The 57,671-nt window shown below is 33.7% G+C and carries 50 protein-coding genes, 2 tRNA genes and 1 pseudogene (1 of these 53 cut by a window edge); 30 read left to right on the plus strand and 23 right to left on the minus strand.

The genetic code is table 11. The annotated features are described in order from the left end of the window. On the plus strand, positions 1 to 196 hold a 196-nt coding region (locus C8D80_RS12770; protein ID WP_162845051.1), incomplete at its 5' end, for a T9SS sorting signal type C domain-containing protein. Between the two features lie 102 nt (positions 197 to 298). After that, entirely contained in the window at positions 299 to 1,687 is a 1,389-nt protein-coding gene (locus C8D80_RS08500) for a dipeptidase (protein WP_133609330.1), read from the plus strand. A gap of 150 nt (positions 1,688 to 1,837) precedes the next feature. On the opposite strand, the gene C8D80_RS08505 is transcribed toward C8D80_RS08500, so the two are convergent. Both C8D80_RS08505 and C8D80_RS08510 read right to left on the minus strand, forming a co-directional pair. After that, positions 1,838 to 3,136: an HTTM domain-containing protein gene (locus tag C8D80_RS08505; RefSeq protein ID WP_133609332.1), complete on the minus strand. Its 1,299-nt coding sequence runs from the start codon at positions 3,134 to 3,136 to the stop codon at positions 1,838 to 1,840. Next, positions 3,133 to 4,065, minus strand: coding sequence for a bifunctional riboflavin kinase/FAD synthetase (locus tag C8D80_RS08510; RefSeq protein ID WP_133609334.1), 933 nt, complete (start codon positions 4,063 to 4,065; stop codon positions 3,133 to 3,135). Before C8D80_RS08510 ends, C8D80_RS08505 begins: the two co-directional genes overlap by 4 nt. Positions 4,066 to 4,183: 118 nt before the next feature. Between C8D80_RS08510 and C8D80_RS08515 the strand changes: the two genes are divergently transcribed. The 3 genes from C8D80_RS08515 to C8D80_RS08525 all read left to right on the plus strand — a co-directional run bounded on the left by C8D80_RS08515 (position 4,184) and on the right by C8D80_RS08525 (position 13,285). After that, entirely contained in the window at positions 4,184 to 7,039 is a 2,856-nt protein-coding gene (locus C8D80_RS08515; RefSeq protein ID WP_133609336.1) for a T9SS-dependent choice-of-anchor J family protein, read from the plus strand. A gap of 109 nt (positions 7,040 to 7,148) precedes the next feature. Continuing rightward, positions 7,149 to 9,851: a reprolysin-like metallopeptidase gene (locus tag C8D80_RS08520; protein ID WP_133609338.1), complete on the plus strand. Its 2,703-nt coding sequence runs from the start codon at positions 7,149 to 7,151 to the stop codon at positions 9,849 to 9,851. Positions 9,852 to 9,970: 119 nt separating this feature from the next. Next, positions 9,971 to 13,285 carry a zinc-dependent metalloprotease gene (locus tag C8D80_RS08525; protein ID WP_133609340.1) on the plus strand — a complete coding sequence of 1,105 codons (3,315 nt, stop codon included), beginning with the start codon at positions 9,971 to 9,973 and terminating at the stop codon, positions 13,283 to 13,285. Between the two features lie 46 nt (positions 13,286 to 13,331). Here C8D80_RS08525 and pth read toward each other — a convergent pair whose 3' ends face one another. The 3 genes from pth to C8D80_RS08540 all read right to left on the minus strand — a co-directional run bounded on the left by pth (position 13,332) and on the right by C8D80_RS08540 (position 15,637). Beyond that, positions 13,332 to 13,898: an aminoacyl-tRNA hydrolase gene (pth, locus tag C8D80_RS08530; protein WP_133609474.1), complete on the minus strand. Its 567-nt coding sequence runs from the start codon at positions 13,896 to 13,898 to the stop codon at positions 13,332 to 13,334. A 145-nt stretch (positions 13,899 to 14,043) separates the two neighbouring features. Further along, positions 14,044 to 14,646 (minus strand): 50S ribosomal protein L25/general stress protein Ctc, encoded by a 603-nt coding sequence (locus tag C8D80_RS08535; protein ID WP_133609342.1) that lies wholly within the window; start codon positions 14,644 to 14,646, stop codon positions 14,044 to 14,046. 49 nt (positions 14,647 to 14,695) lie between these two features. Beyond that, on the minus strand, positions 14,696 to 15,637 hold the full coding sequence (locus tag C8D80_RS08540; protein WP_133609344.1) for a ribose-phosphate pyrophosphokinase: 942 nt from the start codon (positions 15,635 to 15,637) through the stop codon (positions 14,696 to 14,698). A gap of 166 nt (positions 15,638 to 15,803) precedes the next feature. On the opposite strand from C8D80_RS08540, the gene C8D80_RS08545 reads away from it, so the two are divergent. After that, positions 15,804 to 15,883 (plus strand) — tRNA-Leu (locus C8D80_RS08545). 112 nt (positions 15,884 to 15,995) lie between these two features. Beyond that, on the plus strand, positions 15,996 to 16,493 hold the full coding sequence (locus C8D80_RS08550; protein WP_133609346.1) for a hypothetical protein: 498 nt from the start codon (positions 15,996 to 15,998) through the stop codon (positions 16,491 to 16,493). A gap of 23 nt (positions 16,494 to 16,516) precedes the next feature. Here the strand turns inward: C8D80_RS08550 and C8D80_RS08555 are convergent, their stop codons facing one another. Continuing rightward, positions 16,517 to 17,716, minus strand: a complete 1,200-nt coding sequence (locus C8D80_RS08555; RefSeq protein ID WP_133609348.1) for an ABC transporter permease — start codon at positions 17,714 to 17,716, stop codon at positions 16,517 to 16,519. A gap of 1 nt (position 17,717) precedes the next feature. Further along, on the minus strand, positions 17,718 to 18,110 hold the full coding sequence (gene rbfA, locus C8D80_RS08560; protein WP_133609350.1) for a 30S ribosome-binding factor RbfA: 393 nt from the start codon (positions 18,108 to 18,110) through the stop codon (positions 17,718 to 17,720). Positions 18,111 to 18,230: 120 nt separating this feature from the next. Between rbfA and mce the strand changes: the two genes are divergently transcribed. From mce to C8D80_RS08575, 3 genes are all read left to right on the plus strand, one after another. Then, positions 18,231 to 18,632 (plus strand): methylmalonyl-CoA epimerase, encoded by a 402-nt coding sequence (gene mce, locus C8D80_RS08565; protein WP_133609352.1) that lies wholly within the window; start codon positions 18,231 to 18,233, stop codon positions 18,630 to 18,632. Between the two features lie 59 nt (positions 18,633 to 18,691). After that, positions 18,692 to 18,765, plus strand: a tRNA-Ile gene (locus tag C8D80_RS08570). A gap of 218 nt (positions 18,766 to 18,983) precedes the next feature. Further along, positions 18,984 to 19,187, plus strand: a complete 204-nt coding sequence (locus tag C8D80_RS08575) for a hypothetical protein (RefSeq protein ID WP_162845038.1) — start codon at positions 18,984 to 18,986, stop codon at positions 19,185 to 19,187. Between the two features lie 10 nt (positions 19,188 to 19,197). Here C8D80_RS08575 and C8D80_RS08580 read toward each other — a convergent pair whose 3' ends face one another. Continuing rightward, positions 19,198 to 19,788 (minus strand): riboflavin synthase, encoded by a 591-nt coding sequence (locus C8D80_RS08580; RefSeq protein WP_133609356.1) that lies wholly within the window; start codon positions 19,786 to 19,788, stop codon positions 19,198 to 19,200. A 58-nt stretch (positions 19,789 to 19,846) separates the two neighbouring features. On the opposite strand from C8D80_RS08580, the gene pdxA reads away from it, so the two are divergent. From pdxA to accC, 6 genes are all read left to right on the plus strand, one after another. Further along, positions 19,847 to 20,896: a 4-hydroxythreonine-4-phosphate dehydrogenase PdxA gene (gene pdxA, locus C8D80_RS08585; RefSeq protein ID WP_133609358.1), complete on the plus strand. Its 1,050-nt coding sequence runs from the start codon at positions 19,847 to 19,849 to the stop codon at positions 20,894 to 20,896. 81 nt (positions 20,897 to 20,977) lie between these two features. Next, positions 20,978 to 21,514: a YceD family protein gene (locus C8D80_RS08590; RefSeq protein WP_133609360.1), complete on the plus strand. Its 537-nt coding sequence runs from the start codon at positions 20,978 to 20,980 to the stop codon at positions 21,512 to 21,514. A gap of 9 nt (positions 21,515 to 21,523) precedes the next feature. Beyond that, positions 21,524 to 21,718 carry a 50S ribosomal protein L32 gene (gene rpmF / locus C8D80_RS08595; RefSeq protein ID WP_008255033.1) on the plus strand — a complete coding sequence of 65 codons (195 nt, stop codon included), beginning with the start codon at positions 21,524 to 21,526 and terminating at the stop codon, positions 21,716 to 21,718. Between the two features lie 167 nt (positions 21,719 to 21,885). After that, the gene (locus C8D80_RS08600) at positions 21,886 to 22,881 is read left to right on the plus strand and encodes a beta-ketoacyl-ACP synthase III (protein ID WP_133609362.1); all 996 of its coding nucleotides are present in this window, start codon (positions 21,886 to 21,888) and stop codon (positions 22,879 to 22,881) included. A gap of 26 nt (positions 22,882 to 22,907) precedes the next feature. Continuing rightward, positions 22,908 to 23,393 carry an acetyl-CoA carboxylase biotin carboxyl carrier protein gene (gene accB, locus C8D80_RS08605; protein ID WP_133609364.1) on the plus strand — a complete coding sequence of 162 codons (486 nt, stop codon included), beginning with the start codon at positions 22,908 to 22,910 and terminating at the stop codon, positions 23,391 to 23,393. A gap of 91 nt (positions 23,394 to 23,484) precedes the next feature. Beyond that, positions 23,485 to 24,834 (plus strand): acetyl-CoA carboxylase biotin carboxylase subunit, encoded by a 1,350-nt coding sequence (gene accC, locus C8D80_RS08610; RefSeq protein ID WP_133609366.1) that lies wholly within the window; start codon positions 23,485 to 23,487, stop codon positions 24,832 to 24,834. A gap of 59 nt (positions 24,835 to 24,893) precedes the next feature. Here accC and C8D80_RS08615 read toward each other — a convergent pair whose 3' ends face one another. The 4 genes from C8D80_RS08615 to C8D80_RS08630 form a co-directional block, all read right to left on the minus strand. Continuing rightward, complete coding sequence (locus tag C8D80_RS08615) at positions 24,894 to 25,355, minus strand: hypothetical protein (protein WP_133609368.1); 462 nt, start codon at positions 25,353 to 25,355, stop codon at positions 24,894 to 24,896. Between the two features lie 51 nt (positions 25,356 to 25,406). Continuing rightward, complete coding sequence (locus C8D80_RS08620; RefSeq protein WP_317125875.1) at positions 25,407 to 25,922, minus strand: hypothetical protein; 516 nt, start codon at positions 25,920 to 25,922, stop codon at positions 25,407 to 25,409. A gap of 71 nt (positions 25,923 to 25,993) precedes the next feature. Further along, positions 25,994 to 27,898, minus strand: coding sequence for a S9 family peptidase (locus tag C8D80_RS08625; protein ID WP_133609370.1), 1,905 nt, complete (start codon positions 27,896 to 27,898; stop codon positions 25,994 to 25,996). Between the two features lie 93 nt (positions 27,899 to 27,991). Then, positions 27,992 to 31,213 carry a reprolysin-like metallopeptidase gene (locus C8D80_RS08630; protein WP_133609372.1) on the minus strand — a complete coding sequence of 1,074 codons (3,222 nt, stop codon included), beginning with the start codon at positions 31,211 to 31,213 and terminating at the stop codon, positions 27,992 to 27,994. Between the two features lie 272 nt (positions 31,214 to 31,485). Here C8D80_RS08630 and C8D80_RS08635 point away from each other — a divergent pair, with 272 nt between their 5' ends. Next, the gene (locus C8D80_RS08635) at positions 31,486 to 32,748 is read left to right on the plus strand and encodes a dicarboxylate/amino acid:cation symporter (protein ID WP_133609374.1); all 1,263 of its coding nucleotides are present in this window, start codon (positions 31,486 to 31,488) and stop codon (positions 32,746 to 32,748) included. Between the two features lie 2 nt (positions 32,749 to 32,750). Further along, complete coding sequence (locus C8D80_RS08640) at positions 32,751 to 33,434, plus strand: DedA family protein (protein ID WP_133609376.1); 684 nt, start codon at positions 32,751 to 32,753, stop codon at positions 33,432 to 33,434. Here the strand turns inward: C8D80_RS08640 and C8D80_RS08645 are convergent, their stop codons facing one another. Next, positions 33,435 to 34,895, minus strand: a complete 1,461-nt coding sequence (locus C8D80_RS08645) for a TlpA family protein disulfide reductase (protein WP_133609378.1) — start codon at positions 34,893 to 34,895, stop codon at positions 33,435 to 33,437. It abuts the gene before it with no gap. Positions 34,896 to 34,985: 90 nt separating this feature from the next. On the opposite strand from C8D80_RS08645, the gene C8D80_RS08650 reads away from it, so the two are divergent. The 5 genes from C8D80_RS08650 (at position 34,986) to C8D80_RS08670 (ending at position 38,692) form a co-directional block, all read left to right on the plus strand. Further along, positions 34,986 to 36,098: an NAD(P)/FAD-dependent oxidoreductase gene (locus C8D80_RS08650; RefSeq protein WP_133609380.1), complete on the plus strand. Its 1,113-nt coding sequence runs from the start codon at positions 34,986 to 34,988 to the stop codon at positions 36,096 to 36,098. A 4-nt stretch (positions 36,099 to 36,102) separates the two neighbouring features. Further along, positions 36,103 to 36,843 carry a monofunctional biosynthetic peptidoglycan transglycosylase gene (gene mtgA, locus C8D80_RS08655; RefSeq protein WP_133609383.1) on the plus strand — a complete coding sequence of 247 codons (741 nt, stop codon included), beginning with the start codon at positions 36,103 to 36,105 and terminating at the stop codon, positions 36,841 to 36,843. Positions 36,844 to 36,939: 96 nt separating this feature from the next. Further along, the gene (locus tag C8D80_RS08660) at positions 36,940 to 37,260 is read left to right on the plus strand and encodes a hypothetical protein (RefSeq protein ID WP_133609385.1); all 321 of its coding nucleotides are present in this window, start codon (positions 36,940 to 36,942) and stop codon (positions 37,258 to 37,260) included. A 106-nt stretch (positions 37,261 to 37,366) separates the two neighbouring features. Continuing rightward, the gene (locus C8D80_RS08665) at positions 37,367 to 38,170 is read left to right on the plus strand and encodes a TIGR00266 family protein (protein WP_133609387.1); all 804 of its coding nucleotides are present in this window, start codon (positions 37,367 to 37,369) and stop codon (positions 38,168 to 38,170) included. A 78-nt stretch (positions 38,171 to 38,248) separates the two neighbouring features. Further along, complete coding sequence (locus tag C8D80_RS08670; RefSeq protein ID WP_133609389.1) at positions 38,249 to 38,692, plus strand: hypothetical protein; 444 nt, start codon at positions 38,249 to 38,251, stop codon at positions 38,690 to 38,692. Positions 38,693 to 38,817: 125 nt separating this feature from the next. On the opposite strand, the gene C8D80_RS08675 is transcribed toward C8D80_RS08670, so the two are convergent. The 9 genes from C8D80_RS08675 to C8D80_RS08715 all read right to left on the minus strand — a co-directional run bounded on the left by C8D80_RS08675 (position 38,818) and on the right by C8D80_RS08715 (position 49,812). Next, complete coding sequence (locus tag C8D80_RS08675) at positions 38,818 to 40,878, minus strand: prolyl oligopeptidase family serine peptidase (RefSeq protein WP_394364581.1); 2,061 nt, start codon at positions 40,876 to 40,878, stop codon at positions 38,818 to 38,820. Between the two features lie 152 nt (positions 40,879 to 41,030). After that, complete coding sequence (locus C8D80_RS08680; protein WP_133609393.1) at positions 41,031 to 41,591, minus strand: type 1 periplasmic binding fold superfamily protein; 561 nt, start codon at positions 41,589 to 41,591, stop codon at positions 41,031 to 41,033. 11 nt (positions 41,592 to 41,602) lie between these two features. Continuing rightward, positions 41,603 to 43,984: a TonB-dependent receptor gene (locus tag C8D80_RS08685; protein WP_242004846.1), complete on the minus strand. Its 2,382-nt coding sequence runs from the start codon at positions 43,982 to 43,984 to the stop codon at positions 41,603 to 41,605. Between the two features lie 64 nt (positions 43,985 to 44,048). Then, a complete protein-coding gene (locus C8D80_RS08690) occupies positions 44,049 to 44,357 on the minus strand; it encodes a hypothetical protein (RefSeq protein ID WP_144728185.1) in 309 nt (102 codons plus the stop codon). A gap of 238 nt (positions 44,358 to 44,595) precedes the next feature. Beyond that, positions 44,596 to 45,585: an aspartate-semialdehyde dehydrogenase gene (locus C8D80_RS08695; RefSeq protein ID WP_133609397.1), complete on the minus strand. Its 990-nt coding sequence runs from the start codon at positions 45,583 to 45,585 to the stop codon at positions 44,596 to 44,598. A 141-nt stretch (positions 45,586 to 45,726) separates the two neighbouring features. Further along, positions 45,727 to 46,137, minus strand: a complete 411-nt coding sequence (locus C8D80_RS08700) for a hypothetical protein (RefSeq protein ID WP_133609399.1) — start codon at positions 46,135 to 46,137, stop codon at positions 45,727 to 45,729. 111 nt (positions 46,138 to 46,248) lie between these two features. Further along, positions 46,249 to 46,665, minus strand: coding sequence for a large conductance mechanosensitive channel protein MscL (gene mscL / locus C8D80_RS08705; protein ID WP_133609401.1), 417 nt, complete (start codon positions 46,663 to 46,665; stop codon positions 46,249 to 46,251). 68 nt (positions 46,666 to 46,733) lie between these two features. Further along, a complete protein-coding gene (locus C8D80_RS08710) occupies positions 46,734 to 49,178 on the minus strand; it encodes a bifunctional UDP-N-acetylmuramoyl-tripeptide:D-alanyl-D-alanine ligase/alanine racemase (protein ID WP_162845052.1) in 2,445 nt (814 codons plus the stop codon). 1 nt (position 49,179) lies between these two features. Then, entirely contained in the window at positions 49,180 to 49,812 is a 633-nt protein-coding gene (locus tag C8D80_RS08715; protein WP_133609403.1) for a thymidine kinase, read from the minus strand. A gap of 101 nt (positions 49,813 to 49,913) precedes the next feature. Here C8D80_RS08715 and C8D80_RS08720 point away from each other — a divergent pair, with 101 nt between their 5' ends. The 5 genes from C8D80_RS08720 to C8D80_RS08740 all read left to right on the plus strand — a co-directional run bounded on the left by C8D80_RS08720 (position 49,914) and on the right by C8D80_RS08740 (position 55,509). Beyond that, positions 49,914 to 50,870, plus strand: a complete 957-nt coding sequence (locus tag C8D80_RS08720; RefSeq protein ID WP_133609405.1) for a hypothetical protein — start codon at positions 49,914 to 49,916, stop codon at positions 50,868 to 50,870. After that, positions 50,871 to 51,554: a 16S rRNA (cytidine(1402)-2'-O)-methyltransferase gene (gene rsmI / locus C8D80_RS08725; protein WP_133609407.1), complete on the plus strand. Its 684-nt coding sequence runs from the start codon at positions 50,871 to 50,873 to the stop codon at positions 51,552 to 51,554. A 317-nt stretch (positions 51,555 to 51,871) separates the two neighbouring features. Beyond that, a complete protein-coding gene (locus tag C8D80_RS08730) occupies positions 51,872 to 52,297 on the plus strand; it encodes an OsmC family protein (protein WP_133609409.1) in 426 nt (141 codons plus the stop codon). Between the two features lie 262 nt (positions 52,298 to 52,559). After that, positions 52,560 to 54,260, plus strand: a complete 1,701-nt coding sequence (gene recJ / locus C8D80_RS08735; RefSeq protein WP_133609411.1) for a single-stranded-DNA-specific exonuclease RecJ — start codon at positions 52,560 to 52,562, stop codon at positions 54,258 to 54,260. Next, positions 54,253 to 55,509, plus strand: a complete 1,257-nt coding sequence (locus C8D80_RS08740) for an MFS transporter (RefSeq protein ID WP_133609414.1) — start codon at positions 54,253 to 54,255, stop codon at positions 55,507 to 55,509. The genes recJ and C8D80_RS08740 overlap by 8 nt, the downstream gene beginning before the upstream one ends. On the opposite strand, the gene C8D80_RS08745 is transcribed toward C8D80_RS08740, so the two are convergent. Continuing rightward, complete coding sequence (locus tag C8D80_RS08745) at positions 55,506 to 56,255, minus strand: UDP-2,3-diacylglucosamine diphosphatase (protein ID WP_133609416.1); 750 nt, start codon at positions 56,253 to 56,255, stop codon at positions 55,506 to 55,508. The two genes, C8D80_RS08740 and C8D80_RS08745, sit on opposite strands and share 4 nt — an antisense overlap. 212 nt (positions 56,256 to 56,467) lie before the next feature. On the opposite strand from C8D80_RS08745, the gene C8D80_RS08750 reads away from it, so the two are divergent. Both C8D80_RS08750 and C8D80_RS08755 read left to right on the plus strand, forming a co-directional pair. Continuing rightward, entirely contained in the window at positions 56,468 to 56,803 is a 336-nt protein-coding gene (locus C8D80_RS08750; RefSeq protein ID WP_133609418.1) for a hypothetical protein, read from the plus strand. Beyond that, positions 56,803 to 57,671, plus strand: a pseudogene (locus C8D80_RS08755) (hypothetical protein) (its annotated part continues 579 nt past the right edge of the window); the annotation flags it as partial. The gene C8D80_RS08750 and the pseudogene C8D80_RS08755, both read left to right, overlap by 1 nt.

Raw genomic sequence — 57,671 nt, forward strand, 5'->3', positions numbered from 1 at the left:
TGGAATTGTTTTAAATTCTTCAGCGTTAATTTCAGAAGTAGTTGTTTTTGATGTTTTAGGAAGAAAATTACACCAACAAACAGTTACTAATCAAGATGAAGTTGTTGTTTCTAAAATAGTGAAATCAAACCAAGCTTTATTAGTGAAAACAACATTGTCAAACGGTCAAGTAATTACGAAGAAAGTAATTTATTAATAAAAATAATATTTTTTGAAAAGCCCAATCGATTAAAGATTGGGCTTTTTTTATTTCATTTAAAATCAATTTCGTATTTTTGAACTTTATCAAACAATCACAATGGACAATATAAAACAATACGTTCAAGAAAATAAAGAACGTTTTTTAAACGAATTAATCGAACTTTTAAAAATCCCTTCTGTAAGTGCAGATAGCGCTTATGCTCATGATGTAGTATTAACAGCCGAAGCAGTTAAAGCTAGTCTAGAAAAAGCAGGTTGCGATTTTGTAGAACTTTGCGAAACACCAGGTTATCCTATTGTTTACGGAGAAAAAATTATCGATAAAAACTTACCAACGGTTTTGGTTTATGGACATTACGATGTGCAACCACCAGATCCAATGGAATTATGGACATCACCACCTTTTGAACCAGTAATCAAAACTACAGAAATTCATCCTGAAGGAGCTATTTTTGCTCGTGGTGCATGCGATGACAAAGGTCAAATGTACATGCACGTGAAAGCGTTTGAATACATGATTCAAAACAATTGCTTGCCATGTAATGTGAAATTCATGATTGAAGGCGAGGAAGAAGTAGGTTCAAAAAGTTTAGGATGGTTTGTAGAAAGAAATCAAGAAAAATTAGCAAATGATGTGATTTTGATTTCGGATACCGGAATGATTTCTAATCAACAACCTTCTATTACAACAGGTTTAAGAGGTTTGAGTTATGTTGAAGTTGAAGTTACAGGGCCAAATAGAGATTTGCATTCAGGATTATATGGTGGAGCAGTAGCGAATCCAATTAATGTATTAACCAAAATGATTGCTTCGTTACATGATGAAAACAATCATATTACCATTCCTGGTTTTTACGATAAAGTAGAAGAATTATCTGCTGATGAAAGAGCCGAAATGGCAAAAGCGCCGTTCTCATTAGAGAAATATAAAAAAGCTTTAGATATCGAAGAAGTTCATGGTGAAGCAGGTTATGTTACCAATGAAAGAAATTCAATTCGTCCAACTTTAGATGTGAATGGAATTTGGGGTGGCTATACTGGAGAAGGAGCTAAAACGGTTATCGCAAGTAAAGCTTTTGCGAAAATTTCAATGCGTTTAGTGCCTAACCAAGATTGGGAAGAAATCACGGAATTATTCAAAAAACATTTCGAAAGTATTGCTCCTAAATCAGTAAAAGTGGTGGTAAAACCACATCATGGTGGACAAGGTTATGTTACACCGATTGATAGTGTTGGTTATAGAGCAGCAAACAAAGCCTATACTGAAACTTTTGGTGTTCCTGCAATTCCGGTTCGTTCAGGTGGAAGTATTCCAATTGTAGCGTTATTTGAGAAGGAATTAAAGAGTAAAACTATTTTAATGGGCTTTGGGTTAGATAGCGATGCCATTCACTCACCAAACGAGCATTTTGGAGTTTTCAATTATTTAAAAGGAATTGAAACCATTCCATTATTCTACAAGTATTTTACAGAAATGAATAAATAAAACGAAATCCCGATGTAAATCGGGATTTTTTGTTGAGAATCTTTGTGTTTTGTTCCATCTCACTCTCATACATATCCCATACATGTCCCATATATATTCCATGTAGGCCCTATGAAAATTAGTAATACTAATATAAATATTTATTCAGTTTTAATAAAGAACAATCCACTCATTATGTCCAAAATAATCCCATTCTGCCTTAGCCATATCAAATTTTGGGTCAATTAAAGTTTTTAGTTCTTTTCTATTGATGCTGTTTTTACAATCGATGTAAATTGCTATTTGTTTTCCTTGGTATTCTTTTTTTATTCGTTGGCAGTATTGCCAAATAAAATCGGGTTTTGTGGCCAAGTTATACGCTTGATTATCTGTTAGATTTTTGCTATAATCATAAAATGATTCATCATCAGTTTCTAAATCCTTAATGCGAATAACAATGTAACCACTACGTTCTCTCAACATCATGCGCCAACTTAATCGATGGCCTTCTTCTGTCCAAAGTACATCGCCTTCAATAAAGTGATGACGAAGTGGGAGTAAAAGTTGAATAATTAAATAAGGAATCATCAAAAAGTAAACAATTCTTTTTCCGTAGAAATTTTGGTTTACATTTTCATTTTCAACACTTGTTTTCTTTTTAAGAAATATTCTCCTAATGGTTTCGGGTTCGTAAAAAAACAAAGCAAAAGTTAAGGCAAAAAAAGGAAAAACACCAATTTCTAAAAATACGGCATTAAAAATATGAAAAGTTAATGACGCTAGTAAAGCTACTATTCTAGTTTTTTTAAATAGTAACATCGGTACAATTAACAAATCAAAGAGAATTCCCATGTAAGCAATGAACAGATAAAACCATTTTTGAAGAAACAGTTTTTTCAAGGCAATTATTTCAGTAGAACTAACCAATAAGTTACGCGTAAATGTGCCGTCTAGCCAGTCTGGATAAAATTTAGCAACAGCAGCATAAACATATACAATTCCAACTTGAATGATAAAGAGTAAGCTTATCCAATAAGGCATTATTCTTTCTTCTGAAACTCGATTTTGTTTCACATCTAAAGAAGCGTATCGATTTGCTGGAAGAAAAATTAGCAAAAAACTGATGAGAAGTAATAAATAGTAATGGTTATTGTAAGATGATTTCTGCATGAAATACACACCCGCCCACATAATCGTATAGGAAATAATCGCTATTCGGTAACGATATCCTAACATGATGGCTAATCCGAAAATGCCCATTAAAGAAAAGTAGCAGTACATTCCAAAACCAGGTAAAGGTTGAAGCCATTCTAAACCGATAAATGAAAATGTAAATTCAGGGTCAATTAAAACACGTTTTACCCAGCCTGTAAGTATGGCACCAAAGCTTTCACAAGCAACTAAAAATCCAAAAAATATTCGGAAAACAATTAACGGACTGTTGTCTATTGCTTGGAATATCGATTTCATTTCATGTTTTTAATAAAGTCTAGTGAAAAGGTTTTATCTTTTTCAAGTTGGACTTGTAATTCAGTTATCGAATTGAATTTATGTTCTTCTCGTATGTGTTCCAGAATTGATATTCGTAAATTTTCGTTGTAAATATCTTTGTTTAGTTCAAACAAGTGAACTTCAATTGATTGTTCATTTTCGCCTAAAGTTGGATTATTACCAATATTCATCATACCATAACGCAACTCGTTTTTTATAAAACTTGAGACGACATAAACCCCGTTTTTAGGAAGTAGTTTGTAGTTTTCAGATAATAAAATGTTGGCAGTAGGAAATCCGATTGTTCTTCCGATTTTTTTACCCTCAATTACTTTTCCTGAAATAAAATAAGGATAACCTAAATATTCATTGGCTAATTTAATATTGCCTTCTAATAAAGCCTTTCTTATTTTGGTCGAACTTATTGCTATTTCATCAATTTCTTTAGCGCTAATTTGTTCTACTTCAAAATCATATTTTTTTCCAAAAGAAATCAAATCATTAATGTCGGCGCTTCTGTTTTTGCCAAAACGATGGTCATGTCCAATGATGATTTTATGAATATTTAATTTGTCAACTAAAATTTCTTTAACAAATTCCTCGGCAGTTAAATTAGAGAAAGCTTCATCAAACGGATGAATAATTAGATTGTCTATTCCAAATTTTTCCAGTAGCGTTGCTTTTTCATCAATCGTATTTAATAGTTTGATAGATGAATCTTGTTGTAAAACCATTCTAGGGTGTGGGAAAAAAGTCAAAACAACACTTTCGTAAATATTTTCAAGAGTTGCGTTTTTCATTTTTTCCAAAATAGATTTATGTCCAAGATGAACGCCGTCATAAGTGCCAATGGTGATTATGGTTTTTTTTGGAGTTAAAACTTCGTTTATGGATTTGTAAATTTTCAATATGGTACAGATTAGCTTGCAAAGATAATTTCTTATCTGTTGAAAAAAGTAACAAAAAAAGAAAAAATTGTTTTTTTTTGATACATTTGTTAAACATTAATATTTAATTAACCTAAAAATGAAGAAAAATTTACTAATTGCAGTTATTGCTCTTTCTGGTTGTTTTGCTTTTGGTCAAAAAAGCTTGCCTTCAACAAATCATTCGCAAGATGATTTTGAAACTTCAGTTGCTAGAGCAAGAACTTTTGCTCCAAATGGAGTTGTAAGATGTGCTACTGTTGAATACCAAAAAGATAGACAAAGTAGAGGTGTGGCCGCTTCAGATGACGCTTTTGAAGCTTGGTTGGCTCCAAAGATAGAAGAGATTAAAAGATTAAGATTAGCAGGAAGATTACCATCGGTAATTAGAATTCCTGTAGTAGTGCACGTAATTCATAACGGAGATGCTGTAGGAAGTAATGAAAATATTGCTAATGGTCAAGTTTTGTCTCAAATTACGGTATTCAATCAAGATTTTAGAAGAATGTCTGGAACTCCTGGTTTTGGTGCTGGTGTTGACACAACAATTGAGTTTTGTTTGGCTCAAGTAGACCCAAATGGAAATCCTACAACAGGGATTGACAGGGTAAATAGAGGTGTTGCTAGTTATACGTCTATGGCAGCTATTCAAACTGCTAAAACGGCTACTATTTGGGATCCAACAAAATATTTAAATATGTGGACTTTTGCATTTGGTGGAGGCATGGCATCTACTCTAGGTTATGCTCAGTTTCCTTCAGGTTCTGGATTAGCTGGTATGGGAACAGATCCATGTGTAGATGATTTAGGTGGTGGAGATGCAACTACTGACGGTGTTGTTTGTAATTATAATACTTGGGGGTCTAGAACTATTTTCCCTGCGGGAACATATGCAGGAACTCAATATGACAAAGGAAGAACAATGACTCACGAGGTAGGTCATATGTTTGGATTACGTCATACTTGGGGTGATGGAGATTGTACTGTAGATGATTTTTGTGCTGACACACCTAATTGTGATGCTGATTATTATGCTGGTGTCGGTACTGGTGGATGTAATGCTCCAGTTCAGTGTGGAAATACAAGGCAGATTGAAAATTATATGGACTATTCAGATGATGGTTGTATGAATATCTTTACTCAAAATCAGAAAGATAGAATGTTGGCAGTGTTAATGAATTCTCCAAGAAGAGATGATTTGTTAGTGTCGACAGTTTGTGAGCCAACTACTCAGCCTCCATATATACAATTTAAAAGGGTTGCATGTGGTTCAAGAATTGTAAAATCTGTAGTTGAAGGTAATGGTTGTGGATATACAGAATTTACAGTGCCAGTTAGTATTAGTAAAGCTGCTTCTGCAAATGCTCTTGTAACTTTCAGTGTTGATGCTTTATCTGTTGCAAATGCTTCTGATATACAAATAATGACACCATCGGTAACATTTAATTCTGGTTCAACAACAGATCAAAATTTTATTTTTAGAGTTCTAAATGATGCTTCTGTTGAACCAAACGAAGATTTAATTATTACTTTTTCAGTAAATCCTAATGGAGGAAATGCAACTGCAAACCCTTACGAAGGAACTAAATTCAACATGACTATTCTAAATGACGATACAGCAGTGGCTGCTACCGTTTTAGGACAACAAATATTTTCTGAAGGTTTTGAAACCTACACAGACTTTACATTAGGAAATGTTGGAGGTTGGACAACTTATGATTTAGACGTGAATCCAACTTATCCAGATGATACTTATAATTTTCCTAATGAAGGATATACAGGGTCGTACATTGTTTTTAATCCTTCAGCTACTACTCCTAGTGCTGCAGGTGGGGGTTATGATGCTCATTCAGGAAATAAAGGGTATTATTGTTATAATGAAAGTGTAGCGCCTTTTGCAAATAATGATTGGGCTATTACACCGCAAATTTCTTTAGGAACAAATTCTCAGTTAAAATTTTGGGCAAAAAGTTTAACGGATAACTATAATGGTGGTGAGCGTTTTAGAGTTTTAATTTCTACGACTAATACTAATACTGCTAGCTTTACACAACTTTCAGCGGGTCCTTACATTGTTCCGCCTCTAACTTGGACAGAGTACACATATAATTTAAGTGCTTACAATAATCAAAATGTTTACATTGCAATTCAGTGTGTTTCATCGGATGAGTTTGTGTTTATGTTAGATGATGTTTCGGTTACGTCTGATATTGTTACTACAATTGAAACTAACGTGAATACTCCTACAGCTATGAGTAGCTTGCTTTCAGGAGCAGGAACAACTGCTTTCAAAGATGCTACTACAAGAGATTTATCAAATGTTGTTACTTTGAATGATGCTTCAAATTATGGTTGTACAGTTTCTTCTGTTACGAGAGCAGGAACAAGTGCTTTACAATATGGAACTTCAACAAACGCTGTTGATTTTGCAATGTCAAAACAATTTACAATTACTCCAGCAAATAATGTAAGTGGTAACACTACAATTACTTTCTATTTTACAGCTGCAGAAATTGCTGGTTGGGAAGCTGCAACAGGAAATAACAGATCATTATTGTATGTGGTAAGAGATGGTATTACAAGAGAAATTCAGCCAGTAACAATTGGTTCTTTTGGAACTGGAGTTACTTTAACTGCCACATTTACTGGTGGAATTCAAGGGGTTTATTCTTTTGCTAGACAACAAAGTTTACCAACAGATAGTTTTGAGTTTAATGAAATAGGTTTATATCCTAATCCAAATAATGGAACTTTCAATGTACAGTTTACTCCATCATCGGAGAAAGTTAATGTAGTTGTGTTTGATTTAAGAGGAAGGGTTATCTTTGATAAACAGTATCAAAATAATGGATTATTCAACGAATCAATACAGTTAGACAATGTTGAATCTGGAGTTTATTTAGTAAAAATTCAAGATGGTTCTAGAAAAACTACAAAGAAAATTATAATAGAATAAATTATAAACTATGTTAATTATAAAAAGAGAAAGCGATAGCTTTCTCTTTTTTTTGTGATTTAACAAATTATTTATACATTTGTTTATTAACCAAATAATTAACTATAAAATGAAAAAAAAATTACAATTTTTTTTATCGATTATCCTGTTTTCAAATTTAAGTTTTGGACAAGGTAATTTTTGGACTAAAACTTCTGAAGAGAAACTGGGTGGTCTTGTAAAGATGGAGAGAGCATCTGTGCCGTCGGTTTATCAAATTATGCATTTAGATTTAAATGCTTTCAAACAGTCTTTGGTTGGAGCTCCAATTGATACCGAAGGTACTTTTTCTAACACGATTGTAAATTTTCCAAATTCAAAAGGGGAGCTTTCTAGATTTAGAGTTTATGAGGCGCCAATCATGGAAAAAGGGCTTGCTGATAGATATCCAGATATAAAATCATATGCTGCTGTAGGTATTGATGACCCTACTGTTAAATTAAGATTTAGTGTTACGCTTTTTGGATTACACGTTATGTCTACTTCTGGAAATGAAGGAACATATTATATTGATACCTATACTAAAGATTTGAATAACTACATTGTTTACAGTAGAAAAGATCTTTATGCAGTTAGAACTTTTGCTTGTCATTTTCAAGATAATCACGAGGAGATTGCAGAGCAAAATAGAAGTGCAGTAGAAAATCAAATTTTAGCTACTGATGGTATTTTTAGACAATACAGATTGGCAATGGCTTGTACAATTGAATATGCGGCATTTCATGTTGCAGCAGCCGGTTTAACAGGCGGTTCTGTAGCTGCAAGAAAAGCAGCTGTTCTTGCTGCAATGAATGTTACAATGACACGTGTTAATGGTGTTTATGAAAGAGATATGTCTCTAAGAATGAATTTAGTTGCCAATAATGATGTGATAATTTTTGTTGATACTGATTCATTTTCAAATACCAATGCTGGAGCATTAATTAATGAAAGTCAAACGGTTATAAATGGTGCTATAGGTTCTGCTAATTATGATATCGGACATACAGTGAGTACTGGTGGTGGTGGTTTAGCTGGATTAGGGGTTGTTTGTAATAATGCGAATAAAGCTCGTGGGATTACAGGTTCGCCTTCTCCAGTAGGAGATCCTTATGATATTGATTATGTAGCGCACGAAATGGGGCACCAATTTGGAGGACCACATACTTTTAGCTCTAATGACGATACTGCAGGAAATTGTGATTCTGGTAATAATAGTCCTGCAAATTCTGTTGAGCCTGGAAGTGGTTCTACTATTATGGCATATGCTGGAATTTGTGAAGAAAATGTTCAGTCAAACTCAGATGCTTATTTTCATGCAGTAAGTATTGCAAGCATGAATGCGGTAATGATTGGTTCTGGAAACTGTGCTCCTCAAGCAGCTAATGGAAATAATCCTCCTGTTATATCTGCATTAACAAATTATACAATTCCACAAGGAACTGCTTTTGTATTAACTGGAAATGCAACAGACGCTAATGCTGGGGCTTCTTTAACTTATTGTTGGGAGCAAACAAATGCAGCTGCTGGAACAAATTTTCCGACATCTACTCAAACAACAGGTCCTGTTTACAGATCTTTAAATCCAACGACTTCTAACAAAAGATATTTACCAAATTTCCAAAGTGTTTTATCTGGTAATTTAGCTCCAACTTGGGAAGTAACCCCTACAATTGGTAGAACATTAAATTTCGCATTGACAGTTAGAGATAATCAAACGCCAACTGGAGGACAAACAGCAAGAGCAAATATGACAGTAACAACTGTTGCTGCTGCTGGTCCGTTTACAGTAACAAGTCCTGCTGCAAATGCATCTTGGAATACTAATAGTTCTCAAACTATAACTTGGAATGTTGCTGGTACTACTGGTAATGGAATTAACACAGCAAATGTTAATATTTTATTATCAACAGATAATGGAGTTACCTTTTCAACTTTGTTAGCTAATACACCAAATGACGGTACTCAAGTTGTAACTATGCCAGCTACACCGGCTGTAAATTGTAGAATTCTTGTTGAAGCCGTTGGGAACATTTTTTATGCAGTTTCTCCTAATTTTGCTTTAGGTTATACGGTTACAACAACTTGTAATACTTATGCAAATAATAATGTTTTGGCGATCCCTGATGGTACAGGTGCTAATGTTTATGGAGCTGTTGTTTCTAATACAATAAATGTTCCAACAACTGCTACAATTTCAGATGTTAATATTGGTTTGGATGTAACGCATACTTATCCACAAGATTTACAAATTGCAATTAATCATCCAGATGCTACTCAAGTTTTGGTTTGGAATAGAGCTTGCGCAGGGAATGATAACTTTAATGTTACTTTAAATGATGGATCTGCTGTGTTTTCTTGTGCTGCAAATATGACAGGTACTTTCGCGCCTTCTAGTCCTTTATCTGTTTTTAATGGTAAGTCATCTAATGGAGTATGGACTTTATTAGCGAGAGATGGTTATAATGGTGATATAGGTCAGGTAGACTCTTGGTCTATTGAGATTTGTTCTCAAACAGTTACGTTATCATCTGAATCATTTGGATTAGAGAACTTTACTTTATATCCAAACCCTAATAATGGAAACTTTAATATTCAATTTACTTCTACTTCAGGAAATGAGATTAAAGTAAACGTTCATGATATTAGAGGAAGAGAAATTTACTCGAAATCTTATACAAATAACGGGTTATTCAATGAAAATTTACAATTGAGCAATGTTCAATCTGGAGTTTATTTAGTAACTGTAGAAGATGGTTCTATTAAAGAAACAAAGAAGATTGTGGTTCAGTAATTATAAAACATTCTATATTTAATTGAAGAGAAGACGAAAGTCTTCTCTTTTTTTTGCTATTATGTTAAAAAATTAATAAAAAAATTTATATTTGTTTATTAATCATAAACTTAACCCCAATGAAAAAACTATTACTAATTGTTGTTTTGGTATTTTCTTCCTTTGTTTTAAAGGCGCAAAACAAATCTTTGTGGCAGCAAATAGATGAAAATTCTATTGAGAATCAACCAAAAGTTAAAAGAGCTTCTTTTCCACAGGAGTACAAATTATGGAAATTAGATCTTCAAAATTTGAAAAATCAATTAAGAAATGCTCCAGTCAGAGGAGAATTTCATGGTATTTCAAATGTTATTATTCAGTTGCCAAATGCAGATGGACAACTAGAAAGTTTCCGAGTATTAGAAACACCTATTATGGAGCCTGGATTAGCAGTGAAATTTCCAACTATAAAATCATATGTTGGAAAAGGTATTGATGATGTTACTGCTACTGCAAGATTTTCTGTTACAGAATTTGGTCTACATAGTATGACTTTGTCTGCAGGAAAAAGTACTGCTTTTATTGATCCTTTTACGGAGGATACTCAAAACTATATAATCTATAACAGAGAAAGTCTTATTGGTGATGGGCAATCTTTTGAATGTTTAACGTCAGAAGGAGCTCATTTACCGTCTTTAGAGACTGACAGAAGAGCAAATGCTATGTTTAGAGCTGATACAGATGATAGAGTATTGAGAACTTATAGATTAGCACAATCATGTACTGCAGAATATGGTAATTTATTTAGAGGAAATACTGCAGATCCTGTTGCTACTCAAAAAGCCAGAGTTCAAGCCCAAATGGCAATCACGATGACTCGTGTAAATGGTGTTTATGAAAATGATTTAGCGATTACTATGATTTTTGTGGCTAATAATGATGCGGTAATTTACATTGGAGCTACAAATTCTGATCCTTGGAATGGAGAGTTTAACAATCAAACAGGTGTTACTATAGATGCTAATATCGGATTTAATAATTATGATATCGGTCATAATTTTAACACTTCTGGTGGAGGTAATGCAGGGTGTATAGGCTGTGTTTGTAGTACAAGTAATGATCCTTTTGGGGGGTTTCATAAAGGTACGGGTATGACAGGTCGTGCAAATCCTACTGGAGATCCTTTTGATATTGACTATGTAGCTCATGAAATGGGTCATCAATTTGGAGGATATCATACTCAAAGTAGTTCAGGATGTCGTTCAGGAAGTGGTTTAACAGAAGTTGAACCTGGTTCTGGTTCAACAATTATGGCATATGCAGGTATTTGTAATACTAACGTTCAAGGAGCCAGTGATGCTTATTTCGCGTATGTAAATATTAGAGACATCATGGAGAATGTAAAGTTTGGTGTAAGTCAACCAACTTTACCAATGACTAATTTAACTAATAATCCTCCAACAGCTAATGCTGGTAGAGATTATGTAATTCCAAGATCAACAGCGTTTATGTTAGTCGGACAAGGAACAGATCCTGAAAGTGATCCTGTAACTTATACTTGGGAGCAAAATGACCCGCAAAATCCTAATACTACGGCAGCTCCAGTTGCTACTAGAGTTGCAGGGCCTATGTTTAGATCTATTTGGGGTACTTCTTCACCTATAAGATATATGCCAAGTATGGCTACTGTATTAACGGGAGCTACTTCTAATACTTGGGAGGTTTGTCCTTCAGTAGCGAGAGATTTAAACTTTTCATTGACCGTTAGAGATAATAATTCGGGTGTTGGTCAAGCAGCTACTGATGAAATGAAAGTAACAGTTGATGGAGTGGCAGGACCTTTTGTAGTAAATGTGCCTAATACAGTAGTGTCATGGCAGGCAGGAACAAATCAAAATGTTACGTGGAATGTTGCTGGAACCGATGTAAATGGTGTAAATGCAAAATTTGTTGATATTTATTTATCTACTAACGGAGGAACAAGTTTTCCAATTTTGTTAGCAAGTAAAGTTCCTAATGATGGTACTGAGACAATTACAGTTCCTAATAATGCAGGAACAACTAATAGAATTATGGTAAAAGGATGGGATAACATATTTTTTGATGTTTCCAATACTAATTTTACAATTACTGCTCCTGCAAGTACAATGGCAATTTCATTTAATGGACTTGAAGGAGAGCAAAACAAAGCTATTTGTCAAGGATCTTCTGTTTCCTATACAATTAAATATGATGCTTTAGCAGGATTTAGTGGATTAACTACATTTAGTGTTACTGGAAATCCGCCTGGAACAACGGTTGTGTTTTCACCTGCATCTATCTCTGCTTCAGGTAATGTTACTATGACTGTATCAAATACAACAGGCGTAACACCAGGTTTTTACAGACTTAACGTAACCGCTACTTCTGGAGCTGTGACTAAAACAGCGCCATTTTATTTTGATTTGTTAAGTTCAAATTTTGCTGCAACAACTTTGAGTTCTCCAGCGAATAACTCTGTAGGTCAAGGGATAAGTTTAAACTTAACTTGGGTAGCAGATAGTAATGCTACATCGTATGATGTTCAAGTTGCAACCGATTTGGCTTTTACTAATGTTATTTCAAGTGGTAATTCAACAACAACTAGTTATGCTGTTTCAGGGCTTTTAGAAGGAACAACATATTATTGGAGAGTTCTACCTAAGAATTCTGCTTGTAGTGGAACTTTTAGTCCTGAATATAGATTTACAACAGGGGTTGTTAGTTGTCCTGGTACGGTGGCTTCAACAAATGTTCCATTAACAATTCCTACAACTGCTAATGTAACAATTAACTCCACTTTAAATATACCATCAGGTGGCGTAATAAGTGATGTTAATATAACAATGAATGTTTCTCATACATGGATTAATGATATGACGGCAACTTTAATTTCGCCTTCAGGAACTCAAGTTCAATTGTTTGCTCAGCCTTGTACAAGTGCTAGTATTTTAAACATTAATGCTACTTTTGACGATTCTGGTTCTAATGTTGTTTGTGGGACTAATCCAGGTATTTCAGGAACGGTTAGGTCATCTCAATTATTATCGGCATTTAATGGACAAAGTTCAACAGGAACATGGACTTTAAGAATTTTAGATAGTTTTAACCAGGACGGAGGATCACTTAATAGTTGGAGTTTGAATATCTGTACAATTCAGCCATTAAGTATTGATGATAATGAAATTAAAATTTCAGATTTGATTATTTATCCAAATCCAAATAATGGTAATTTTAACATTCAGTTTGCTTCTAACTCTGGAGAAATTAAAGTGAATGTTCATGATATTAGAGGTAGAGAAATTTATTCGAAATCTTACACAAATAGTGGCTTGTTTAATGAGAATTTACAATTAAGTAATGTTCAATCTGGAGTTTATCTTGTAACTGTTCAAGATGGAGCTAGAAAAGAAATTAAGAAAATTGTAGTTCAATAATTGAATTAGTAATTTTAGAAAAAGGGAAGCTATTAGCTTCCCTTTTTTATTTTCCGTTGTATGTGTTCATAGTGTTGTTTAATCCTGCTAAAGCAAACGATTTTACTATTTCAGAACTTATTTCAAGACGTTCTTTTAGTTTTTCTTTTTCTTCTGTATCCCATTCGCCTAAAACATAGTTGACTTGTTGCCCTTTTTTAAAGGCGTCACTGATACCAAATCGAAAACGTGGGTATTCAGTCGAGTTTAATAATAATTGAATGTTCTTAAGTCCGTTATGACCGCCATCACTTCCTTTGGTTTTAATTCGGATAGTTCCAAAAGCTAAATTTAAATCATCAGTAATAACCAACATGTTTTCTTTTTCGATGTTTTCCTTCTCTAACCAATATTTTACTGCTTTACCACTCAAATTCATATAAGTATTAGGTTTTAATAAAAGTAAGGTTCTTCCTTTTATTTTTAGCTCGGCAACTTCACCCAATTTTACTGTTTGAAAAGAAATTCCTTCCTGATTAGCAATGTAATCTAAAATTTTAAAACCGATATTGTGTCGCGTATTTGTGTATTCTGAGCCAATGTTCCCAAGCCCAACAATTAAGAATTTCTTCATTGGAATGTTTTCTTCTGGTGTGCGTTTCTTAAATATGTTTAAAAACCAATTCATGCTGTAAAAGTAGTACAAAGTTTAGAAAGTATAAAGCATAAAAAAAGCACCAGTAAAAACTGATGCTTCCTTTGTATAGTTTGTAAAGAAATTATTTTTTCTTTTTTCCACCTTTTTCTGCTTTTGCAGCTTCTTGAGCAGCTTTCATTGCCGCACGAGAAATTCTTACTTGACAAACAACAGTGTTGTCTGGGTGCATTAATTTGAAATTGTTTGTTTCTAATTTAGTTACATACAATTTGTTACCCATTTGTAATTCAGAAATACTTGCTTCAACAAAGTCAGGTAAGTTTTTAGGTAAAGCTTTAACTTTTAAACGACGTTGGTTTAAACGTAAAACACCTCCTAATAAAACACCTGGAGAAGTTCCTGTAATTTTAACTGGTACTTCCATAACGATTTCTTTGTCGTCACTTAATTGGAAGAAGTCAATGTGTAAAATTTTGTCAGAAACTGGGTGAAACTGAATATCTTGCATAATTACATTGTAAGACGTTCCGTTTAACTCAACTACAACTGTGTGTGCGTTTGGAGTGTAAACCAAATCTTTAAATGCTCTTTCGTCTGCAACAAAATGAACTGGCTGATTTCCTCCGTAGATAACGCAAGGAACCATTCCAGCATCACGTACGGCTTTAGTTGCCTTTTTACCTACGTTTTCTCTTTCTGATCCTTTAATCGTAATTGATTTCATTGTAAAATATATATAATTAATAAATACTTATTAAAGTGGTTGCTCTTGATTACATCAAAAATTTACCACTGATTGAGTTGTTGTTTTGTACCATATGCATTACTTCTGCAAATAATGGAGCACAACTTACTACTCTTATTTTGTTTGATTCTTTTCGTAACGGAATTGAATCGGTAACAATTAATTCTAATAATTTAGAATTTTCTATTTTTTCGTATGCCTCACCTGATAAAATAGGATGTGTACATATTGCTCTTACGCTTAATGCTCCCTTTTCCATCATTACATCAGCAGCTTTTGCTAATGTTCCTCCGGTGTCAATCATATCGTCAACTAAAATAACATTTCTGCCCTTTACGTCTCCAATTAACTCCATAGTATCAATTACATTCGCTTTTTTTCTTTGTTTGTAACAAACTACAACGTCAGATTCTAAAAATTTAGAATAGGCATATGCTCTTTTAGAACCTCCCATATCTGGAGATGCAATAGTTAAATTTTCTAAATTTAAACTTCTTACATAAGGCAAAAAGATGGTAGAAGCAAACAAATGATCTACTGGTTTTTCAAAGAAACCTTGAATTTGATCGGCATGTAAATCCATGGTCATAATTCGGGTTGCTCCAGCAGTTTCTAAAAGTTTTGCAACTAATTTAGCTCCAATTGGCACTCTTGGCTTGTCTTTTCTGTCTTGTCTTGCCCAACCAAAGTAAGGAATAACTGCGGTAATATGTCTGGCAGATGCTCTTTTTGCTGCATCTATCATCAATAATAATTCCATTAAATTGTCTGCACTTGGAAATGTAGAACAAACTAGGAATACGCGCAATCCTCTTATTGACTCTTCAAAAGAAGGCTGAAATTCGCCATCACTATATTTAGAGAACGTAATCTTACCTAGCGGAACTCCATACTTTTCAGCAATTTGTTCAGCTAAATACACACTCTGAGAACATGCAAAAATTTTTGCTTCTGGTTCTTGATACAGCATGTTAATTTATTGTTTAGTAGTTAGTTAGTGTTGTGTCGTGTTAACGAGGTGCAAATTTAGAAATAAAATCGAACTCTGAAAGGATATTTTTAACTATTTTTTTATGAATTGCAGAAATATTTTTTACATTTGCACCCACTTAATGATTTAACCATCATTTCCCATTGCCCGGATGGCGGAATTGGTAGACGCGCACGACTCAAACTCGTGTACTTAGGTGTGTGGGTTCGATTCCCACTCCGGGTACTAAACCTCTCAGAAATGAGAGGTTTTTTTGTTTCAAACAAACAAAATATTAGCATTCTTTTTCAAAACAAAAGATAAAGTTTTATCTTTGAGAACTATAAAAAAGAAAAAGATGAAAAAGCAATTAATTTCAGCGATAATATTAGGTTCAGTGTTTTTTGTTTCTTGTAAAAAGGATGAAGAAGTTAAACCAGTTGAAGAAACACAACAACAAACCCAACCTTTTTCAGGCGAAGCTTGGTTAAAACAACGAGTTGGTAATCAAGGTCAAGTGCAACAGCAAGCTGTTCAACAACAAGCGCAACAAACAACTCAAGCCCAAACCCAAACGGCTCCAGGAATGAATCCTCCTCATGGTCAACCAGGTCATCGTTGTGAAATTCCTGTTGGAGCGCCTTTAAATTCAAAACCAGCAGAAAAAAAACAACCTCAAACAACAACTCAAGTTGTTAATCAAAAACCTGCTGAAAAGCCTGTGATGAATATTAATTCAAATAACGGATCAACAACAATCGTTGGTTCAACAACACCTCCAGGAATGAATCCTCCTCATGGTCAAGAAGGTCATCGATGTGATGTTGCAGTAGGAGCGCCTTTGCCAAAACAGTAGGTGTTTTTTGGAAAGGATTCGGATTAACTAAAAAGCTTTTTATTCACAGTTCCTGAAGCTATCCAAGAAGAAATTAATCCAAGTATTACTATAGTCATTATTACAATTAACATGTTTTGCCACTCAAAAAGAACGGGATAAGGCATGGTAGGTGTAATCATGATAAAAGACAAATGCTGTTGAAGTAGAATAATACCTATTGCTAACCCTAAGCCAATAAATAATCCAAACATAGTAATGATTATTCCTTGAGTAAAAAATATAGTGCGAATTGATGTTTGTGTAACGCCAATATTGTATAAAGTCTTAAGGTTGTCTCTTTTGTCAATAATAATCATTACAATAGCTCCTGCAAGGCAAAACAAGGTAAGTATAACTACTAATGTGCTGAATAAATAAATAAATAAGTTTTCAGATTGTAGCATTTTATAGAGCGAGTCATTAAGTTGTGCTCTGTTTTTTATTTTGATAGATTTTCCAAAAATAGAGGTTAGTTCTTCTCTAACTTGATTTTCGTTGGCACCTACTTTTAGTTTAATTTCAAGATTGGTAATCTCACTATTTTTTAGGCCTAAGAAATTTTTTGCCAAATCAATAGAACAAAAAACATATTTACTGTCTAATTCCTCATTTATGGAGTAAATTCCGGAAGGGAATAATAAAACTTTATTAAAAGCTTCATTCGGGTTTTCGATGTTTCCTTTTCCTGGTTTTGGAGCATAAGCTTCTAAGCCATTGTTATAATCAAACAATCCTAAGCCTAATTTTCTACTAATATCAGCCCCAACAACTACGTTTTCAGAATTATTTTCAAACCATTCTCCAGCATATAAATGGTTGTTAAAATCGGTTACTTGTATAAATCGGCTGTCTACTCCTTTTATGTGAGCAACTAATTCTTTGTTGTCATACATAAAGTAAACTCGTTCTTCTATTATTTTACTGTAAGATGTAATTGCTTCACTTTTTTTTAGTAATTCTTCCTGCTTTGGGTTGACTACAAATGTTTTTCCAGTAGTGGTTTCTAGTCTTAAATCTGGGTCAGAAGCATTAGCAAAATTCAAGCTAAATTCTTTGAGCCCGCTAAAAACAGATAAAAAAACAAAAAGCGCCATCGTACTAGCTATAATTCCAACAGAAGCAATTCCCGTAATGATGTTAATTGCTTTGTTTTTACTGAAACTTACAGCATAACGTTTGGCTATGTAAAAGGAAAGGTTCAAATTACGATTTCTTTCTTTTTTCTAATAAATCCGGATTCTCAATAGGATTTTCATCTCCAGTTAAGGCTTTGTCAATTTTTTCGATATAATCTAAACTGTCATCAATATAGAAAATCAAATTCGGAACTTTGCGCAATTGGTTTTTTACACGTTGCGATAAATCATGTTTAATGAGTGGGGCATTACTTTTAACCGCAGCTAAAATTTCAGGCGCTTTATCTGTAGGGAATATACTTAAATGCACTTTTGCAATCGATAAATCAGAAGTTACATTTACTTTTGAAACCGAAATTATTAAGTTATTGATATTATTTTTACGGATTTCACCTTGCAAAATCGAAACCAAGTCGTTTTGTAAAAGTGCTCCTATTTTTTTTTGTCTATTTGTTTCCATGATGCAAAAATACATAAAATTTCATCAAGGCGTATTCTTTTAAGTTTATATATAAAAGTCTTTAAAAAATCATTCGTTGTTTTTTGTTAACTTTGTTCATACTTAAAATAATGATATTAAATGAGAAAAATTGAACATATAGGTATTGCGGTGAAAAGTTTAGAAGTGTCTAATGCTTTGTTTGAAAAATTGTTTGGACAGCCGCCATATAAGGAAGAAGAGGTAGCTAGCGAAGGAGTTAAGACTTCTTTTTTTATGAATGGACCAAATAAAATAGAATTGTTAGAAGCAACCAATCCAGAAAGTCCAATCGCTAAATTTTTAGAAAAAAAGGGAGAAGGAATCCATCACATCGCTTTTGACGTAAATGATATTAATGAAGAAATTATTCGATTAAAAAACGAAGGTTTTGTGGTTTTAAATGAGATTCCTAAGAAAGGAGCTGATAATAAATTGGTTGCATTTCTTCATCCAAAAGGTACAAATGGCGTGCTAGTAGAGCTTTGCCAAGAAATAAAATAAAGTTTAAAAAAAGATTTGGTTGCCATAAAAATTAGTCTTAATATTGCAACTTCAATACTGGTCCTATAGCTCAGTTGGTTAGAGCACCTGACTCATAATCAGGTGGTCCCTGGTTCGAGCCCAGGTGGGACCACTTTTATTGTTTTAAATTAAGAAGAGAATACTTACAAACAACAAATTTTAAGTTTTTTTTAAGTTTTTTTCTAAAAATAACTTGTAAAGTATAAAAATATTTATATTTTCGTGTTTTCTAATGAGTTTGTGTTACAGAATATTAACTTATTATTAAATAATTTCTTTTATTAGTAAGAGAATGATATAAATTATACTTTTGCGCCAATGAGAACAATTATGAATAAAATTATAACAATTTTAGTAGTACTATTTAGTATTCAAGGTGTTTTAGCAGCAGAACCAACACCTCCGCCGCCAACTCCACCACCACCACCAGGTTTACCTATTGATGGAGGGTTAGTTGTTTTATTCTTTTTGGCATTAGTTTCTGGTTATTATTTATCTAAGAAATATATATCTACAAAAAAAGGCTCTTTATAAGAGCCTTTTTTTATTTTCTTAATTCGTTCAATCGGCTTACATACTTTCCAATTACATCGAATTCTAAGTTTACTTTTGTGCCAATTTTAAAAGTGTTAAAATTAGTGTGATCAAAAGTGTAGGGAATAATGGCAACACTAAAAGTGTTTAACCCTGAATTCACTACAGTCAAACTTGTTCCGTTTATCGTAATCGAACCTTTTTCAATTGTAATGTTGTTTAAAGAGGCGTCATATTCAAACGTGAAAACCCAACTCCCGTTTGCTTCCTTAATATTAGTACAAGTTCCAGTTTGGTCTACGTGTCCTTGAACAATGTGTCCATCCAATCTGTCTCCAAGTTTCATCGCGCGTTCTAAGTTTATAGCATCACCTACACTCCAAGTTCCAATAGAAGTCTTGTCGATAGTCTCTTTAATAGCGGTTACAGTGTAATTTTTGTTTTCAATTTTTACCACAGTTAAACAAATGCCGTTATGGGCTACGCTTTGGTCAATTTTTAATTCATGTGTAATTTCAGATTCTACCGTTAAGTGCAGGTTTTCCTGATCTTTTTCGATTTCTTTTATAATTCCGAGGGTTTCTATAATTCCGGTAAACATAACTGATTTAATTTTACTAAATTTGCACATCAAAAGTAAGCAATAAATCACATTTGTCATGGTTAAAAAAGCAGAAAATATAATTGTTGGAATTTCGATTGGAGATTTAAATGGTATTGGAAGCGAGGTTATTTTAAAAACATTTGAAGATACTCGAATGTTAGAATTGTGTACGCCTGTAATTTTTGCGAATGTAAAAATCGTTTCTTTTTTAAAGAAAGAGCTAAAGTTAGATGTTGCTATTCATGGAATTGATAAATTAGAACAATTAGTTGTTGGAAAAATCAATGTATTGAATGTTTGGCGCGAAGGTGTAAATTTAGAATTCGGGAAAAATGATGATGTAGTTGGTAGTTATGCTATAAAATCTTTTGTTGCGGCTACTAAAGCGTTAAAAGAAGGATTGGTTGATGTTTTGGTAACAGCACCTATTAATAAGTATAACATTCAATCAGAAGAATTCAAATTCCCAGGTCACACTGATTATTTGGATAAAGAATTGGAAGGCGATGCGTTAATGTTAATGGTGCACGATGATTTACGTGTTGGATTACTTACTGATCATGTTCCAGTGAATGAAGTAGCGAAACATTTGAATGAAAAATTAATTTCGAGTAAAATTAAAACCATCATTCAAACGTTGAAGCAAGATTTTGAAATTGAAAAACCAAAAGTAGCTGTTTTAGGATTGAATCCGCATTCTGGTGATAATGGGGTTATTGGTCAAGAGGAAGAAAAAATAATAAAACCAGCATTAAAAAAATTATTTGAAGCAGGAAATATGGTTTTCGGACCTTTTCCAGCGGACGGATTTTTTGGTTCGGCACAATATGAAAAATACGATGCGGTAATTGCAACTTATCATGATCAAGGATTGATTCCTTTCAAAACATTGTCGTTTGGTAACGGAGTAAATTACACAGCAGGGTTAAATAAAATTAGAACTTCTCCCGATCACGGAACTGCATATGAAATTGCAGGTAAAGGAGTGGCTAATCACGAGTCATTTAAAGAGGCAGTTTATTTAGCAATTGATATTTATAACAAAAGAAATGACTATCAAGAGCTGATTAAAAACCCTTTAAAAACAAAAGAAAAACAGTTATAAACAAAAAAATGTTCACAACTGGTTTGAATTTATAAATATTTTATATCTTTGCACACCTTTTAAAAAGGTAAAACTGTTGTTATGAATGATTTAAAAGAATATTTAATACCATTCGTGGGATTAAAAATAGGGAAGCATCAGTTTGATTATCAAATAGATAATACGTTCTTTAAAAACTTTGATTACGACGAATACAATGCCGTTTCAGTCAAAGTTGATATTGTTTTAGAGAAGAAAAGCACTATGCTTGAACTCGATTTTAAGCACAAAGGAACAGTAAATGTGCCTTGCGATGTGTCTGGAGAAGAGTTCGATTTGCCAATTAAAGGAAAATTAAAACTTTTAGTTAAGTTTGGAGATGCCTTTAATGATGAGAATGAGGAGTTGCTCATTTTGCCTCATGGTGAATTTCAAGTAAATGTTGCGCAATATATATATGAGTCTATTATATTGTCAGTTCCTTTAAGAAGAGTACATCCTGGAATTAAAGATGGTTCTTTAACGGATGTAATTGAAAAATTGGAATCGCTTTCTCCAAAAGAAAACAAAGAAGAACAACAAAATAATGATATTGACCCTAGATGGGAGAATTTAAAAAAACTATTAACGGATAAATAAAATAGAACAATGGCACATCCTAAGAGAAGACAGTCGTCTACAAGAAGAGATAAAAGAAGAACACATTACAAAGCGACAGTTGCTCAAATCGCAACATGTCCAATAACTGGTGAAGCACACTTATACCACAGAGCTTACTGGCATGAAGGTAAAATGTACTACAGAGGTCAAGTTGTAATTGATAAAAATGAAGCAGTAGCTTAATTGCATCAGAGAAAAAATAGAGAAAACTCTCACATTGTGAGAGTTTTTTTGTTAAGTACCTATTTCGTTTATAATTAATAAAAACGAATAGGATTCGTTTGAAATTTTTTTTGTAATTTCCACCACTTTTTGAACCTTAAAAATTCAGAAGGAAAAATTAATCGAAGATGAATAAAATAACAGCAGCAATTACGGCAGTAGGTTCTTATGTTCCCGACTTTGTTCTGTCGAATCAAGTATTGGAAACATTAGTAGATACTAATGACGAATGGATTACCACTCGTACCGGAATTAAAGAAAGAAGATTGTTAAAAGAGGAAGGCCAAGGCACTTCTTTCATGGCAATTAAAGCCGCTCAAAACTTATTAGAGAAAGCCAATTTAGATCCTAAAGATATCGATTTAGTGATCATGGCAACGGCAACACCAGATATGCCAGTAGCTTCAACTGGAGTTTATGTAGCTACACAAATTGGAGCAACAAATGCTTTTGCATTTGATTTACAAGCCGCTTGTTCGAGCTTCCTTTACGGAATGTCAGCAGCATCAGCTTATATTGCATCTGGAAAATACAAAAAAGTTTTATTAATTGGTGCCGATAAAATGTCATCAATTATTGATTATACAGACAGAGCTACTTGTATCATCTTTGGTGATGGAGCAGGAGCCGTATTGTTTGAACCAAATACAGAAGGATTAGGTCTTCAAGATGAAATTCTAAAAAGTGATGGAATCGGAAGAGAATTCTTAAAAATTGAAGCGGGTGGTTCTATTTTACCTCCTTCAGAAGAAACCGTTAAAAACAAACAACATTTTGTTTTCCAAGACGGAAAAACGGTTTTTAAATACGCAGTTTCTGGAATGGCTGATGTGAGTGAGAAAATCATGCAACGAAACAATTTATCTCACGACGATATCAATTGGTTAGTAGCGCATCAAGCAAACAGAAGAATTATCGATGCTACTGCAAATCGTATGGAGTTAGACGAATCTAAAGTTCTAATTAACATTCAAAAATACGGAAATACCACTTCGGCAACCCTACCTTTATTATTATCAGATTTCGAAAACCAATTGAAAAAAGGAGATAACATTATCTTTGCAGCTTTTGGTGGCGGATTCACATGGGGTGCTATCTATTTAAAATGGGCTTACACTAAATAAAAACAAACTAAACTAAATCAAATATTATGGATATTAGAGAGATTCAAAACCTAATCAAATTTGTAGCCAAATCGGGCGCTACAGAAGTTAAATTAGAAATGGACGATTTTAAAATCACCATAAAAACAACTGCTGAAGGAACTGAAAGCACTACAACTTACGTGCAACAAATGCCAATGCAAGCAGCGCCTCAAATGGCAGCTCCTCAAGTAGTAGCAGCTCCTGTTGTTACTGATGCTCCAGCAGCTCCAGCAGCTGATGATAGCGCAAAATATATTACTGTAAAATCACCAATCATTGGTACTTTCTATAGAAAACCAGCACCAGACAAACCAATGTTTGTTGAAGTAGGTTCAACTATCGGAAAAGGAGATGTTCTTTGTGTGATTGAAGCAATGAAATTATTCAACGAAATCGAATCAGAAGTTTCAGGAAAAATCGTGAAAATTTTAGTAGATGATTCTTCTCCAGTTGAATTTGATCAACCTTTATTCTTAGTTGATCCATCTTAATAAAGTTAGAAGTTAGAAGTTGGAAGTTAGAAGTTTTCTTTCTTCATAATTGTCTAATTGACACATTGTCTAATTATCTAATTAAAAAAACATGTTTAAAAAAATATTAATTGCCAATAGAGGTGAAATTGCACTACGTGTAATTAGAACTTGTAGAGAAATGGGCATCAAAACGGTTGCTGTATATTCAACTGTTGATGCTGAAAGTTTACACGTAAAGTTTGCTGATGAAGCGGTTTGTATAGGACCTGCGCCAAGTAAAGATTCTTACTTAAAAATGTCAAACATTATAGCAGCAGCCGAAATTACAAACGCAGACGCTATTCACCCAGGATACGGATTCTTATCTGAAAATTCTAAATTTTCTAAAATTTGTCAAGAGCACGGCATCAAGTTTATTGGAGCTTCTCCAGAAATGATTGACCGTATGGGAGACAAAGCATCAGCAAAATCAACTATGATTGAAGCGGGTGTGCCATGTGTGCCAGGTTCAGTTGGAATTTTAGATTCATATGAAGAAGCTGAAAAATTAGCGGATGAATTTGGCTACCCGGTAATGCTTAAAGCAACTGCTGGTGGTGGTGGAAAAGGAATGCGTGCCGTTTGGAAAAAAGAAGATTTATTAAAAGCGTGGGAAGGTGCTCGTCAAGAGTCTGCTGCTGCTTTTGGTAATGATGGCATGTACTTAGAAAAATTAATCGAGGAACCTCGCCATATCGAAATTCAAGTTGTAGGTGATTCTTACGGAAAAGCTTGTCACTTATCAGAAAGAGATTGTTCTGTACAACGTCGTCACCAAAAATTGACAGAGGAAACTCCGTCACCTTTTATGACTGACGAATTACGTGAAGCAATGGGTAATGCAGCGGTTAAAGCAGCAGAATTCATTAAGTACGAAGGAGCTGGAACGGTTGAATTCTTAGTTGACAAACACAGAAACTTCTACTTCATGGAAATGAATACACGTATCCAAGTAGAACATCCTATTACAGAACAAGTAATTGATTACGATTTAATTCGTGAGCAAATTATGGTAGCAGCTGGAATTCCAATTTCAGGAAAAAACTACTATCCACAATTACACTCAATTGAATGTCGTATTAACGCTGAAGATCCTTATAACGATTTCCGCCCTTCGCCAGGTAAAATTACGGTTTTACACGCGCCAGGAGGACACGGAGTACGTTTAGATACTCACGTTTACGCTGGATATACAATTCCACCAAATTATGACTCTATGATTGCTAAGTTGATTACAACGGCTCAATCGAGAGAAGAGGCTATCAATAAAATGAAGCGTGCTTTAGATGAGTTCGTAATTGAAGGAATCAAAACTACAATCCCATTCCACAGACAATTAATGGACGAACCAGATTATGTAGCTGGAAATTACACTACAAAATTCATGGAATCTTTTGTAATGAAAGACCCTCAAGAATAAAAACTAAAAAAGCGATTTCAAATTGAAATCGCTTTTTTTATGTTTGTTACTTTTAATTTCTAAAGATTAGTTTTAAGTTTTTTTTCTTCAATAATTAATTTATTGAAAAACAAGAATAGCCAAAAGTGCAAAAAGTTAAATCCAAACATAAAATTGTCATCAATATTAAATGAGTCTAAATCGAATATGATGTTATAAAATATTGCGGCAAATCTTGCTGATAAATCACCATCGTCAAATACAAAGAAAGAAATATCTGGTCCAAGCAAAAACTTATATGAAAACCCCAAAAATACAAACGTAAACGCCTGAATTAAGTTTGTTAGTGCAAGAAAATACAAAGAAGGTTTTACCACTCGATTAAGATAAATAGATGAAATGGCTATAACATTTAATAAACTGAAAGTAAAGAAAAACAAGGTATTAAATTTAAAATCAAATTGAATAAATACACTTATGATATTTGGAATTAAACAGATTAGATTAACGATTATATAATAGATTATTATGTATTTTTTCATTTTTGATTTTCATTTTTTTAGTTGAATCTTCTCAAATTTGAATTCAGATTTTTATCCTAAACTTTTAATTAATTCCTCAATTTCTAACTTCTGATTTTCATATTTCAATCGCAACGGATTGGCTTCTTTTTCAGAACGGTCGTAATACACCATTGCTTTTTCCGCAAAAAACTTTTGATGAAAAATAGACGCTTTCGGAATCAAAGGAAACTCTTTGTGAAACAACATTTCGTAATAGGCTTGCCATTCGCGCTCGTTTTTGTCTTGCATAGCAACTTCAGGCGCTTTTTGTTTTACGTGTATCATTTCATGTGCCAATAAATTCAACATCAAAACCAACGGAAATTCAAATGTATTTTCAGGAATACGTATGATTTGTTTGCCTCCAATTTCACCTTCGGCAGTCATTAAAATAAAATCGGGTTTTGCAACTTCTCTAAATTCAAAACCAGCAAAATTGGGATGTTCTAATTCATATACTTTTAAAAGCCATAGCGCTGCCTCTTTCGTTAAGCCATGCTTATGAAAGGTTTTTATAGTGAGTTCTATGTCTTGGAATTGCATCATTTTCAAGGTCAAAAATCAAATTCAAGAACAAGAACAATTTGAAAATTGAACTTGCTCTTGCCCTTGAACTTTTAAAGTGTTTCTTTCAACCAACCAAAAAATTCTTTTTGCCAAACCAATGCATTTTGTGGTTTTAACACCCAATGGTTTTCATCTGGGAACAATAAGAATTTACTTTTTATTCCTTTTAATTGCGCTGCTTGAAAAGCTTCTTGTCCTTGCCCAATTGGCACACGGTAATCTTTTCCACCCTGGATAATTAATATTGGCGTGTTCCAGTTGTTGATTAACTTAATTGGATTGAATTCGTTATACGTTTTTTGTGCTTTTGCATTGTCTTTTTCCCAATAAGCGCCACCAGAATCCCAATTCGTAAAGAAAACTTCTTCCGTAGTTCCATACATACTTTCCGTATTGAAAATTCCACAGTGTGAAATGAATGTTTTGAAACGATTTTTGTGAATTCCAGCTAATTGAAATACTGAATATCCACCATAACTCGCACCAACAGCTCCTAAACGGTTTTTGTCTACATACGATTCTTTTGCTACATCGTCAATTGCAGCTATGTAATCATCCATTACTTGTCCACCCCAATCTCCTGAAATTTGTTCGTTCCAAGCGGTTCCGTGTCCTGGCATTCCTCTACGATTTGGAGCTACAATAATATAACCTTGCGAAGCCATTAATTGGAAATTCCAACGGAAAGAATACGATTGTGTTAACGCACTTTGTGGTCCTCCTTGGCAGTATAAAAGCGTTGGATATTTTTTAGTTTTATCGAAATTTGGTGGTAAAATTACCCAAACTAACATCTTTTTACCATCGGTAGTTGTTACCCAACGTTTTTCGGTTTTACAAGAACTGATTTTAGCATAAGCTTCATCATTAACTTTCGTAATTTTTTTCCAAGTTTTCTTAGCTAAATCATACGAATATACTTCTGGTGCGTGATTCATATCGTTTCTCGTTACTAAAACAGAAGTTCCAGAAAAACCAACAATCGCATTTACATCAAAATCGCCATCGGTTAATTGTGTTACTCGAACCGCAATTTTTGTTAAACCTGGAAAATTGACTTCGAAAAGTTGTTTTGTTCCTTTAATTGGCGCAATGAAGTATACTTTTTTTCCATCTTTACTCCAAGTAAAACTATCTACTGTTCCGTCCCAACCTGCTGTCAAATTAATATCTAAACCTTTATGACGCACGATAATATCGTTTTTATCCGCTTCAAAACCATCGCGTTTCATTTGTAACCAAGACAAATCTCCTTTTGGTGAAAAAATTGGATGAGTATCGTAACCTAAATTACTTTCAGTAAGGTTTTTTGTGATTTTTGATGCTAAATCGTATTCGTATAAATCGGTGTTGGTGCTTGTTGCGTAAGCAGTTCCGGCTTTCTTTTTGCAAACGTAGATGATTTTTGTTCCATCAGGCGACCAAATATAATCTTCATCACCGCCAAATGGTTTTTGAGGCGCATCAAAAGGTTCGTTTGGCATAATGTCAATTCCAACGGCATCTTTTTTGTTCTCCGAATAGAAAACATGATTGTGCGTTCCATCATTCCAAGTGTCCCAATGACGGTAATCTAATCCCGTATACACTTGAGCGGTAGTTTTTGATAATTCAGGATAAATGTCTTTTCCTAATAACTTCTCTACTTTTACTTCTTTCGAAAATAAAAGATTTTTTCCATCAGGAGAAACGTTTTTATCAGCTAATAATGATTTATAATCTTCCACCAAAGTAGCAGTTCCACCTTGAACCGGAATAGTGTAATATTTAGAATTGATTTTATTTTCTTCCACAGAAGGCATTCCCACTTTGAAAACCAATAATTTTCCATCTTTTGAAATTCCTAAAGGAGTAACTCTACCTAATTGCCATAAGGTTTCGGGCGTCATTACGTTTTGTGCGGTTGCAGCAGTTATACTCATAATACAAGTAATTAGTAAAGCTAATTTTTTCATGGGTGTAAATATTAATGGCATAAAAATACAAAAATATAGCCATAAAAAAACCGCTCAGTAATTGAGCGGTTTTTAGTTTTCCTTTTATTGAAATTATTGTTTGATAAAACGTTTCATGTTAGTTCCGTTTGCAGTAGTAACTTCAATCATGTAAGTTCCTGTTGCTAAGTGGCCAACACTAATCGTGTTATTTTCTACTTTTCCATTACCTAAATCTTGACCCACAGCGCTGAAAATTCTGTAAGAAGCTTCGTCTTCAAAGTCAGAAATGTTTAATACATCTCCTTTAACAGGATTTGGATATAAACTAAAAGTTAATGGAGTAGTTTCAATTTCTCTTGCAGTTGAAGTTACGTTAATCGTATAATCTTCTACTTGTCCGTAAGAGAAAGCTTCACAAGATGTTGGTACACCATTGTATTTCATTGAAACTCTCATTCTTTTAGCTCCAACAGTTGTAGTTGCGGGAATTGCGAAACTTCCGCTAACTGGAGTTACTGTTGTTGCAGTTCTAGTGAATACAGTTTCACCAGCATCAATAAAATCACCATCGTTGTTATAATCGATAAATACAGCATAACCTTCGCTATACACAGTGCTAGTCCAAGATGGAGTAATAGTAATAGTGTTAGTTGTGCCTCTTACAATATTTGTTGAAATAGATGTAAAGTTTTCGTAACCAGCAGTTCCAGTAGAAGCATTGTTAATTGTTCCAAATTGAACTCTTCCGATTCTTTCGTCAGCCGTACTGTTTCCTTGTGAAGTACAATAAGTAACAGTAGTAGCTGCTAAAGTTGTTACGTTAACTGTATTACTTACAGCCGATAAATTTCCAGCTGCATCTTTAGCTCTAACTGTGAATGAATAAGCTGTTGAAGCTGTTAATCCAGTTGCAGTGTATGTTGTTCCAGTTACAGTTGTAACTAAAGTTGTTCCTCTGTAAACATTGTATCCTGTTACACCTACGTTGTCAGTTGAAGCTGTCCAAGACAAGTTGGTACTTGTTTGTGTAGTTCCAGAAGCAGATAATGTTGGAGTTGACGGTACAGTTGTATCTGTAGTTGTTGCAGCTAGAGTAGTTACATTAACTGTGTTACTTGTAACTGATAAATTCCCAGCAGCATCTCTTGCTCTTACTGTAAATGAATACGCTGTTGAAGCTGTTAAACCTGTTGCAGTGTATGTAGTTCCAGTCACTGTTGTAAGTAAAGTTGTTCCTCTGTAAACGTTGTAACCTGTTACACCAACGTTGTCAGTTGAAGCTGTCCAAGACAAGTTGGTACTTGTTTGAGTAGTTCCAGAAGCAGATAAAGTTGGAGTTGAAGGAACAGTTGTGTCAGTAGTAGTTCCAGCTGTAATTGTAAAGTTCGTATTAGAAACATCAAAGAAAATATGGTTAGTTCCTTTAATCATGATTCTGTTTTGAGTTCCTGCTGTATTTGGAATCGTTACCGCTTGTGTTCCATCATTTGGAGTAGCTGCTAATAATGTTGACCAAGTTGTACCTCCGTTAGTAGAGATTAAAATATCAACATTCGCACAGTTCACACCATTTGCAGTTGTTCCTGCTACGTTCCAAGTAATGGTTTGAGATGAACCTCCAACATAAGAAACAGCTGTGTTTGGAGCTGTAATTACAAAAGGTCCAGCAGTTCCATTTACAGTTACAATCATATCGTCACTGTTGTTTGTTGAACCACCCGCTCTGTTATCTCTAACGGTAAATCTGAAATTCATAGTTCTTGCAACTGAAGGTAAAGCTTCAACCACAATTTCTGAACCAGATGTAGTAGTAGCACCTGTTAAAACCGATTGTAATCTTGGGAAATATCTTGTAGCTGATGTTGAAGGGCTATACGATCTGAAAGTTGGTCCAGATGTTTTTGTAGCACTTGCAGCAGAACTTGCTCCTGTTTGAGCAGAAGAAGCATTGTCGAATTGCTCCCAAATGTAAGTTAGTGCATCACCATTAGCATCGGTTCCAGAACCTGTTAGCATGAATGGAGTACTTTTTGGAATGGTAAAATCTAATCCAGCATTTGCAGTTGGAATTGCATTTCCTGTAGCAGTAAGTGTTGGACAAGTTTTGGTTTTGATATTATTAGTTACTTGTTGGATACTAATAGCATGGAAATAAGGGTCAGAATTTAACTGAACGTCTTGACTTGTAATTCCAGCATATCCCATGATTGTTGAGCCTGAGCCTGGCTCCATGTTAGCACCTGTTCCTTCATTACTCATTGAAAAAGTATGGTTAGCTCCAAATTGGTGTCCTAGTTCATGCGCTACATAATCGATGTCAAACGCGTCTCCTGAAGGAACTCCGTTTGCTGGAGAAGTATAACCACTTCCTTTTCCTAACGGAACTGTTGAAGTTGGGTTTACACAAACACATCCAATACAACCCGCATTTCCACCACCACCTGAAGCACCAAATAAGTGTCCAACATCGTAGTTAGCATTTCCAATAGTATTAGTTAAAGTAGTTTGTAATTGTTGGTTCCAATTCGACATTGAACTTGAAACTGAATATGGATCTGTTGAAGCACTAGTATAAATAACTAAATCAGTATTAGAAATCAATACCATTCTTACATTGAAGTCTTTCTCAAAAACACCATTAACACGCGTCATTGTATTGTTGATAGCTGCTAATGCTTGCGCTTTTGTTCCACCAAAATAAGCAGTATATTCACCTGTTACCGACATGGCTAAACGGAATGTTCTTAAATTACCGTCATCTGCATTTGGTCTTAAATTGGCACCTTCTAAAGATGGAGTTACGCGATCTAAGACAGCACATTCAAATTTTGTAAAAGCTGTTTTTTTATCTGATTTTGTATAAACAGTATACGTTTGCAAATCTTGAGAGTATGGTTCTACAAATACAGCAGGTTTTCCCGGATTTAGTACCATTGATTTGAATCCTAGCGGCGAAGTACTGATGTATGCACTTGCTGTTGGATTGTCAATTCCAATTCCGATATATGATTTAATTTCTGGATATCTTGCTGCTAATTCAGGGTCCATGTTAGAATTTTCAAAGATTCTAAATTGTTCCATTGTGCCGTCTGCATTAGGTAAAGACAAAACAATAGTTGATTTTTGACTTGAAAAACGATCTGGCGCATTTCTTAAAAAATTAGTTGCCCCTGAGACATCTAAATCTAAAAGTTGGTGGGTAGGAAGTTCCAGTTTGTTTTCTAAAGCAATTTTGCTTTTGCTTTCAGCTGACTTCCAAAAGATTCCTTTGTCTTGAGCCTGTAGGAAACTCGAAGTTGCTAGTAAAGCAAGTAGGAGAAATTTTTGTTTCATAAAAATATAGTTTGGGTTTTTAGTTGGAACAAATATATTTAAGTTTTTCAATATTGCAATATCAATTATTAAAAAAATACTGTAAAAAATTATGATATTCACACTTATAAATTAAAATAATTGAACATGTGTTAAAGTTTATATTTATATGTTTGAAATATTGCATATTAGTGTTTTTAATTTTTAATACAAGAAATGGAAGAATATGTAATTATCTTTTTAAGGTTCAAAAAAATATACCTATTTTCACAATCTTAAAAGCAAACTTGATAATGAAAAAATTAGCACTACACTGGCAAATATTACTTGGAATGGTTTTCGGAGTTTTATTCGCTTTTATATTGATTCAATTTACTTGGGGAAAAGACGTTATTGTTGATTGGGTAAAACCATTCGGAACCATTTTTATTAATTTATTAAAGTTAATTGCTGTTCCTTTAATTTTGGCTTCATTAATCAAAGGAATTTCTGACTTAAAAGATATTTCGAAGTTGTCTAAAATGGGAGGAAGAACCATTGGTTTATATGTTTTAACAACGGTTTTAGCAGTTTCAATCGGATTGGTAATCGTAAATATTATTAAACCAGGGAGTTATATTTCCGAACAAACAAGAACAGAATTAGTTGCAAGTTATACTGCTGATGCCAATTCAAAAATTGAAGCAGCAAACAAGCAAAGCGAAGTTGGACCATTACAATCATTAATTGACATTGTTCCTGATAATATTATTAAAGCTTCTTCGGATAATGGAAATATGTTGCAAGTGATTTTCTTTGCTGTCATATTCGGAATTGCAATGATTTTACTTCCTGAAGATAAATCAAAACCCGTTAAGGACTTTTTTGATAGTTTTAATGAAATTATCTTAAAAATGATTGATTTAATCATGTTGTTTTCTCCGTTTGGAGTTTTCGCTTTATTAGCAGCCATTGTTGCCGAATCACCGAGTTTGGATTTGTTCAAAGCACTTGGAATGTATGGTTTAACAGTTATTATAGGTCTAATTTTAGTAATGTGTATTTACTTAGTTCTAGTTAAAGTGTTTGCTAAAAAAAGCCCAAGGTTCTTTATTGATGGAATTTCACCAGCACAATTATTAGCTTTTTCAACTAGTTCAAGCGCGGCTACTTTACCGGTTACAATGGAAAGAACGGTTGATAATTTAGGTGTTGATGATGAAGTAGCAAGTTTTGTTTTACCTATTGGTGCTACCATTAATATGGATGGAACCAGTTTGTATCAAGCGGTTGCTGCTGTTTTTATTGCGCAATCTTTTGGTATGGATTTATCTTTAGCTACTCAATTAGGAATTATTGTTACAGCAACTTTAGCTTCTATCGGAAGTGCTGCTGTTCCTGGTGCAGGAATGGTAATGTTGGTTATCGTATTGGCACAAGCTGGAATTCCTGAAGCGGGATTAGCCTTAATTTTTGCCATCGACCGACCTTTGGATATGTGTAGAACTACTGTAAACGTTACAGGTGATGCAGCGGTTTCTATGATTGTAGCAAAATCTGTAAATAAACTAGCATAGCTATGAACGATTTTCATTGGACCAAGCTTTTTAATCCTGAATTCTATATTACGATGGAAGTCGGTGGAATTCCTATTGGAATTTATATGGTTTTATTCATCGTTTTTGCTGAAACAGGTTTATTTGCAGGATTCTTTTTGCCAGGTGACAGTCTTTTGTTTTTGTCTGGAATTTATAGTCGCGAGTTGGTAGAAACATTTTTCTTAATTCCAAGTGATTTATCGAATGTTACCATTTTGGCTTTATTGATTGCTACTGCGGCAACTTTAGGGAATATTTTTGGGTATTGGTTTGGAGCCAAAAGTGGTCAGTTTTTATATAATAAAGAAGACAGTTTCTTTTTCAAAAAGAAATATTTATACGAATCCCAAGCCTTTTTTGAAAAACACGGTGGGAAAGCTATCATTTTTGCCCGTTTTCTTCCAATTGTAAGAACATTTGTGCCAATTATCGCTGGAATTGTTCACATGCAAAAAAGCAAATTCATGTTTTACAACGTGTTGAGTTCGATTTTATGGTCGTTTCTTTTAGTTTTTGCGGGTCATTATTTGTACGGATTCTTTAACGAAGAATTTGGCATCGATTTAAAGAAACACATCGAAAAAATCATCCTAATTTTAATTGCAGTAACTACTTTTCCATTGGTTATGAAAGCAATTAAAGCAAGAAAAAATACAACGGATTAATTATTTACTTTGTAACAAGTTATTCAACTCTTGCTTGATTTTTTCAGAATCAGGAGAAGGTGCTTTTGAATTTGAAATTTCACCATTCGAATTTATTAAAACATATCTCGGAATAAAATCAATAGCTAATTTTTTTAAATATTCTGAAGTTTTTGGATTAATTATCAAATAGCTGTTTTCGGTTAGCTTTTCAAATTGATTTGCTTTTTTCCAAGCTTCAAAGTTAGCATCCGTAGATAAGTATAAAAACACAATTTCTTTTTCTTTGAATTCTTCGTGTAATTTTCTCGAACTTGGAAATGCAGCTCTACAAGGTGCACACCAGCTCGCCCAAAAATCTACATATATTATTTTACCTTTGTTAGCTTCAATAATTGCCGTTAATGTAGTTGCTTTTTTGTTTTCGTCATACAAAACGACTTCAGAAGTGTTTTGTTTTAAAGCTTCAATGTCAACTAAAAATGCATTTTCAAAGCCTTCAATTAATTTTTTATCGTTTGAATATTTTTTAAAAATTGAAACATAAGTTGATAGTTTATTTGAATCTGTTTTTGCAATACGATTCAAATAAACGTACAGTAAATATTCTTTAGCTTTAGTAGAAAACAAGTCCGATTCTTCAACTTGAAGAAAACTATTTTCGTTATCTTCATATTGAATGTTTACATCTTTTGTTTTGGTTTTGTTATTAGCGGTTTTTAGTTCAAAATCTTTAATTTCTTTATCGTATTTCTTTATTTTAAACTCGTTTTTCACATATAATTCTAAGAAATAGCGGTACGATTTTAACCAAATTAATTGTTCGTTTTTAAGGTTGTTTTTAAAATCAGAAAAATTTGTTTTTGTATCTGTATTTAAGGTATAAAAAGTAATGTAATTCAACTGCGAATCATACATTTCTTTCGAAATTTTATTTGAATTTAAAAGTTCATCTAATGCTGTTTTAGAATTTTGAATAAAGTTGGCTAACTCCGTTTTATATTCTTTTTCTTCTTTTGAATTTCTACTTCTTTTATTAGTTTGAAAAAAGACAAAATTATCAATCGGAAAACTTAAATTTAGTTGGTGTTCTAAATTTAAATCAAACGGTTTTACTACTCTGTTTTGAATTTTGAAATTTGGAAATCCTTTTTCGTAATCAATTTCAACCACATCATTTGCATTCAAAATCACTCTTGAACTTTTATTCAATTCTTTCCAATTATGTATTAAAAAAATCTTATCCGATTCAATATTCAATTGTATCGTGTCATTTTTTTCTTTGTTGTTTGGTGAAAGATAAGTTTCTCTATACGAATTGTATTCTGAATAATTAATCAGTGAATTCATTCTTTTAAATCCAGAAGTTTCTTCAAAATGGTAATTACTTTTATTGAAAATTAAGGTTATGTTTTTTGTGGAATTTTGGGCTGAAATAATTTGGGCAAAAAACAACGTTGTTAAAAGTAAATAAATTCTCATTTTTTCAGATTTTTATATCATAACGCAAATAACGAGATTTAGTGTGTAACTAAAAACAAATTCTTACATTTACTTTTTAAATTTAGAACAATGCAACTCAGTTATTGGGAAATAAAAAATTGGTTTTCAAATATCGATTTTACTATTGTAGGTAGTGGAATTGTGGGTTTGCATACCGCATTAGCGTTGCGTGAACGATTTCCTTCATCAAAAATTTTAATTCTTGAAAAAGGCATTTTACCACAAGGAGCGAGTACAAAAAATGCAGGATTTGCTTGTTTTGGAAGTATTTCCGAAATCATAGACGATTTAAAAACCCATACAGAAGAAGAGGTAATTCAATTGATTCAAAAACGATATGCTGGATTACAGTTGCTAAGAAAAAATCTCGGCGATTCGGAAATTGATTTGAAACCTTATGGTGGATATGAACTCTTTTTAAAAGAAGACGAGTCGTTTTATAATGAGTGTATTCAGAAAATATCCTTCATTAATGATATAATTAAACCACTTTTTAAAACTGATGTTTTCTCCAAAGAAGTAGATCGATTTAATTTTGGAGGTATTTTTGAAAATTTGATTTTCAATCCGTTTGAAGCCCAAATTGATACTGGAAATATGATGCAAGCTTTACTAAAAAAAGCACATCAAAATGATATTCTGATTTTAAATAGTCAAACCGTAACAAGTTTTCAAGAATTGAATGATACTGTTGAGGTTGAAACGAATGGAATTACATTCAAAACCAATAAATTGTTATTTACTACTAATGGATTCGCTTCGCAATTAACCAATAATCAGGTTAAGCCAGCAAGAGCTCAAGTTTTAATTACAAAACCAATTCCGAATTTAGATATTAAAGGTACTTTTCATTTAGATAAAGGGTATTTTTATTTTAGAAATATCAACGATAGAATTCTTTTTGGAGGCGGAAGAAACTTAGATTTCGAAGGTGAAACAACAACTTCACACGATACAACAGAATTGATTCAAAATCGTTTGGAAGAGTTATTAAAAACAGTAATTTTGCCACATAAAGCGTTTGAAATTGAACACCGATGGAGCGGAACAATGGGTGTGGGAACACATAAAAAACCTATTGTAGAACAACTATCAAATAACGTTTATTGTGGTGTGAGAATGGGTGGAATGGGCGTTGCAATAGGTAGTTTAGTCGGACAAGAATTAGCAGATTTAGTTTAAAAATATGGCGAAAAAAACTACTCCAAGTAAAAATACTTCAGCAAAAAAACCTGCAAAAAAAAGAACCACAGGTCAAAAGATTTTACGTTTCTTTTGGTTGCTTTTTCTATGGTTTAACATTATCAGTTTTTCAGTGGTGTTACTTTTCAAATTTGTTCCAGTTCCATTTACACCACTTATGGGAATGAGGGCTTTAGAACACAATGAAGAAGGAAAAGACATGGTTTGTAGTCACGAGTGGGTGCCAATAGATGAAATTTCCTTAAATCTTCAAAAAGCAGTTATTGCTAGCGAAGATGGTCGTTTTTTAGAACATTCTGGTTTCGATTTTGAGGCCATGCAAAAAGCCTTTAAGAATAATCAAAAAGGTAAACGTTTAAAAGGTGGAAGCACCATTTCGCAACAAACGGCAAAAAATGTTTTTCTTTGGCAAGGCAGAAGTTATGTTCGAAAAGGATTAGAAGCGTATTACACCGTTTTAATTGAACTAATTTGGGGTAAAAAACGCATTATGGAAGTCTATTTAAATAGTATCGAAATGGGCGATGGCGTTTACGGTGCCGAAGCAGCTGCAAAACATTGGTATCGAAAAGATGCATCTAGTTTAACGCGTTATGAGGCTGCAGGAATTGCCGCTATTTTACCAAATCCAAGAAAATACAAAGCTTCAAATTCTTCATCTTATATAAATAGAAGAAAAGCTAAAATCAGCAGAGAAATTGGCTATGTGAAGTTAGATTACTAATATTACCCTTTTGTAAACCGAAAAAGGTTATTCATGAACTTTTCCGTAAAAATTCATTAAAAAGTACTATTTTTAGTAAACTAAAACTATAAAAATATGAAAAAAATTATCCTGTTATCAAGTTTTGTTGTATTAACATCTTTTGGTACTATAACCAATACTGAAAATACTTCAATTGTAAAAACAGAAACAGTTGTTGGAGAAAGTTTCTCGCTTATAAATGATTCTAAAGACAAAATTTCCATTCACACTGGAACAGGTTTCGTGTCTTTGAATAAAGGCTCTAAAACAAGTATTGGTTGTAATGTTGGAAAAGAAGTTCGCTGGGCGAACGAAGGTAAAAAAGGAGATGTAATCTTTAAAATTACAGCCGATATGTGCGGAAAAACCTTAAAATTATCCGAGTTGACGAAATAAGATTTTCTAATTATAAATTAAAACCGAAAGCACAATTGTTTTCGGTTTTTTGTTTTTACAGTAACATTTTATTTCTCTGTTCGACTAATTAAGAAAACTAAAAATTATGCAAGCACACGAGATTGATTACCATATTTATGGTGAAGAAATGCAATATGTGGAAATCGAATTAGATCCGCAAGAAGTAGTAATTGCCGAAGCAGGAAGTTTCATGATGATGGAAAACGGCATCAAAATGGAAACTATTTTTGGAGACGGAAGTCAAGAACAACAAGCCGGAATTTTCGGTAAATTACTTTCAGCTGGAAAGCGTGTCCTAACAGGTGAAAGTTTATTTATGACAGCTTATCAAAATTTAGATATGGGAAAACGTAAAGTGTCTTTTGCTTCTCCATATCCTGGAAAAATTGTTCCAATAGATTTGCAGCAATTTGGAGGAAAGTTTATTTGTCAAAAAGATTCGTTTTTATGCGCTGCAAAAGGCGTTTCGGTAGGAATTGAATTTTCTAAGAAATTAGGAACTGGTTTGTTTGGCGGTGAAGGTTTTATTATGCAAAAGATAGAAGGTGATGGAATGGCATTTGTACATTCAGGAGGAACTTTAGCTAGAAAAGAATTACAATCTGGAGAATTACTTCGTGTAGACACAGGCTGTTTAGTAGGGTTTACCAAAGATGTAGATTATGATATTGAGTTTGTTGGAGGAATTAAAAACACTATTTTTGGAGGTGAAGGTGTTTTCTTTGCGACACTTCGCGGACCTGGAATTGTTTACATTCAGTCGTTACCATTTACACGTTTGGCTGATAGAATTATTGCATCGGCACCAAAAGCAGGAGGAAGTGGAAGAGAGGAAGGAAGTTTGCTTGGTGGCTTAGGAAGAATGCTTGATGGTGATAACCGTTTTTAATTTAACTTAGTTTTATGTGTTGATTTTCAATAGTTTAGATTAAAATTCGTAATTTTATTAATCTAAACTTTGAAAGTCATGAAAAATAAAACAGTATTACAAAATGCATTTCTAATCTTTTTAGGAATCGGGTTGTTTTTCCTATTAATGGATTTTTTAGGATTGGCAAGTAAAAATTATTTACGTTCATTAAATGCTTTTATCGTCTTATATGGAATTCATAAAACCATTAAATATAATTACGATAAAGGAAAAATGAACTATTTTGAAAATCTATTTTCAGGATTTATAACAGGAGTATTGGGTGTTTTTCTTGGAATAGTTGGTTTAATTGCATTCATCTACATAAAAGGAGGAGAAAGCTACTTAACAACATTATCGGATACTTTCTTTTTCGTTGGAAAAATAAATATCATTCAATATTGTGGCGTTTTATTTTTTGAAGGTGTTGCTTCTAGTTTAATAGGTGCTTTTGTGTTGATGCAATTTTATGGTGACGTTGCTATTAGCCACAAATATTAAACACGCCTAAGTTTGTCATTATTCGTAATTGTAAATTAAAACTTTCATATTTTTAATCGCAACTTATCGAATTTATTACAAAAAAAAAGAGCCTTATGGCTCTTTTTTAGTTTAGTATTTCTTTTTTATTTTAATTCTTTAACACCCATATTATAAAGCGTAAAGACTTGCATATCCACATTTTCTTGAATCGTAGCAGCAACCGATTTTCCTGCTCCGTGACCCGCATTTACATCAATACGAATTAAAACCGGGTTATCTCCAGCTTGCTTAGCCTGTAATTCTGCAGCAAATTTAAAACTATGCGCCGGAACTACTCGGTCATCGTGATCTCCTGTAGTTACCATAGTTGCTGGATATTTTGTACCTGCTTTTACGTTATGAACTGGTGAATAACCTTTAATGTATTCAAACATTTCCTTGCTTTGTTCGGATGTTCCGTAATCGTAAGCCCAACCTGCTCCAGCGGTGAATGTGTGGTAACGTAACATATCTAAAACACCAACTGCTGGTAACGCCACTTTTACTAAATCTGGGCGTTGTGTCATAACTGCACCTACTAATAATCCACCATTCGAACCACCTTTTATCGCTAAATAATCTGAAGAAGTGTAGTTTTCTTTGATTAGATATTCAGCTGCAGCAATGAAATCATCAAAAACGTTTTGTTTTTTCATTTGGGTTCCTGCATCGTGCCACTTTTTACCATATTCACCACCACCGCGTAAGTTTGCAACAGCGTAAACACCGCCATTTTCTAACCAAACAGCATTAGAAATACTAAAAGCAGGAGTTAAACTTGAATTAAATCCACCATAACCATATAAGATAGTTGGATTTTGTCCGTTTAATTTTGTGCCTTTTTTATACGTGATAATCATTGGAACTTTTGTGCCATCTTTTGAAGTATAAAACACTTGTTTTGACTCGTAATCAGCCGAGTTAAAATCCACCTTTGGTTTTTGATAGATTGCTGATTTTCCTGTTTTTGGATCAAAAGAATAGATAGTTCCTGGTGTTACATAATTCGTAAACGAAAAATATAAAGTAGTTTCTTTTTCTTTTCCACCAAAACCACCAGCAGTTCCAACACCAGGTAATTGAATATCGCGTACTAGTTTTCCGTTGTAATCATATTGTTTGATGAACGAAACCGCATCTTTCATGTAACTTGCAAAAATATAACCGCTACCAGTGTTTGGCGACAATACATTTTCGGTTTCAGCGATGCAATCTTTCCAATTTTCTTTTGCTGGATTTGATAAATCAAAAGTTACAACGCGTTTGTTTGGCGCTTTGTAATTGGTTACCAAGTAAATTTTAGAACCTTTATTGTCTAAAACATCATTATCATTTTCGTAGTTGTCAATTAAAGTTACGATTTTAGCATTAGGTTTTGATAAATCTAAATAATATAATTCGTTTCCAGAAGTTGAATTCGCTGCCGAAATGAATAAATATTTTTCATCTTCAGAAACACCACCACCAACATATCTTCTTTTTACATCGCCACCATAAACTAATTTATCTATTTTTTGAGCCGTGTTTAATTTGTGGTAATACAATTTGTGTTGGTCTGTTTTTGCCGATAATTCGCTTCCAACCGGTTTGTCATAGCTTGAATAATAGAATCCTTCGTTTTTGTACCAAGAAACACCGCTAAATTTTACATCCACAATTGTATCTCCAATAATTTTTTTAGTTTTGGTATCAATTACGATTACTTTTCTCCAATCACTTCCACCTTCTGAAATAGAATAGGCTGCTAAACTTCCGTCTTTACTGAAATTTAATCCACCTAAAGAAGTCGTTCCGTCTTTTGAAAATGTGTTTGGATCTAAAAAGATTTCTTCTTTACCAGCTTTATCTTTTCGGTATAAAACCGATTGATTTTGAAGTCCGTTATTTTTGTAGTAATAGGTATAATTTCCTTCTTTGAATGGAGCTCCAATTTTTTCGTAGTTCCATAGTTTTTCCATGCGGGTTTTTAGCTGATTTCTGTATGGAATTTGCTCTAAATAACCATAAGTAACAACATTTTGAGCTTTTACCCAAGCTTCCGTTTCAGCGCTTCGGTCGTCTTCTAACCAACGATACGGATCGTTAATTTTTTCACCAAAATACGTGTCAACGTGGTCGATTTTTTTCGTTACGGGATAATTAACTTTTGTTGTTTGTGCGTTCATAACAAGTGTACAAACAATAGCCGATATTGTTATTGTTTTTTTCATAAAAAGTTTATTGTTGAATAACAAAGATATTCAAAAGGGTTTTAAAGATTTGTTAAAAAACAAAAACGACTGAAATTTCAGCCGTTTTGTAACAAATTTGATTTTTTTTAGTTAACCGCAACTGAAAAGTTTACTGCAGCATCAGTGCTTCCTCCAGCATTTGTTATGTCACCACTTGCAACTCCTGCTGCTGATTTATTTAAATCATGTCTTAGCGTAACTGTTAAAGTTCCTGTTGAGCCAGAAGTACCAGCAACTAATGTAAAGTTTAAGCCAATTGGTTTTCCGTTAGTATCCGTATCCGTGTAAGTTACAGTTCCAATAGATGATGGAAGTTGATAGAACACTTGATGATCAGCTCCCTCTTCTTCTACTTCAACTGTAATGTCTTCTGCTGGATCTTCTAATTCGTTTAAAAATTCTGTTGAACCTGTGTAAGTCGTTCCAGCTACTAGAATACCACCACCAACTGGAGTTAAAACAGGAGCATTTGGACCATCACCATCTAAATCTCTTGATTCTAATACGATAGTTTGTCCTCCACCAACTAATGTAACTCTTACAGTTGTGATAACTTCTTCCTCGTTCACAGGAGCATCATCGTTAGAACAAGAAGTTGAAAATATTACTGGAATTACTAATAGCGCGATAAGTTTTAAATTTTTCATGTTTTGATTTTTTAATAATTAAATTTTAATTGAATTTGAACATTTCTACCCATTTCGTCTACAAAAAAGCGTTGACGATTTAGGTAATCTCGATACGTTGTGTTCATTATATTCTGTACACTGAAAGAAGTGGTTAAGCTGTTTTTTTTATTGATTTTAAACGTCATTTCGCTATAAAGATGCAACAAATGATAGCCTTTTGGTGGTGAACTTATATCAACCAAAACCGGAGTTAGTTCATCATCTACAACAATATTGGTTTCAAAATTGTAATTTGGGAATTGATTTTGTCTGAAAACCACTTCACTCTTTAATTCGCTTACGAAATTGAACCAAGATTCATTTTTATATTGAATTTTATTATTGATGACAAACGGCGGCATATCGATTAAATACTCGTTAGTACTTAGATTTTGACCGTTTACATAAGCCATTCCTAATTCGTGTGAAAAATGATTGGAAATACTCCATTTGGTATTAACATCAAAACCTGTCAACAAAGCTTCTGTTTGTTTGAATTCCCAAACTGGAAAAGCCCCGCGAATAGTAGTTTCAAAACCAATAGGTTGCAAATAAATGAAATTTGAAATTCGATTAATAAACGGATTAAGTTGCACTTGAAACGATTTCCAATCTTTCTTAAAAGTCGTATTGAATTTATAGGCTTGTTCTTTTTCTAATCGTAAATCACCTAATTCAATTTGACCAGTAGAATGATGTAATCCATCGCTAAATAATTCAGACGGATTTGGATTTCGAGAAGCCAAACTCATATTCACTAACCATTCCATTTCATGATGAAATTGCTTTCTAAACCCAATGTTTGCTGTAATATTATGATAATCAAAAGTAGGTTTCGTTAACCATTGATTGCCTTCTTCGCCCACAATAAAATGTGAAAATTCGGCATCATAGCCACGTTCTGTCCATCTTGATTTCAAATAATATTTTGTTGCTTCGATAGTCGAAAAATCATAACGAATTCCCGATTCTAACGAAGTAGCATTGTCAAATTTATAAACGGCAATTCCGTATAAACCGGCATCCAATTTCTCATAACTCGGAATTAGTGGACGAACACCTGTTTTTGGATTCGCAAAATTGTTTTGGTAACCCAAATTCAATCCCGATTTCAATCGCCAATTTCCAATATTCGTTTTATAATCCGCTAAAAAAGTATGCGTTGCTAATTGCAAATCCAAAGCAGCTTTGTTAGTATTTTCGTCGTTTCTCCTAACGTCAAATTCTAAACGATTGTTGAATTGAAACGCATATTGAAAATCAATCGAAGTGTTTTCGTTTAGCCATCTTTGGTAATTCACTTTTGCTAAATGATGTTGTACTTCTTGTTTTGGTGCGTCAATCGAATAAGTGAAAGGTTCAATTACGCTTGGTTGTTGGTTGTTGATGGAATTGTACAAATCGTTTACATTTCCAATATGCGAAGCTTTGATGATTCCAATTTGCGCATTGTAAAAACTGTACATCGCATTGAAATTATACTTTTCTTTAGCAAAACGAATGCCTCCCGAAAAATTTTGTTCCCGATTTCCAGAATTTGACAACACATAATCTGGCGTTTCGCGATCGCCTAAATATTTGAAAGTTCCCAAAGCATTCCAACTCCAACCATAGCGATTCCCTTTTTGGAGACTTGAACTCAAGCTTCCACCCATTCCGTTTGAGGATAAGTTGAGAATTGTTTTTCCAACCAAAGTGTCTTTTTTAATCACTTCAGGTTCGATGACAACAATTCCACCAATAGCATCACCACCATATTGCAAAGCCGAAGCACCTTTAATCACGGTAATTTTTCCAGCCGCATTAATATCGAAATTAGGTGCGTGTTCTGTTCCCCACTGTTGGTCTTCTAATCGAACATTATTATTGATAATTGGTACACGATTACTATGCAAACCATTAATTACCGGTTTAACAATAGTATTACCGGTTTTTAAAATCGAAACTCCAGAAACTTCTTTCAAGGCTTCACCCAAGGTTTGATTGCTAAATTTTTCAATAGTAGCGCTTTTCAAGACTTGTTCGTTACTACTTTCACTTTTTGAATTCGAAAGTTGTTGGATGGTGATATCGTCTAATTTGGTAACATCTAATTTCAATTGACGATTGATAGTTAAATCGGCTGAAATTTCGATAGTTTCCTCAATAGCATAATAGCCTATAAACGAAATATAGAGTTTCTGTTTCCCTTTTGGAATGCCTGATAAAACATAAGTTCCGTTTGCATCGGTTGAAGTAGTTTTATTGGCAATGTGTACGTGAGCATCTGTCAGTGGTAAGCCATTTTCATCCGAAATAACGCCAGTAATCGTAACTTGAGCATATCCGAAAAAGCCAACCAAAAAGAAAAATAATATCGATAAGAATCGCATATCTTTTAGTTTAAATGTAACAACAACGTATCATTATTTTTGGTAATGATATCGAAATATATTTTTAAACTAAAGCAGGAGGACCACGAAGGTAAAACGAATTCCTTTCAAACGTAACACAAGATTCCTTACTGTTAAATTGATACGGAATTTCGTAAAACGAAGAAATAAAGTCAAAATGGAATACTTCTGGTGAAAGGAAAGCTGCAAATTTGAAATCACAAACTGGACAGTCTTCACTTTCAGTAAACGTTTTTTCAGAAGTTTTTAAAGTCAAATGGTGTGAATCATCACAACATTCTGTTTTTAAATGGTGATCATGCGAAAAAGTATGCACTGATTGATAGCACACAGCAAATAAAACTGCGAGCATTAAACCAATATTCATATATAGTAACTTCTTTTTCACAATCACAAAGATAGCTTTTTCTAAAGAAACGAAAAAAAGAAACCACGAATTAACGATTTTTTAAGTTTTGATGACTTATTTCGCTAGTTCGTGGTTGTGTATTGAAACACATAGAAACATAGAATTTAAGTCTGATGTGAACTCAAAAAAGTGTAACATCCTTAATCTATTAAAAATAAACTATGTGTCTATGTGTTTAAAATTATACCAAGTTATTCGCAACCAAATATTCCGCAATTTGGATTGTATTCGTAGCAGCTCCTTTTCTTAAGTTATCGGCAACAATCCACATATTGATGGTGTTTGGTTGGCTTTCATCTCTTCTAATTCTTCCTACGAAAACATCATCTTTTCCTTGTGCGTAGATTGGCATTGGATAGGTAAACGTTTCTAAATTATCTTGAACTGTCACACCAGGCGTGTTTTGTAAAATTTGACGCACTTCATTCACATCAAAATCATTTTCAAACTGAATATTTACGGCTTCACTGTGTCCGCCAACGACTGGAATACGAATTGCAGTTGCTGTAACCGCAATGGTTTTATCGTTTAATATTTTTTGTGTTTCGCGAACCAATTTCATTTCTTCTTTGGTGTATCCGTTTTCTTCAAAACTATCACATTGTGGAATCGCATTTCTGTGAATTGGGTATTTGTATGCCATTTCATCTTGAATTCCCGCATATTCGTTTTCTAACTGACGAACTGCTTTTACACCTGTTCCAGTAATAGATTGATAAGTAGAAACTACAATACGTTTGATGTCATATTTAGCATGTAAAGGCGCTAAAGCCATTACCATTTGAATCGTTGAACAGTTTGGATTCGCAATAATTTTGTCTTCTTTAGTTAAAATCGATGCATTGATTTCTGGAACCACTAATTTCTTAGTTGCATCCATACGCCAAGCGGAAGAATTATCGATTACGGTTGTTCCTGCAGCAGCAAATTTTGGAGCCCATTCTAAAGAAGTTTCTCCACCTGCCGAAAACAAAGCAATCTCAGGTTTCATATCTACAGCGGTTTGTAAACCTACTACTTTATAGGTGTTACCTTTCCATTCGATTTCTTTTCCAACTGATTTTTCAGAAGCAACTGGAATTAACTCCGTTACAGGAAAATTACGTTCTGCTAATACTTGAAGCATTATTTCGCCTACCATTCCGGTAGCGCCAACTACGGCTACTCTCATTGTGTGTGTTATTTAATGATGCAAAAATATAGAATATTCAAACGACTTAGCAAATATTGATGAAATTATAACAAAAGTTTTGATTTGTAACAGGATTTTGAAATATGATTTTATTCGAAAGATTTTAATCAATACATTTAATTATTTTATATTCATGCCAGTTTTTTCTTCAAAAAAATTACAAAATTCATCATCTGAAAATTTAACTCTAAAAGTATAAACTTCATTTTTGTCTTTTACTTTAAACCTTAAATTTGCTCCTAATCCAGAATCCCAAAGTGATTTTATTTCAATTATTTCGCTATATCCTACTTCTATTTTTTTAAATAGCAAATAAAAATCTATTTCTATTGTATCTTCATACATAGTCAAATTCACAGCATTATATCGTTGCAGAAAAATTAAGATTGCTGATACACTTATAGTAATCACAAAGAAATTTAATGCAATTCCTTTTGTTAACAATACAAAAATAATTAAAAAGACACTTATTGTAAATGGAAAAAAAGTATCAGTTTTTTTAACTTTTCGTGTCAATTTAATTTCTCTCATACTTCAATTATTATTTTATCAAATGTCTAAAACAAATCTAATCAATTTCCATCAAAAAAATACCCCGACGAATCGGGGTTTAATTTAGCATATATAATGTAGCGGTATCGACTATTTTTTCAATAAATCTCTAATTTGTGTAAGCAATTCCTCTTGAGATGGTCCTGCTGGTGCCGCTGGGGCTGCTTCTTCTTTTTTCTTTGCTTTTTCTGCTGCTCTTAAAACTACAAAAATAAATAACGAAATAATTACGAAGTTAATAATAGCTTGTACCAAGTTGCCATAAGTAATTACTGCTGCTCCTGCTGCTTTAGCCGCATCAAGATTTGCATAACTTTCGCCGTTTAATGCAACGAATTTTTGAGTAAAATCAATTCCACCTGTTATTAGCCCAACAATTGGCATAATTACATCGTCAACTGCAGAGCCAACAATTTTACCAAAAGCACCACCAATTACAACAGCAGTAGCTAAACTTAATACATCGCCTTTCATTAAAGAGGCTTTAAAATCTGCAAAAAATCCCATAGTTTTTAATTTTAAGAGTTAGTTTTTTTGTTTTAGTTTTACGAATTTACAAAAATTTTAACATAATGTTAATTTTTATAGAAAATTCTTTTAACACGTTGCGAAATTCCAGTTAAAATTTCATAAGGTATCGTACCAATTACACTTGCCATCTCTGTTACTTTCGGATTTTTTCCAAAAACAATCACTTCATCTCCAGTTTTACAGGAAATATTCGTAACATCCACCATGATCATGTCCATACAAATGGAACCTAAAATCGTAGCTTTTTGATTGTTGATGGTAACAAAACCTTTTTCATTGCCCCAAGCTCTTCGAATTCCGTCGGCGTAACCAATTGGAATAGTAGCGACTTTCATTTTTTGAGTCACTCGAAATCTTCGGCTGTAACCAATGCTTTCTTCGGCTGAAACTTCTCTAATTTGGGAAATAATGGTTTTTAAAGTACTCACATTTTCTAACACTTTCAATTCTTGTTCTGAATTTCCAATACCATACAAACCAATACCTAATCGCACCATTTCCATCTGTTTTTCCGCATAATTGAAAATTCCAGACGTGTTTAAAATATGACGAATTGGTTTTGAAGGCAACACTTTTTCTAATTCGGAATACATCGCATCAAAACGTTGAAATTGCAATTTTGTAAAATCATCAAATTCCAAATCATCACTTGCAGCTAAATGCGAAAACACGCTTTTCACTTTAACGAAATTATTGTTCTTAAGTAAGGAACATAATTCGTCTATCAAATGCGGTTCAAATCCTAAGCGATGCATTCCCGTATCCAATTTAATATGAATTGGATAATGGGAAATGTTTTGGTGTTGGGCAATTTTTAAAAACGCTTGTAAACCCGTAATCGAATAAATTTCGGGTTCTAAATTATAAGCAATCATGGCTCTAAAACTGCTATTTTCGGGATTTAAAACCATAATTGGAGTCGTAATTCCAGCTTTACGTAATTCGATACCTTCATCGGCAAACGCAACTCCTAAGTAATCGACTTTATGATGTTCGAGCAATTTTGCTATTTCGTAACCGCCATTTCCGTAGCCAAATGCTTTCACCATGACCATAATTTTGGTTTCTGGTTTTAGTTTAGATTTGTAGAAATTCAAGTTGTGACTAATCGCATCGAGATTGATTTCTAAAATGGTTTCGTGATTTTTCTCTTCCAACAAAACCACAATTTCATGAAAGTTGAAACCACGCGCACCTTTCACTAAAATGGTTTCGTTTTGAAACGATTGCGTATTGAATTGCTGTAAAAATTCTTGTGTAGTGGCAAACGAAATTACATTCGGCAAATCGTTCAATTGTTTTCCGATGGTTTCGCCAATGGTAATAATGCGCTCGATTTTATTTTTCGAAAGCAATTGTTTCACTTGATTGTAAAGCGTTTCCACAGCAATGCCACTTGTGAAAATATCGGATAAAATAATCGTTTTTTTATCGTGTAATTTTTGTTGTTCTAAGAAATCCAACGCAATTTTCAACGATTGATAATCTACCGAATAACTGTCATCGATTACCAAACAATTGTTGATGCCTTTTTTAGCTTGAAGTCGTAATTCTACTGGGTATAATTCGGCAACGCGATTTTGGATAAACGCAATTTCTTCGCCTAAAAACAGCATGAAATTCACGCAAGTAATTACATTTTCAATCGAATTTTCATCGGAAAACGGAATTGTTACACTAAAAGTGTTGGTTGTGTTTTTGAACGTTAATTCGGTTTTTCCATTTTCATTTTTCTTAGAAACAAAAAGATTTGCACTTTCATCCGAAAAACTCCAAGTATGTTTTTGATTGTTTTCTGGAAGTAAAACTTCAATTTCAGCATTCTTTTTTAATAAAATATCGGAACAATTTTCAAAAAGTTGCACTTTCTCTTTGATTTTGGCTTCGCGATTCGCAAAACCTTCGTCATGAACAGAACCAATATTTGTTAAAATGCCGTATTTCGGTTGTATGATGTGTTCTAAATTTGACATTTCATTCGGTAACGAAATTCCGGCTTCAAAAATTCCTAAATCATAATTTCCCTCAATGGCTAAAATTGATAATGGAACGCCAACTTGCGAATTATAACTTTTCGGATTTCGAACAATCAAATGATTTGGACTTAACAAGAAATTCAGCCATTCTTTTACGATGGTTTTTCCGTTACTTCCTGTAATTCCCACAAATGGAAAATCGAATTGTTTTCGATATCCAATCGCAGTTTGTTGTAACGCATTTAACGAATTTTCAACGATAATGAAATTTGCTTTTTCATACAAATGTTCTGGAATATATTCAACCACAAAATAACGAACGCCTTTTGCAATCAACTCTTCCAAATACAAATGTGCATCGTGATTTTGTCCTTTGATGGTAAAAAACAAAGTATTGCTTCCATTTTGTAACGAACGGCTGTCAATCGAAATATGACTTGCGGTAAACTCAGTCGAATTTCCGTGAAAAACGCCTTTACAAAACGAAATAATATGAGTTAGGTTGAGATTCAATTTATTGATTATCGTCTTTTTGCTTGTTTACAATTTCAACATCTTTCACTTCCATGTTTTCTCGTATAGCTTTAAAATAAGCAGCACGACTTAATGGTTCGTATTCTTCGGTTTCGCCAAGCATTACCAGTCTTTTATCATCAGATTTTCTAAAACTATAATGCGCTAAATTTCCAGTGCGTGTACAAACAGCGTGAACTTTGGTAACATATTCGGCTGTAGCCATAAGTGCCGGCATTGGTCCGAAAGGATTTCCTTTAAAATCCATATCCAATCCAGCAACAATCACTCGAATTCCTGAATTGGCTAAGTCATTACAAACGGCAACAATTTCATCGTCGAAAAATTGCGCTTCGTCAATACCTACTACATCACAACCTTGTGCTAAAATTCGAATGTTTTGAGCAATTGGCACAGGTGTAGAACGAATTTCATTTTTATTGTGCGAAACTACCATTTCATCGTCATATCTTGTATCGACAGCCGGTTTAAAGATTTCCACTTTTTGTTTGGCAAACTGAGCGCGTTTTAGGCGGCGAATCAATTCTTCGGTTTTACCCGAAAACATTGAGCCACAAATTACTTCAATCCAGCCAAATTGTTCTTGTTGATTTACGGTATTTTCGAGAAACATTTTGTATCTTTCGTACGTTAAAAATTATTTTCTGCTACATTTGTAAGCAAAACAAAAATAGTAAAAAACAATCGATATAGTAAACGCTACAGCCTAAAGTTATGAAGAAAAGAATATCTGCTGAATTAATCAGTATTGCGCACCGAATTTTAAAGTTAAAAAACCATTCAGAAACGGTTCAATTACAGCAAGAAGCTAAAAATTTGTACGATCAATTGACGATTTTGCGTTTTTATGAAGAGAATTTCGAATTGGTAAAAAACGAAATTTCTGAAGAAGTTTTAGCTGAAAAATTAGAAGGAAAACCAACTGAAGTTTTCAACGCGCCTATTCAGGATAAAGTTGTTGAAACTCCGGAAGAAGTAAAAGTAGAAGTTGCTCCAGAAGTAGAAGAAACTATTGCCGAACCAATTGCGGAAGAAAAAGTCGTAATCGCAGAATTAATTGTGGAAGATGATGAAGAAGAGGAAGAGGTTTTGATGACTCCAATGGATGAAGAACCAATTGAGGAAGAAATAATCGAAGAAGAACCAGTTGCAGAAACTCCAAAAGCAGAAGAACCAGCAAAACAAATTTCGTTTGAAGACTTATTAGTACACGATTACAAAGAATTAGATTTTGTGAAAGTGGAAGACATTCCTGCTGAGGTGGCTAATGTTGTTGAAGCAGTTTTTGAAGCACCAACTCCTGTAGTAGAAGAAGTTGCAGCAGAAATCCAACCAGAACCTGTAGTGTCCGAAACGCCAAAAGTATTGGAAGAAGAAGTAAAAGCAACTTTCGAGAAAGTAAGTCAAGAACCAAAAATAAGTTCGTTAAACGATAGATTAAACAAAACGATTTCTTTTGGTTTGAACGATAGAATCGGATTTGAGAAGAAATTATTTGGCGGAAGTTCGGATGATTTTAATCGTGTAATTTCGCAACTGAATACATTTGATAGTTTTGAAGAAGCAAAATCTTTTGTTTTGGATTTCGTAAAACCTGATTATAACAATTGGGAAGGCAACGAAGAATTTGAAGCGCGTTTTATGGAAATTATCGAGAAAAAGTTTTCATAAATGGGTAAGTTATTCATAGTTCCAACGCCTATTGGCAATTTAGAAGACATGACTTTTCGTGCAATTAAAGTACTGAAAGAAGTTGATTTAATTTTAGCAGAAGACACGCGTACCAGCGGGAAATTGCTAAAACACTTCGAAATTGCTACACACATGCACAGCCACCACATGCACAACGAACACAAAACCGTTGAAAATTTGGTGAAGCGCTTGCAAGCAGGCGAAACCATTGCTCTAATTAGCGATGCAGGAACTCCAGCCATTTCCGACCCAGGATTTTTGCTTACACGAGCATGTGTGGAAAACGGAATTGATGTGGAATGTTTGCCAGGAGCAACTGCTTTTGTGCCGGCTTTGGTGAATAGCGGTTTACCCAATGATAAATTCGTATTCGAAGGATTTTTACCCGATAAAAAAGGAAGACAAACCCGATTTTTAGCCTTACAAGAAGAATACCGCACCATGATTTTCTATGTTTCGCCACATAAATTAAACAAAACCTTAGCCGAATTTGCACAATATTTCGGCGCTGACAGATCGGTTTCTGTTTCTCGAGAATTATCCAAATTACACGAAGAAACGGTAAGAGGAACCGCCGAAGAAGTACTAAAACATTTTGAAGCAAAGCCAGCCAAAGGTGAAATTGTAGTTTGTGTTGGGGGTTTAATTAAGACCAAAGGATAATGAGTTTTAAGAAAATAGGATTATTCTTTTTTATTTTGCTAACAATAAATGCTTTTATTTATTTTGTTATCATTGCATATTTTCAAAAGTTGGTAAATAGTCATTTAGCTTTAGCAGATAAGATCACAATTGAGATTTCTTTTTTTGCTTTATTGTTTTTAATTATCTCATTATATCGCTTTTTTTATCGTAAATTAAATATAACAACTTGGGTCTTACTATTAATAGCAATTAGCTTGTTTTTGTGGTTGCCGAAAATTTATAATCTTAAATGCTATGGTTGCTCGATTTCAGGTTAACATAATAATATTTTTTAAATGGAAACACACCACATAACCACTACCTGGAAAGGGAATATGCAATTTGAGTCCACGAACCCAAGTGGCGATGTCATTTCAATTGATGCTGGTCCTGAAAATGGAGGAGAAGGAAAAGGCTTGCGTCCAAAAGCGTTGATGTTATCGGCTTTAGCGGGTTGCACCGGTTTAGACGTAGCTTCTTTAATTGAAAAAATGAAGTTAGAAGTAACCGATTTCAAAATTGAAACATCAGGTGAACTAACTGAGGAACATCCAAAAACGTATCACAAAGTAAAAGTAGATTACCATTTTTACGGTAACAATTTAGACGAGAAAAAACTTGAAAAAGCGGTGAATTTATCGGTTGAAAAATATTGTGGCGTCATGGAAATGTTCCGCCAATTTGCAAAAGTTGAGGTAGCGATTTTTTATCATAAAATATAATAATCTATAAAGGTTTTACCACATAGAAACATAGATAAAAAAGTTAGTTTTAGTTCATACTGAATACACAAAGCCTATCTAACCTATAAAAAGTGTAACGACTATTTTGGTGAAAATTCACCTATGTTTCTATGTGGTTAATTTTTTTCATTTAGTAAATTCAAAAATATTTATACCTTTGTCATTCAATTATATAAGCCAAAATAACAGAGTTCAAACGAAAGTTCTGAATTCTAATTTCTAAATTCTAATTTTTAAAACTATGCGTTGGAATCCAAAATCTAAGCCAAATCCAGAAAAAGTACAAGCCATTCAGAGCGCCCTTCAAGTCGATGAAATCATCGCAAAATTATTAGTTCAGCGAGGTATTGAAACCTTCGAACAAGCCAAAACCTTTTTCCGTCCCACTCTAGCCGATTTACACAATCCGTATCTGATGAAAGATATGGACAAAGCTGTTGTACGAATTGAAAATGCCATTGCTAACAACGAAAATATTTTAATTTTTGGTGATTACGATGTCGATGGAACAACTGCTGTTTCTTTAGTCTCAAGTTATTTACGTAGTTTTTATCCGAATGTTGCGACCTATATTCCAGATAGATATGCAGAAGGTTACGGTATTTCCTATATGGGAATTGACTATGCCGAAGACAACGATATTTCCTTAATTATAGCTTTGGATTGTGGTATCAAATCGATTGATCATGTCAATTATGCCAAAGCAAAAAACATCGATTTCATTATTTGCGACCACCATAGACCAGGCGATATTTTGCCTGATGCCGTTGCGGTTTTAGATCCAAAACGAGATGATTGTTCGTATCCGTATGATGAATTATGTGGTTGCGGTGTTGGGTTTAAATTGATTCAGGCTTTAGCCGAAAATCGAAACCAAACCATTGATGATTTAGTGTTGTATTTAGATTTGGTTGCAACAGCCATTGCCGCAGATATTGTTCCGATTACTGGTGAAAATCGAGTGTTGGCGAAATTTGGATTGGAAGTGATTAATTCGAATCCGCGTCCAGGAATTAAGGCTTTGGTTCAAAATGTAAAGAAAAAAGTCTTGACGATTACGGATGTAGTTTTCATCGTCGCACCAAGAATTAATGCAGCCGGAAGAATCAAACACGGAAACGAAGCTGTTGCTTTATTAACCGAATACGATTTAGATCAAGCGGAACAATTCGCCTCCGAAATCGAGCAACATAATTCCGACAGAAAAGAATTAGACAAACAAATTACCAAAGAAGCCTTACTTCAAATCGAAGAAAACAACGAACAAAACCGATTTTCAACTGTCGTGTATCAAGAAAATTGGCATAAAGGTGTTATCGGAATTGTCGCTTCACGATTGGTAGAAAATTACTATCGTCCAACCATTGTTTTTACAAAAAGTGGCGAAAAATTAGCAGCTTCGGCACGTTCTGTGAAAGATTTCGATGTGTATAATGCGTTGGAAGCTTGTGCCGAACATTTGGAGCAATTCGGCGGCCACATGTATGCAGCTGGAATGACACTTTTGGAAGAAAATTATGAAAATTTCAAAAATGCCTTCGAAAAAGTCGTTCAAGAAACTATTCATCCCGATTTGTTGACTCCAGAAATTTCATACGATGCCGAAATCGAATTATCCGAAATTAATCCGAAGTTGATGCGTTTATTGAAGCAATTTGAACCATTCGGACCTGAAAATATGACACCTTTATTTTTAGCGAAAGGATTAACCGATTCAGGTTATGCTAAAACTTTAGGTTCTGATAATGAACATTTGAAAGCATTTATAAAACAAGGAAATTCGGAATCTTTTGGAGCAATTGGTTTTGGATTGGGCAATAAATTAGACTTGGTTACCAACAAAAATAAATTTGACGCTATTTTCTCTTTAGAAGAAAACGAATGGAAAGATACTGTAACTTTGCAACTGCAATTACGCGACATTAATGCTTCAAATGGCTAAAAAAGACCCATTTTCATCTTTACGAATACCCGAATTTCGCTGGTTTTTAGCCATGCGCTTGTTTATTGTATTGGCTTGGTCGATGCAATTTGTATTGATTGAGTGGGAAGTGTATCGCATCACAAAAGATCCATTATCACTTGGATTAATAGGTTTAATGGAAATCATTCCAGCGATTAGTATGGCATTGTTCGCTGGACACATTGTGGATCAAAACGAGAAAAAAGGTTTGTTAATCAAATGTTTTTCAGGATTAGCAACAATTAGCGCCTTGTTATGTCTTTTAGTTCATCCAAATTTTATTGATTCCTTTTCCAAAAACACGATTCTTTACGGAATTTACGCTTTAGTTTTTGTAGGCGGCATCATTCGTGCGTTTTTAATCCCATCCGTTTTTAGTTTATTGGGATTGATTATTCCTAAAAAAGAACAACCTAATGCAGCGACATGGAGCAGTTCTACTTGGCAAGTGGCAGCAGTAATCGGACCAGCATTGGCGGGATTTACGATTGGTTGGTTTGGGGTTTTTTGGTCGTTGGTTTTTGTGGTTTTTTGTGTTATTATGGCTTTAATAGTGCTAACACAAATTGAAAGAAAGCCGATTTTAAATCCAAAAATTGGCGAACCGATTTTCAAAAGTTTGAAAGAAGGTTTGTCTTTTGTGTTTCAAAATAAAACCATTTTAAATGCGATTTCGCTTGATATGTTTGCAGTTTTGTTTGGTGGAGCTGTCGCTTTATTACCCATTTTTGCTCAAGATATTTTAAAAGTAGGTTCTGAAGGTTTCGGAATTTTAAGAGCCGCACCAGCTATTGGTGGATTAATAACAATGTTAGTGGCTACATCCATTCCGTTACATCAAAAAGCAGGTAAAAAGTTATTGTTAGCTGTTTTTGGATTTGGAGTTTGTATTATCGTTTTTGGTTTATCAACTAACTTTTGGTTATCAGTAATAGCATTATTTTTAAGTGGAGTTACCGATGGAATTTCAGTAGTAATTCGACAAACCATTCTTCAAATTTACACACCTGATCATATGCGAGGACGCGTGTCTTCTGTGAATTCTATTTTCGTGGGTTCGTCTAACGAATTAGGAGCTTTTGAAAGCGGCTTGGCTTCCAAAATTATGGGAGTAGTTCCTGCTGTAGTTTTTGGTGGAATGATGACCTTAGGAATTGTAGGCGTTACCGCTGTGGCTTCACCAAAATTCAGAGAACTGGATATCGAAAAAGATTTAGAAACAATTTAGTTTTTGAATTCTTTTAATTCCAATTTTTCTCCATCAAAAACACCATAAGTGAAATAACCAATCCAATCGCCTAAATTCACATATTTTGAGTTTTCAGTCAATTCTATTTCCAATGGTAAATGACGATGACCAAAAACGAAGAAATTGTACTCTTTAGTTTCTAACTTTCGTTTGCAATATTGCACTAACCATTCATTGTCTTCTCCTAAATATTTTACATCTTCTGCTCCTGAAATCAATTTGTTTTTTACGGATAAATATTGGGCTAATTTCACACCAATATCAGGATGCAACCAACGAAATAACCATTTTGAAAACGGATTAGTAAAGACTTTTTTCATTCGTTTGTAGCCCATGTCGCCTGGACCTTTTCCATCTCCATGGCCAATTAAGAATGTTTTATCGTTAAAAGTAAATTCTTGGTTATCATGATAAACAGGAATATTTAACTCTTTTTGGAAATAATCACTCATCCATAAGTCGTGATTTCCTACAAAAAAATAGATTGGAATACCAGAATCCTTAATTTCTGCTAATTTTCCTAAAACTCTTACGAATCCTTTTGGTACAACTGTTTTGTATTCAAACCAGAAGTCGAATAAATCGCCTAATAAAAAAATCGCATCAGCATCCTGCTTAACAATATCAAGCCATTGAATGAATTTTTGTTCTCTAGGAAAACTTAATTCTGGAGTGGGTGCCCCAAAGTGCTGATCAGATGCGAAGTAGATTTTCAAGTTAAAAATTAGTTAAGAATATGTTAATAAACGTTTTTTTTTGCATTTTATCGAATTAAAAGGTTAAAAATTAACATATTATCAAAATAAGTATATTTTTAACCGATTATTTGTGTTTTAATCGATTCTAAATGTTCGAATCTTTTACAAAAATACATAAATCAAATTTAAATACATTTTTTAAAAATAACATTAAATAGTTTACAATTAAATTTTGAACCATGAATAAAAAATTATTTCTACTAATTTGTTTTTCTCTTTTCTCTTTGTCGGGATTTTGTCAAGCTAAAAGCAAGGCTTCACAATCGGATTCAAGTAAAAAGAGTAATAGCAATATGGTTGTAAAATCTCGTGAAATTTGCGGTTTTAATGCAAAATACACTGAGGTTTACATTATTCCCGGAACAGTTGAGTCTACAGATGTGAAGCCAAGACCATTAACTGATGAAGAAAAATGTTTAGTTGAGCAAAACAGAAAAGAAAACGAGACAGTTGTTTTAAAGCTTGATATGTTCACAGAGGTTAAAATTTTTCCTAAATCTAAAATAAAAGAATAATGAGAGTATTTTTATTATGCCTAACTTTTCTAGTTGGATTGTTAAGCTATGCTCAGCCGGCAAATGATAATTGTGCTAGTGCTACGGCTTTAACCGTAGATGCACCGTTAGTTTGTTCTCAAACAACAAGTGCGGCCACAGCTCAAGGAGGTGAATATTGTGCAGTAGCTGGTGGAGGAATTACTCCTAGAACAGTATGGTATTCGTTTGTAGCTACAAACACAACAATGGTTTTAAATTTAATTAGAACTAATACAACCAATTGTTTTGGACGTGTTTCTGTTTATGGCCCTAATGCAGCATGTGTTCCTGGTGTAGGTACAGCAATTTTTGATTGTGTTATATTAAATGGCGATCCTGGTGTTTTTCAAGCACTCACAGGATTAACAGTTGGTGCCACTTATCGAATTCAGTATAATGGTCAAGATTGTGGAGGTGGAAATGATAGAGCACACCAATTTTGTGTTGGTATTTATAATCCTGCCTCAAATAACTCAGTAGGTAATGGTACAGTTATAGATGCATGTGGAACCGTTTTTAATGGTACAACGCAAGGTGGTTACTTCCCTAGTGGAGTAGGTGCTGGTTTTAGAGATTTAGACAATAATTTAGCAACAACTTGTCCTGCATGTGGAGGACAACCTGGTGCTGATGTACCTTTTGTTGTTAACAATGATTCTTGGTTTTCGTTTTGTGCAGCAACTGCAGGAACTTGGCAGGTAACATTTAATGTAGGTGCTTGTTCATTATCTGGATTAAATAGTGGTTTACAGATGGCTATTTTTACAGGAACTCCAGGTGCGTTAACATGGTTGTCTCAAGCACCTAATCCTACTTATAGTGGAGGGTCTTGGGTTTCTCCAAATAT

This window comes from Flavobacterium cheniae (assembly GCF_004363695.1).
GTDB classification, from domain to species: domain Bacteria; phylum Bacteroidota; class Bacteroidia; order Flavobacteriales; family Flavobacteriaceae; genus Flavobacterium; species Flavobacterium cheniae.

Coding starts and splice junctions, on each gene's coding strand:
- rpmF (WP_008255033.1), top strand. CDS start 21,524: ATGGCACATCCTAAGAGAAGACAGTCGTCTACAAGAAGAGATAAAAGA.
- mce (WP_133609352.1), top strand. CDS start 18,231: ATGAGAAAAATTGAACATATAGGTATTGCGGTGAAAAGTTTAGAAGTG.
- C8D80_RS08690 (WP_144728185.1), bottom strand. CDS start 44,357: ATGCTCGCAGTTTTATTTGCTGTGTGCTATCAATCAGTGCATACTTTT.
- C8D80_RS08640 (WP_133609376.1), top strand. CDS start 32,751: ATGAACGATTTTCATTGGACCAAGCTTTTTAATCCTGAATTCTATATT.
- C8D80_RS08715 (WP_133609403.1), bottom strand. CDS start 49,812: ATGTTTCTCGAAAATACCGTAAATCAACAAGAACAATTTGGCTGGATT.
- C8D80_RS08600 (WP_133609362.1), top strand. CDS start 21,886: ATGAATAAAATAACAGCAGCAATTACGGCAGTAGGTTCTTATGTTCCC.
- C8D80_RS08720 (WP_133609405.1), top strand. CDS start 49,914: ATGAAGAAAAGAATATCTGCTGAATTAATCAGTATTGCGCACCGAATT.
- C8D80_RS08580 (WP_133609356.1), bottom strand. CDS start 19,788: ATGTTTACCGGAATTATAGAAACCCTCGGAATTATAAAAGAAATCGAA.
- accB (WP_133609364.1), top strand. CDS start 22,908: ATGGATATTAGAGAGATTCAAAACCTAATCAAATTTGTAGCCAAATCG.
- C8D80_RS08535 (WP_133609342.1), bottom strand. CDS start 14,646: ATGAAATCAATTACGATTAAAGGATCAGAAAGAGAAAACGTAGGTAAA.
- C8D80_RS08630 (WP_133609372.1), bottom strand. CDS start 31,213: ATGAAACAAAAATTTCTCCTACTTGCTTTACTAGCAACTTCGAGTTTC.
- C8D80_RS08540 (WP_133609344.1), bottom strand. CDS start 15,637: ATGCTGTATCAAGAACCAGAAGCAAAAATTTTTGCATGTTCTCAGAGT.
- C8D80_RS08635 (WP_133609374.1), top strand. CDS start 31,486: ATGAAAAAATTAGCACTACACTGGCAAATATTACTTGGAATGGTTTTC.
- C8D80_RS08615 (WP_133609368.1), bottom strand. CDS start 25,355: ATGAAAAAATACATAATAATCTATTATATAATCGTTAATCTAATCTGT.
- C8D80_RS08695 (WP_133609397.1), bottom strand. CDS start 45,585: ATGAGAGTAGCCGTAGTTGGCGCTACCGGAATGGTAGGCGAAATAATG.
- C8D80_RS08575 (WP_162845038.1), top strand. CDS start 18,984: ATGAATAAAATTATAACAATTTTAGTAGTACTATTTAGTATTCAAGGT.
- C8D80_RS08665 (WP_133609387.1), top strand. CDS start 37,367: ATGCAAGCACACGAGATTGATTACCATATTTATGGTGAAGAAATGCAA.
- C8D80_RS08740 (WP_133609414.1), top strand. CDS start 54,253: ATGGCTAAAAAAGACCCATTTTCATCTTTACGAATACCCGAATTTCGC.
- mscL (WP_133609401.1), bottom strand. CDS start 46,665: ATGGGATTTTTTGCAGATTTTAAAGCCTCTTTAATGAAAGGCGATGTA.
- C8D80_RS08730 (WP_133609409.1), top strand. CDS start 51,872: ATGGAAACACACCACATAACCACTACCTGGAAAGGGAATATGCAATTT.
- C8D80_RS08515 (WP_133609336.1), top strand. CDS start 4,184: ATGAAGAAAAATTTACTAATTGCAGTTATTGCTCTTTCTGGTTGTTTT.
- rbfA (WP_133609350.1), bottom strand. CDS start 18,110: ATGGAAACAAATAGACAAAAAAAAATAGGAGCACTTTTACAAAACGAC.
- C8D80_RS08525 (WP_133609340.1), top strand. CDS start 9,971: ATGAAAAAACTATTACTAATTGTTGTTTTGGTATTTTCTTCCTTTGTT.
- C8D80_RS08700 (WP_133609399.1), bottom strand. CDS start 46,137: ATGAGAGAAATTAAATTGACACGAAAAGTTAAAAAAACTGATACTTTT.
- C8D80_RS08675 (WP_394364581.1), bottom strand. CDS start 40,878: ATGAACGCACAAACAACAAAAGTTAATTATCCCGTAACGAAAAAAATC.
- C8D80_RS08625 (WP_133609370.1), bottom strand. CDS start 27,898: ATGAAAAAATTAGCTTTACTAATTACTTGTATTATGAGTATAACTGCT.
- C8D80_RS08750 (WP_133609418.1), top strand. CDS start 56,468: ATGAATAAAAAATTATTTCTACTAATTTGTTTTTCTCTTTTCTCTTTG.
- C8D80_RS08645 (WP_133609378.1), bottom strand. CDS start 34,895: ATGAGAATTTATTTACTTTTAACAACGTTGTTTTTTGCCCAAATTATT.
- mtgA (WP_133609383.1), top strand. CDS start 36,103: ATGGCGAAAAAAACTACTCCAAGTAAAAATACTTCAGCAAAAAAACCT.
- C8D80_RS08660 (WP_133609385.1), top strand. CDS start 36,940: ATGAAAAAAATTATCCTGTTATCAAGTTTTGTTGTATTAACATCTTTT.
- C8D80_RS08670 (WP_133609389.1), top strand. CDS start 38,249: ATGAAAAATAAAACAGTATTACAAAATGCATTTCTAATCTTTTTAGGA.
- C8D80_RS08680 (WP_133609393.1), bottom strand. CDS start 41,591: ATGAAAAATTTAAAACTTATCGCGCTATTAGTAATTCCAGTAATATTT.
- C8D80_RS08685 (WP_242004846.1), bottom strand. CDS start 43,984: ATGCGATTCTTATCGATATTATTTTTCTTTTTGGTTGGCTTTTTCGGA.
- C8D80_RS08520 (WP_133609338.1), top strand. CDS start 7,149: ATGAAAAAAAAATTACAATTTTTTTTATCGATTATCCTGTTTTCAAAT.
- C8D80_RS08550 (WP_133609346.1), top strand. CDS start 15,996: ATGAAAAAGCAATTAATTTCAGCGATAATATTAGGTTCAGTGTTTTTT.
- recJ (WP_133609411.1), top strand. CDS start 52,560: ATGCGTTGGAATCCAAAATCTAAGCCAAATCCAGAAAAAGTACAAGCC.
- C8D80_RS08500 (WP_133609330.1), top strand. CDS start 299: ATGGACAATATAAAACAATACGTTCAAGAAAATAAAGAACGTTTTTTA.
- pth (WP_133609474.1), bottom strand. CDS start 13,898: ATGAAGAAATTCTTAATTGTTGGGCTTGGGAACATTGGCTCAGAATAC.
- C8D80_RS08650 (WP_133609380.1), top strand. CDS start 34,986: ATGCAACTCAGTTATTGGGAAATAAAAAATTGGTTTTCAAATATCGAT.
- C8D80_RS08505 (WP_133609332.1), bottom strand. CDS start 3,136: ATGAAATCGATATTCCAAGCAATAGACAACAGTCCGTTAATTGTTTTC.
- C8D80_RS08620 (WP_317125875.1), bottom strand. CDS start 25,922: ATGATGCAATTCCAAGACATAGAACTCACTATAAAAACCTTTCATAAG.
- C8D80_RS08590 (WP_133609360.1), top strand. CDS start 20,978: ATGAATGATTTAAAAGAATATTTAATACCATTCGTGGGATTAAAAATA.
- rsmI (WP_133609407.1), top strand. CDS start 50,871: ATGGGTAAGTTATTCATAGTTCCAACGCCTATTGGCAATTTAGAAGAC.
- pdxA (WP_133609358.1), top strand. CDS start 19,847: ATGGTTAAAAAAGCAGAAAATATAATTGTTGGAATTTCGATTGGAGAT.
- accC (WP_133609366.1), top strand. CDS start 23,485: ATGTTTAAAAAAATATTAATTGCCAATAGAGGTGAAATTGCACTACGT.